Origin of the sequence: Stenotrophomonas sp. ZAC14D2_NAIMI4_7, assembly GCF_003086675.1 — a bacterium.
In the GTDB taxonomy this organism is placed as follows: Bacteria; Pseudomonadota; Gammaproteobacteria; order Xanthomonadales; family Xanthomonadaceae; genus Stenotrophomonas.
Map to the genome: position 1 here is coordinate 300,158 of NZ_CP025995.1, position 54,700 is coordinate 354,857.

The following is a 54,700-nucleotide window of genomic DNA, read 5'->3' on the forward strand; positions in this document are numbered from 1 at the left end:
TGGGCGGTGGCCTGGAATGCGCGCTGGCCTGCGATCTGCGCATCATCGAAGACCATGCCCAGGTCGCACTGCCGGAGGCCACCGTCGGCCTGCTGCCGTGCGCCGGCGGCACCCAGAACCTGCCGCGCCTGGTCGGCGAGGGCTGGGCCAAGCGCATGATCCTGCTGGGCGAGCGCATCAATGCCGAAACCGCCGTGCGCATTGGCCTAGCCGAAGAAAAGGTCGGCAAGGGCGAAGCCAAGGCGCTGGCGCTGGAATGGGCGAAGAAGGCCGGCAAGCAGAGCCCGACCAGCATCGCCGCCTGCAAGACCCTGGTGCAGTCCACCCGCACCGGAACCCACGCCTCGGCGCTGGTGGCCGAGCGCGAAGCCTTCGTCGATCTGTTCGACACCGCCGACCAGGTCGAGGGCGTGACCGCCTTCCTGGAAAAGCGCGCCGCGCAGTGGAAGAACGCATGAGCACCGACACCGTTGCCGACGAAGCACCAGTGCTGTTCGAAGCGCGCGTTGCGGGCAACGGCACGCGCATCGGCTTCGCTACGCTCAACGCGCCGCGCACGCTCAATGGCTTCTCGCTGCCGATGGCGCACCTGCTGCTGAAGCAGTTGAACGCTTGGGCCGATGATGACGGCATCGCGATGGTGGTGCTGCAGGGCGCTGGCGAAAAGGCGTTCTGTGCCGGTGGCGACCTGCACAGCCTGTACAAGGCCATGGTCGCCTTCCGCGAAGGCGGCCACGCCGACATCCGCGAAAACGCGTACGCCGCCGAGTTCTTCGACGTCGAATACCGCGTCGATTACCTCATCCACACCTACGCCAAGCCGATCCTGTGCTGGGGCCACGGCATTGTGATGGGCGGGGGCATCGGCCTGATGTCCGGCGCCAGCCACCGCGTGGTCAGCGAGCGTTCCAAGCTGGCCTTCCCGGAAATCACCGTGGGCCTGTTCCCCGATGTGGGTGGCAGCTGGCTGCTGCCGCGCGTGCCGGGCAGGGCAGGCCTGTTCCTGGCCCTGACCGGTGCGCTGCTGAACCCGGGCGACGCCATCTATGCCGGCCTGGCCGATCTGCACGTGGCCGAGGAACGTCGCAGCGCCGTGTTCGACGCGCTGCTGCAGGTGGCATGGTCGAGCGATGCCGCGCACAACCACGAACGCCTGAGCCAGCTGCTGCAGTCGCATGCCAGCGATGCCGCCACCGGCCCGCTGCTGGCCAATGCCGCGACGGTCGATGCGCTGTGCGAGGGCGAGGACCTGCCCGCGATCATCGCGCGCATCCGCGACCTGCAGACCGACGATGCCTGGTTGCAGGCGGCGCAGAAGACGCTGGCCGCCGGTGCACCCGGTTCGGCGCGGCTGGCCTTCGAACTGCAGCGGCGCAGCGCCGGCCAGGACTTGGCCAGCGTCTACCGCCTGGAATACATCACCGCACTGCACTGCGCCGCCCATGGCGATTTCGCCGAAGGCATCCGCGCGCTGCTGATCGACAAGGACCGCAACCCGCAGTGGAACCCGGCCACCCTGGCCGAGGCCACCACCGCCTGGGCCGAAACCTTCTTCGTTTCCCCCTGGGCCGACGCCGCGCATCCGCTGGCCGACCTGGGTACCCCCATGGCTGAAAGGAGCCTTGCATGAGCCGCATTGCATTCATCGGGTTGGGCAACATGGGTGGCCCGATGGCCGCCAACCTGGTCAAGAACGGCCACAGCGTACGCGTGTTCGATCTTGTGCCGGCCGCCGTGCAGGCGGCAGTCGATGCCGGCGCCAGTGCCGCCGCGTCGGCGCGCGAGACCCTGGCCGATGCCGAGATCGTGATCTCGATGCTGCCGGCCAGCCGCCATGTCGAAGGCGTGTACCTGGGTGACGATGGCATCCTGGCCGCCATTCCGGCCGGAGCACTGGTCATCGACTGCAGCACCATTGCCCCGGCCAGTGCCCGCAAGGTGTCCGAAGCGGCTGCCGCACGCGGCCTGCAGATGATCGATGCGCCGGTTTCCGGCGGTACCGCCGGTGCCCAGGCCGGCACCCTCACCTTCATCGTCGGTGGCGAAGAGGACGCGCTGGAGCGCGCCCGTCCGGTACTGCAGGCGATGGGCAAGAACATCTTCCACGTGGGTGCCAGCGGTGCCGGCCAGGTCGCCAAGCTGTGCAACAACATGGCGCTGGGCGTGATCATGGCGGTGACCGGCGAAGCCATCGCCCTGGGCGTGGCGCACGGTCTGGACCCGAAGGTGCTGTCGCAGATGATGGCGGTCAGCACCGGCCGCAGCTGGGCCACCGAAGTGTGCAATCCGTGGCCCGGCGTGCTGGAAAATGCGCCGGCCTCGCGCGGCTACAGCGGCGGCTTCGGCAGCGATCTGATGCTGAAGGACATGGGCCTGGCCGTGGAAGCAGCGATGAGCGTCGGCGCCTCGATCCCGCTGGGCGAAGTGGCCCGCAACCTGTACTCGATGAACCACCAGGCCGGCCGCGGCAAGCTGGATTTCTCCAGCGTGGTGCAGCTCATCACCAGCGAGAAATAAGCGAATGCGTCCCCGGCCTGTGCCGGGGCCCACCCGAGGTGGGATGGGCGGATGCCCGGTTTCGACCGGCATCCGCCCATTTTATTTGACAAACGCAAATCCTCCCTGCGAGGATGTCCCTTGTCCTAGGACGAGGGACAGATAGGGGGCGCCGAAATGAAAAGTCAAGATTTGGTTCTGCTATTCAAAATCCACAGCCTATGGTCCAGCGAACGACCGCTACCGGCATTGCTCCGCAGTGATGCATGGAAAGGATGGGAGACTCTGGCGCCATCTGAGGTTCTCCAGCCAGATCCAAAGGAGTTGAGTGAAGTTGGGTACGACGAGCATAGAAGAAGCCTGTTCACGGTACGGCAGCTCGCCGCGACGACTGGAATCAGCAAGAGCCAGGTCAGCTTGTCTTTGAACCGTAGTCTCGAAAGTGGAATTGCGGTTGTAGACAGGCGGACCGGCTTGCCGAAGGCCAATGGCAAGGCACTTCTGGGGGTAATCGTGCATGCCGTGCGATACGTGTTTCCCGCCCGCAGAGGGCAGGTCACACGTGGCATTCCCACGGCGATGGCGGCGCCAGTGTTACGTGATCAAATCGTAACCGCAGGCGAGTTCGTGCCGGTTTGGCCTGATCCTCGAGGCAGCATCAAGGGTCAGGCAGTTGAGCCCCTGTCCGAGGGCGTGGCGCAGGCGGTGGCGGATGATCCCCTGCTGTATGCGATGCTCTCCCTGGCCGATGCCATGCGTATAGGACAGGCGCGCGAGCAGTCCATAGCCGCCGACCTTCTTCGGGAAATCATGGAGTCATGATGTGACAACGTTCAATCTTCATAAGGAGATGCTCACTGCCGTTGCCTCAGCTCTTGGGCCAGAACTCATGCAGCAGGTGGCGTTTGTTGGTGGCTGCACAACCGGGCTTCAGTTGACCGATGAGCTGGCGAAGGACTCCGTCCGGCACACCATGGATGTCGACCTCATCGTGCCAGTTATTGGCAATGTCGGGTGGCAGGATCTTCAGAGGGAGTTGCTCGCACGCGGCTTCACCCATGATCTTCATGCTGAGATGCCCGCATGCGCCATGAAACTGGGTGAACTTCGTGTCGACTTCATGCCAGACGACGCGGCTATTCTCGGCTTTGGGAACAAGTGGTATGCGCCTGCCCTCCAAAGCGCCGTCACCATGGAGTTGGGTTCAACGCAGGTGAGGCTCGTAAGCCCCGTCTACTTTCTAGCCACCAAGCTAGAAGCTTTCAAGGGGCGTGGGCGCAATGATGTTCTGAGCAGCCAGGACGTTGAGGATATTCTCTCCATGTTCAATGGTCGCGCGGAGATCGTCGCAGAGGTTCTGGCGGCAGACGATGACATCAGCCAATACATCAGTGCTGGAATCGCTCGTCTACTGGAGCATCCGGATATTGACTACGCGGTGCAAAGCGCTTCGGCAGGTGACGCCGGAGTAGCAGAACTCATCTTTGAACGCCTTGAGGACGTTGCTGGAGTCGCGTCGAGATGAGAGTGCAGTGGCAGTCATTCAAGGGGGAAGGGCGTCACATCAATCAGGACGCGGGAGGCGCGTGCATCGTCAATGGCTGGCTATTGGCGATAATCGTGGATCAAGCAACGACCAGCCGTGCAGGTAGCGGACTGGCCATGGATCTGGTCACACGGTCCATGGATGAATGGAAAGCGCACCCGATCGCAACCTCCGAGCACGTTACTGCAGTTCTGCGGTCGGTTCATGAAAGCATCCGAAGAGTCCACATCTGCGAGAAGGCAGCATATGCACTCATCATGCTTGATCTCGAAAGCGGCGGAGCAACCGCCCTCTTTTGCGGAGACTGCAGAGTGGGGCGATTGTCAGCTGGAGAAGTTCATTGGCTGACCAATCCCCACACGCTTGACACCACGCTTGCCAGTATTGGCCACACTTCAAGCCAACCGGTCAGAAAAGTGCTCACCCGCAGCTTCAACGCGAAGAGATTCAGTGCTCCGGATGTGGTCGCGTTGGGGGCTCTGGGTGATGAGGAAGCGTGGGTAATGACTACCGATGGCTGCACTGAGCAGGATGGCAAGCTGATCTGTGGTGTTGCTGACGACGATGCAAGTTGCTTGTCTGTTTTTCCTTCCGGCACCCACGCCGATTTTCCTCAGGATGTGAATTGGTACATGCCCGCCTCTGCAGCTGCCGCCGACGCGGTGAGGGAATTGGAGCTGTCAACGCAGTAGAGATATAGGCTCCAACGGCGAGCCGACTTACGTCAAAGCGCAACGTGCCGACCATTAGCCGGCACGCTGCCGAACCTTCAGGCAACGATCAGGGTCACGTCGATGTTGCCGCGGGTGGCGTTGGAGTACGGGCAGACGATGTGGGCCTTCTGCACCAGTTCTTCCACCTGCTCGCGCGGCACGCCCGGCACGTTGATGGTCAGCTCTGCTTCAATGCCGAAACCGGTCGGGATCTGGCCGATGCCGACCTTGCCGGTCACGGTGGTATCGGCGGGCAGGGCGACCTTGGCCTGGCCGGCCACGAACTTCAGCGCGCCCAGGAAGCAGGCCGAATAACCGGCTGCGAACAGCTGTTCCGGGTTGGTGCCCGGGCCGCCGGCGCCGCCCAGTTCGCGCGGGGTGGACAGCTGGATGTCCAGCACGTTGTCGGACGAGACCGAACGGCCTTCACGGCCGCCGGTGGAGGTGGCCTGGGCGGTGTACAGAACCTTTTCGATGGACATGGGATGCTCCTGGTCAGTGGGTGGGTGTTTCGATGGAGCTACTTTGCCCGCTTTTCATGGACGATGGGTGACAGATCGTCCGCAAATATTGATGAATCGTCCGGCGGTGCTAGATCGTCCATTCGCGGTCGGTGGTGAACATGATGGTCAGCCAGCGGTCCGGCGAGGCATCGCCCAGCGCATCGCCGATCTCGTCGCGCAGCCGGTCCCATTCCAGCAGCGCCCGCGGCGGGTCGTCCTCGCGCACCACGAAGAACAGCTCGATCTGCTCGCCACGCCCCACCTGGGCCACGTAGCTGCGGTGTTCGACGAAGCCATGCCGGGCCACCACATCGCGAGCCACTGCATCCACGTGCGCCTGCAGTTCCGGCGGGGTGACCAGCAGGATGCCGGCCAGCGCCCGGCGCACCGTGCCCAGCGGGGCGATCATCACCAGCACGCAGACGAAGGCCAGGATGGCCGGGTCGATATACGGCCCCACCCACGCCAGCGAGGTGCCGCGCACCAGCACCCCGCCCAGGAACGCGACCAGGTAGCAGGCCGACATGCTGGCGGCGATCACCCAGTTCTTTGCGTCCAGCGCAATGAATTCCGAGCCGATGCGGCGGTTGGCGCGCACGATGAACCCCGCCAGCGTGCCCTCGGCCACGATGGACAGGCCGGCGAAGATGATGGCCGGGCCGAGCGCGATATGCCGCCCACCGGACATCAGGGCATCCACCGCATTGACCAGTGCGTACAGCGCCGCGCCGATCATCAGCGTGCCGCTCACCCCCAGCACGATCGGTTCCAGGTGCCAGAAGCCCATGGTGAAGCGCTGGTTCAACCGCGACTGCAGCGCATCGGTATTGGTGGACAGGGCGATCAGCCGGGTCACCAGCAGTGACAGCCAGGTCATCACCACGTCGATCAGGCCGTAGATGCCGTCGAAGATGATCAGCGAGGAATTGGCCAGCAGCCCGAATACCACGGCGGCGGCGGCCAGCAGCAGCGAGGCGGCGATGGACAGGCGCAGCACGCCCTGTTCGCTGCTGGGATCGAAGAACGGTGGGCGGTCGGCGGCCATGCTTCCATTGTAGAGCCGGGCCATGCCCGGCCGCGTGGCCGCCACGCCCGCGCTATCCCCGCCGCGCCGCTTCCCGTAGACTGCGCCCCTTCCACGCACCGACCCTCGACCGCAGTGATCACGCCACCCTGACCCTTGCCGCCCATCGGCAGCCGGCCCTCCGGCTCAGGAATCCGTGTCTTTCCACTGCAGCGCCACGTGGCCCCATGCCCGTGCGCGCGGAGTTTTCCCATGCAAACGTCCTATCCCCTGCGCCAGCAATGGCTCGGCAACATCCGTGGTGACCTGCTGTCCGGCATGGTCGTCGCCCTGGCCCTGATTCCCGAGGCCATCGCGTTCTCGCTCATTGCCGGGGTCGACCCCAAGGTGGGCCTGTACGCGGCGTTCTCCATCGCCGTGGTCACCGCCATTGCCGGTGGCCGCCCGGGCATGATTTCCGCCGCCACCGGCGCCATGGCCCTGGTCATGGTCGATCTGGTGAAGGACCACGGCCTGCAGTACCTGTTCGCCGCCAGCATCCTGGCCGGCCTGCTGCAGGTGCTGGCCGGCGTGTTCAAGCTGGGTTCGCTGATGCGCTTCGTATCGCGTTCGGTCATCACCGGCTTCGTCAACGCGCTGGCGATCCTGATCTTCCTGGCGCAGATGCCGGAACTGATCGGCCGTGGCCCCACCGTGTACGTGCTGTGCGCCGCGGCGCTGGCCATCATCTACCTGCTGCCGCGCATCACCCGCGCGGTGCCCTCGCCGCTGGTGGCGATCGTGGTGCTTACCGCCGCGGTCATCGGCTTCGGCATCGACGTGCGCAGCGTGGGCGACATGGGCCAGCTGCCCGACAGCCTGCCGCACTTCCTCATGCCCGATGTGCCCTTCAGCTGGGAAACCCTACGCATCCTGCTGCCGGTGTCGGCCACCCTGGCCGTGGTCGGGCTGCTGGAATCGATGATGACCCTGCAGATCGTCGAGGACATCACCGAAACGCCCAGCGAGCGCAACCGCGAGTGCGTCGGCCAGGGCGTGGCCAATACGATCACCGGTTTCTTGGGTGGCATGGCCGGCTGCGCGATGATCGGCCAGTCGGTCATCAACGTGACCTCCGGTGGGCGCGGCCGCCTGTCGTGCCTGGTGGCCGGCGTGCTGCTGCTGGTACTGGTGGTGTACGGCAGCGACCTGGTGCGGCAGATTCCCATGGCCGCGCTGGTGGCGGTGATGATCATGGTCAGCATCGGCACCTTCAGCTGGCGTTCGCTGCGTGACCTGCGCACCCATCCGCGCAGTTCGTCGGCGGTGATGCTGCTGACCGTGGTGGTCACCGTGGCCACGCACGATCTGGCCAAGGGCGTGCTCAGCGGCGTGCTGCTGTCGGCGCTGTTCTTCGCACGGAAGGTCGGCCGCATGCTGATCGTGCAGCACGAAACCCTGGGCGACGAACAGGTCTACCGCGTGCGCGGCCAAGTGTTCTTCGCCTCGGCCGGCCAGCTGGGCGCGGCCTTCGATTACCAGCACGTGGCGCCGAAGGTGCAGATCGACCTGCGCGAGGCCCACCTGTGGGACCTGACCGCGGTGGCGGCGCTGGAACGCGCGCAGGAAAAGCTGGCCGCGCATGGCGCGCAGGTAACGGTGGTGGGCCTCAATGCCGCCAGCCAGACCCTGATCGAACAGGTGGGCGGTCGCGGCGGTGCGCACTGACCGCGGCGTCGGCGGCGGGCATCTGCAACCCTCCTGATTGAAACCCGCCGTCGCCGCGGCCATGATCGGTCTGTGCCATCACGCACAGACTCAAGGACGACCCATGACTGCACGCAAGGCCTACGCTGGTTCGTTGCCGCTGCTGCTGGCCCTTGGCCTGGCCACACTGCCGGCCACGGTTGCCGCCGCGCCCGACGCCGCCACCACGACCACCATCGTCGAACACGTTTCCCACCATCGTGCGGGAACGCCCGAGGCGAAGGCGATCCTTGACTGGCTGGACCGTGTGCCCGACGCCAATCAGCGCATGATGGACCCGGAAACGCTGACCCTGCGCCAGCGCCAGGATGGGGCGACCTACACCGCACGGTGGGTGGAAGGCGCGCCGTTTCCGCTGCCCGCGTCGGGTGCGCCCGGCGAGCAGGTCACGCTGACCCATGAACGGCCGGGGGGCCAGGTCGAAACCTGGACCCTGCAGTGGGTGGCGACCGAGGGCGGCCGCTGGAAGCAGACCCACTACGAGTGGCACGGGCGGGGCGTCGGGCCCGCGCCCCAGCGGAAGCGCTGACCCCCGCATCCGCCCCCGAAGCAGTCGGGGAGATGCGTTTGCAAATTTTCTGATGGAGGAACGTGCGGGCCCAGCACACGCTTGGCCGGTGCAATCATGCACGCCATCAAGGAACGAGCAATGACCGCCTATAAAAAAGCAAAATACTTCTCTTCTGCGCTACTGGCACTTGGCTTGGCTGCAATGTCAGCAGTTGCAGGCGCGGCGCCTGCCTCCTTCGTGATCGAACAGGTTTCGCATTATCGTGCGGGCTCCAGCGAAGCGATGGCGATCGCACATTGGTTGGACAACATGCCTGATGCAGAACGCCGCGTAATGGATCTGGGTGTGCTGACCGTGAGCCATCGGAAAGTCGGTAATGGCGCCTTGGCAGTGTCGGCCGCAGCCCCGCCGGTCGCACTGCCGCCGGCGGGTGCACCCGGGGAGCGCTACACCATCACCAACGAACTCCCTGGCGGCTTCATTGAGACCTGGACCTTCCAGTGGGTGGCAGGTGATGGCGGCGGCTGGAAGCAGACGGACTATGAGCAGCACGCGCCAATTGTGGAGCCGGAACGCCCCCAGGAACTCTAACTGATAGAAGCCGGGTCGTTCTTCTGACCACCCGCATCCGCCCCGGGCAACCCCGGGGCGGGTGTTGCTCAGGCCATCATGGCCCGCGGGCCGTGCTGCTGGGTCTGCTGGTCGATCTTCTGCTGCTCGCGCTGCTGATCGCCTGCCTGCAGGGCACGCTCGCTGTTTTCCTGCACGCTCTGGCGCATGGCATCGGCGGTGGACACCGGTGCGGTGTTGCGGTTCAACGCGCTTTCGTCGTGCAGTGCATTGGCCTGCACGGCGCGGGCCATGGAACCATCCTGGTTCAGTTCCACCCGGTCCACCCGCCACAGGCCCGAACGTGCGGCCTCCACGGTCAGCGCGGCCGCCAGCTTTTCGCTGTGCTCGCCCGACGGCAGGCCACGCGCTTCCTCGGCGAACTTCACCTGCACCAGCGTCTCGGTGTACAGCCAGTTCTGCGGCTGCGCGGGTCGGACAACGGGTACACCGTCTCGCGAGTGGGCTCGGCGGCGCTGGCCTGGTCCGGGTTCGGGATTTGCCCTTGGCCCTGGCTCTGGCCCTGCGCACGCTACTGCACGTCGCTGGCCAGTGCCTGGCGGGTATCCGCGTCGGCAATGCCGGTGGCGGGCAGGCCCTGCTGCTGGAAGGTGGTGATCGCGTGGTGGCTGCCGGCCCCCCTTAGTTCCGTGTGCATCGGGGAGGGCGGGCCCTCCAACGGGTCAGTCCAGCAGTTGCAGATACTTCTGCAGCTGGTCGGCGCGTGCGCTCAGGCGCATCACATCGTCCAGTCCACTCTGCAGGTTGCCCACCTGCGAGTTGTCATACAGGGCAGTATCCAATTCGCTGTCGCGGCTGCGCGACTGCAGCCAGGCGCGCTGTGCGTTCACCAGTTTGATGCGGTTGTCGCCGATCAGGCGGGCCTGCAGCTGCGTGTAGGCCTGGTTCAAGCGCTGGTCCTGGCGGGTGCTTTCCGCCGACAGGCACGCCGCCTGTTCAATCGCACCCTGCGCGCTGTCGCGGCAGGCGGTAAAGGTGGGACTGAGGCCGCTGGGGGCTGGCGCCGCACTGGCTGTGCCGATGGCCAGGGCGGCCACCATCAGGGCGGCCAGGGGCGTGCGCATCCGCGTGTGCTGCTTCATCTGTTCTACGCATCCATTCCATGGGGAGCGCCGAACTATACCGGCTGGCCGGGGGCGGGTCGTCAACGCGGGACGATCGCCGCGATAGCTGCCCCTGGAACGGGGATGTGCGACCGCCTTCACGCAACATGAATCCAGTCAGGCACCGGCTGCTGGGGCTGCCTTAGCATGGCCGGGTGATGGGGCCGATGGACGGCCCCGCCTGGGGCGGCAGCTGCCGACCACTCGCAATGGAGGCGCACGTGATGCAGGCGATGGGCCACCTCATACCCCCTGCCGGCCGCCGCTGGGCGGCGTTGCTGCTGTGCACGGGCCTGGCCGCCTGCCAACCTGCTGCGCCTACGGCGTCGGCTGCAGCGACCGCGACGCCACCTGCTGTCCGTTATCCCGATGCGTCCTACAGCAAGGGGCGCCTGCGGCCGGCCTACTTCCGCTGCGTGGAAGGCGTGCAGGATGCAGGCACCCTGCAGACCTGTGGCAGGGAAGAACTGGCCTACCAGCAGAAACATCTGCAGGCGGCGACCGCCACCATCGTGGCGGGGTTGGATGACGGCGCCAGCGCGGCCTTCGCGGCCACCGAAGCGGCGTGGCGCCGCGATACCGACCGCTATTGCACCGCGTCCGCCAACGCCGCAGTGGATGCGCTGCTGGCCGCGCAGGAGTGCCGCCTGTCCCGCGTGGCTTACCGCGCCGATGCCCTGCTGGCGCACATCCGCTCACGCGATACCTCCTTCACCCAGGCCTCGCTGCGCCCGCAGTACACCCGCTGTGTGCAGGATGCGCGTGGCATGGATGACAAGCTCCAGGCGTGCGATGCCACCGAGTTCGCCTACCAGCAGGAACAGCTGGTCGCACAGGTGTCGCGGTTGATGGCCGGCCCGGACGGCCCGGCCAAGGACCGCTGGATGGATGAGCAGGCCTATTGGGCCAAAGACACCGACAATCGCTGCGCACCCATCAGTGACCATGTGGGTGCGCTGCTGGACGCGCAGTCGTGCCGCATCAATCGCTACGCCAACCGTGCTGTCGAGCTGCAGGCGCACACGCTGGCACCGGGTCTTCAGTGATCCGTTTTCAAGGAGATATGAGCAATGAAGGCAATGACGCTTTTCCCGTGCATCGGTCGCGCGCTGTCCGCCAATGCCGGTGCACTCGTGTTCGCCCTGGCCATCGGCACGGTCGTGGCTGCGTGCAAGGACACATCGGCGGATGCGGCCGTGCCGGCTGCCCCCGTGGCCGCGGCTGCGACAGGCAGCGCGCCCGGGCCGACCGCGCAGACGGCGCAGACGGCGCCCGCCGCGGCCACGGCGGCCGACGCCGATGATGATGACTTCCCGGCCGCGCGCCCGGATGACTCGTACAACAAGGCCACGCTGCGTCCGCAGTACACCGCCTGCGTGGATGCCTCCAACGGCGTGACGCCCGCGCTGCAGGCCTGCGGCGATGAGGAACTGCGCTACCAGGAAGACCGGTTGGCAGAGATCGTTGCAACGAAGGTGGCCAGCCCGGACAGCAAGGAAAAAGATGACTGGATGGACGCGCAGGCTGCGTGGTGGGCCGACACCAACCGCTACTGCACCTGGGATCCGCGCACCGAAGGCCAGGGCCAGATGCTGGACGCGCAGTCCTGCCGCATCAACCGCGTGGCCAACCGCGTGGACCAGTTGAACGCGGCTACCGATCACCCCTGAACCGAACCCATCGAACCGCCTAACGTAAGGAGAACTGCAGCATGGACGTAGTGACCGACGCAAAGAAGGCGATGGACGGCTGGCATCGCGGCCAGACCTCTGCAAGCTACGAAACCAGCAACCGTGGTCCCGGCTGGATTTCCTCCGGCAGGGGTGACCATGGCGGCGTGTCCTATGGCACCTACCAGTTCGCCAGCGCCGTGGGCGGGGTGGACGAATACCTGGCGGGTTCGCGCTACGGTGCCGAGTTCCGTGGCCTGGCGCCGGCCACCCAGGCCTTCAACGATCGCTGGAAAGAGGTCGCCGAGCGCGACAAGGGGGCCTTCGCCAGTGACCAGCACGACTTCATCCAGCACCAGTACTACGACAAGCAGCTGAGTCGCCTGAAGGACGCAGGCATGGATCTGCAGGGTCGTGGCCCGGCGGTGCAGGACGCGCTGTGGAGCACCTCGGTGCAGTACCGCAACATGACCCGCGGTGTGTTCGTCAACGGCCTGAAGGCGGCCTACGGCGACGATTACAAGCTGTCCGAGCTGAGCGACGAACAGATCGTACGCGCGGTGCAGGACTACAAGCACGACAACGTGCAAAGGCACTTCGAAAGCTCACCCACGCAATGGCCTGCGCTGCGCGAACGCACGCTCAATGAAAAGGCGGATCTGGTCGGGTTGGCGCGGTACGAGCAGGTCAACCGCCACCCGCAGGACTACCAGGGCAAGACCTACGAACAGGCGTTCGGTGAGCCGCTGCATCGCCCACGTGGCGGCCATGCCGCGCGCGCCGCAATGGCCGACGGCGTGCTGGTGCAGGGCGAGCGTGGGGCCGAAGTGCAGGCCCTGCAGCAGAAGCTGGCGCAGGCTGGCTACACCGGCAAGGACGGCAAGGCGCTGAACCCCGATGGCGATTTCGGCGGCAACACCGAACACGCGGTACGCCAGTTCCAGAAGGCGCACGGGCTTGAGGAAGATGGCAAGGCCGGTCGCGATACGCTGGCCGCGCTGGGCGCGGGTACGCAGACGCGTGCGCCGGCGGCCGAGCGCAGCCACGCGCAGGCACCGGCCCCAGCTGCCGCCGCCGTGGCTGCGGCCCCAGGTGGTGGCCGCATCACGGTGGTCGAGCCGTACGGCAATGTCACCAGCAATCGCACGCTGGACCACGGCATGAGCGGGGAGGCGGCCTATCGCCTGCTGAAGATCCACCATCCCAACACCAATGCCGAAGCCGTGCGTACCGGCGATGCCAGCAAGGCCGACCGGCAGTCGGGCATGGTGGAAGGCGAAATGGAGAACATCCGCACCAGCGGCGACAGGAACGGCATTCCGCTGGTGCGCAAGGACCTGATCCTGACCGACCGCCTGGCCAACCGCGACGTGATGATCCCCGCGCCGGTGGCCGGCTACGTGCAGTTCCTGAAGGATCCGACCAACGGCATCGCGATCTACAGCCACCCGGCCGGCGATCCGCGGCGCGAACTGGTTGGCCAGGTGCTGCACGGCGCGGTGGGGTCCTCGCCGTACAAGAACGGCGACTTCGTCGAGTACGGCGCGCCGCTGGTGAAGCAGTCGAACGCAGGCACCAAGGCCGTGCACGCGCACATCGAAGTGGAACCCGAGCAGTTCCGCCGCTATCTGGGCGACATGCTTAACGACCGCATCACGTTGGGCGGCAAGGTCCACGCGCAGGGGCCCGACGCCGCGCAGGCCGCACGCAGCGCAGCGCCGGCGCCGATGGCCGACGGCATGCTGGTGAAGGGCGAGCGCGGCGATGAGGTGAAGGCGCTGCAGGGCAAGCTGGCGGCGCTGGGCTACACCGCGGCCGACGGCAGGGCGCTGGGCGTGGATGGCATCTTCGGCAAGGACACCCTGGCGGCGGTGAAGCAGTTCCAGGCCAGCAACGGCCTGGACGACGACGGCAAGGCGGGCCGCCTGACCCTGGCCCGCTTGGCCGACCCGGCGGCGGTGAAGGCGGGGGCGCACGCCGCCACCGATCCGGCGCGCAGCGAACCGGCACGTACCGATCCTGCCGCTGCCCCGGCCGCGCCCAGCATGCGCGATGCTGGCCATGCCGAGAACCCGCGTTTCAGCCAGGCCCTGGAAAAGCTGCAGGCGCTGCAGCAGCAACGCGCGCAGGCCGGGCTGTGCCCGCTGTTTGGCAGCGCACAGGAGACCGAACGCGCCGCCGGCCAGTTGGCCTACGAGAGCAAGGTGGCCGGCATGCGCCAGATCGACCATGTGGTCGCGCGCCCCGATGGCAGCGGCCTGTTCGCGGTGCAGGGTGCATTGGGCGATCCGGCTGCACAGCGCGCCTTCGTGGACCGGCAGCAGGCCGTTTCCCAGTCGGTGGAAGCCAGCACCAGGCAAAGCGCGGAACTGGACAGCCAGTTCAACCAGCGCGTGCAGGACCAGCAGCAGGAGCAGGTGAAGGGGCGCGCGCAATAGGGCAGAGGGGCCCGCAACGAATGCTGGGCACGGCCGGCTGGCGCCGGCCGTTCGCCGCCACCGGCCTCTGCCGCGAACCAGGCTGCTGCCGTAATCGCAGAAAGCGGAAAAAGGGCGGCCATCTGCATGAGTGGTGGACTGCTCCTACCCCGTGCGCATCGCGGCTCGCGTCTGCTCTTGGGCGTGGTCTTGCTGGGCAATCTGGTGCTGTACCTGCGAAATCTGCTCTGCCTTGGCGAGCGACTGCTCCACGGGTGTGTTGATCGCTTCGCTGATCGCAACCGATGCGCGCTGATGTGCCGGGTTGTCGAGCTCGCCTTGCACGACGAACATGCGCTGCCCAGAGCCGTTGGTAGGCGGATTGCCCAGCACGACATGATCCACGCGTTCCAGGCCGTTGCTCTTGGCCGTTGCCAACAGACTGGCGGAGAGGCGTTCGCTGGTTGGATCAAACTCACGGCCGTGCTGCTGGTCGATGCCCGCAACGCCCTTGCGGATGGACTGCAGCATCTCTCGATCCCCTTCCATGGAAAGTGAGCTGGATGACGAATCAGGGGCGCACCGGGCTTCGTGTTCGTATGGATGCCCAGTACCACGCGCTCTTGGGGCTGCTTCTCTTGATCAGACATCCGTATCCTCCTGCGTGTGCGCGGTGATCAGGGATAGACCTGTTTCTCGCCGTCGGAATGCACAACGACCACACGTGATCCATCGTAGGGGAGGTGCACTTCCGCCTGCCACGTGTCATCCAGTGGGATCACCGATCTGGCCATGGGTTCGCAGGGGGCACCCACTGCGCAGCGTCCAATGACCACGCGCAAGGTGTCGCCGACGCGTTCATAATCCACGCCGCCGGAGTAGTGGCTGCTTTCAGGCCGGACCTTGTAACGCAGTGCGATCTCGGTTGCTGAGCGCGTTTGAACACTGATGGGCTCGACCATCGATTGCGGATAAACCGGATTCATCCTTGCTGCTGAGCATGCGGGAAGGATGATGACGACAAGAGCTGCCATTGCCATTGCCATTGCCTTGAATGCAGGTTGGCGTGGCTTGCTGGGTGACATGTCCACAACGAGTCTCTTGTGTCCATCCATGAGACACGATCTAACCATGTTGTGCATTTTTCGCGCAAGCAAAGACAAAATTCATTACGTCAAGGTGGATATGTCCGATTGCATCGGCCGCCGTTGCCCCATGACGGTGACCAGCGGTGATGGTGGTCATGACGAAGACGGAAAGTACAAAAAGAGATCTGCGCCGGCATCGGCGTACAGGGCAATTCCGTCAAGCAGCGCTGGCCCCGGCAGATACTGGATCTCGACCACCCTCAAGCAAAAAGCCACGACCGCCATGGCCGCCAGGCCGCGCAGGATCTGCAGCGAGTAGTACCGGTCCCGTTCTAAGCGATGCCCTCTTTCGGGGCGCGCATGCTACTGAGCTGGGCGGTGCGCTGAAGAGTCAGACGCGACACTGGGCACTCAAGCAATTGGCTCTACAGAGTCCTCGGGCGATTTCTCAGGTTGCAGTACCGCGTGGTGCAACGACTCGGGCCGCGCCTTGGCGACGGGGGCGGTGAGCAGCTTCACGCCCCTCATGCGGGCGGCCGGTTCCAGCAGCTCGGACAGGTAGCACAGCACTACGTTCATGGTTGCGGGCGAACAAGCAGGGATAATGACCCTTTGCCGGACATGTGGTCGCGGCCGATGCGCTGCCTGGCCGGGATGTGGCAAAGGCTCTCCTGCAGGCGCGTTCCCGCTCTACGCGGTCCGCCCAGGCCTTGGCGGCCGTCTTGGTAGGGAAGGTCCAGGTTTGGCCTTTGTGGCTCTTGCGGCGCACCATTGCGCGTCAGCGGCCTTTGCGGTTCTGCGGTGTCGCCATCGGTGTGCCAGCCCGTGTTGTGCCAGGGCGTACCTGACACACCAATGGTGCAGATGTACGGGAAAATACAGGAAATATCGGGAAATCTGAGGCGCTTCCGGGTGCTAGTATTGATGGTAAGCCTATGAAATCGTTGAATTTGAGTGATATTCGCCTGTCCGTTGCGCCCATGATGGATTGGACCGATCGCCATTGCCGCGTGTTCCACCGCGTGCTGGCGCCCGGCGCGCGGCTGTACACGGAAATGGTGCACGCCAACGCCGTCATCCACGGCGATCGCGAGCGCCTGCTCGGCTTCGACGGCAGCGAACAGCCGCTGGCCCTGCAGTTGGGCGGCAGCGATCCGGCCCTGCTGGCGCAGGCCGCGCGCATCGCCGCCGACTGGGGCTACGACGAAGTGAACCTCAACTGCGGCTGCCCGTCCGACCGCGTGCAGGCCGGCCGTTTCGGTGCCTGCCTGATGCGCGAACCGGAGCTGGTGGCCGAGTGCGTGGCGGCCATGGTCGCGGCGGTGGACATTCCGGTAACGGTGAAGTGCCGGCTGGGCGTGGACGAGGACAACGATTACGCGGTGTTCGCCGCGTTCGTCGATCGCCAGGTGCAGGCCGGCGCGGCGATGGTGGTGGTACACGCGCGCAACGCCTGGTTGAAGGGCCTTTCGCCGAAGGAAAACCGCGAAGTGCCGCCGCTGAAGTACGACTGGGCCTACCGCCTGAAGCAGGAGCGCCCGGCGCTGCCGGTGGTCATCAACGGCGGGCTGGCAACCGTGGACGCGGTGCAGGCCCAGGCCGTACACGTCGATGGCGTGATGCTGGGCCGCGCGGCCTACCACGACCCCTACCTGCTGCATCAGCTGGAGGCGCTGCACACCGGCGCGCCGCTGCGCCCGCGCGGCGAACTGTTGCGCGCGCTGCGCCCCTACGTGCAGGCACGCCTGGACGAAGGCCTGGCGTTGAAGCACATCACCCGCCACCTGCTGGGCCTGTTCCACGGCCAGCCCGGTGGCCGCGCGTTCCGCCAGGTGCTGAGCGAGGGCGCACACCGCCCCGGCGCCGACTGGGCGCTGATCGAGCAGGCGCTGGCGGTGACCGAGCGCGAGGCCGACCGCGCCGCAGCGTGATTGCAGTCACATTCCTGACTTGACAAGCGCAGTTGGTTCGTCCCGAATGTTCACTTAGATGAACGAAACGGAGGCGGTCCCGGAAAAGTTCAGACCGGATTCACTGCGCAAAACCAAGAATTTGCAAAAGATTTGTAAAGGTCGGGCCTGGCGCCCGATCCCCGGATTTACGACTTTTGAACAAATTGCCGTGCTCGGCTAGGATCGCTTCGATGTCTTCCGCTCCCTTCCACCGCCGTTTTGCCCTGGCCACCTTCGTGGTGCTGGCTGCTGCGCCGCTGTCTTCGGCGCTGGCACAACAGCCGCCGCGCGGCGACCAGGGCCGGGCGGAGATGATGGACCGCAGCGACCGCGGTGGCCGCGGCGACGAACGCTCGTTGTCCGACGCCGTGCGCCGGGTGCAGCGCACCACCGGCGGTCACATCCTGGGCGCCGAGCGGGTGCCGTTCGATGGTCGTGACATCAACCGGGTGAAATACATGGACGACCGGGGTCGGGTCCGCTACATGGACGACCCCGCCCCGGCACGTTCACAGCCGCGCACGCCGCGGTCGGATATGTCATCACTACGCGGCGATAACCCCTGAACAGGGATAGTTGCCGCATCACCCCGTACCCACAGGCCTGCGGGCCACACCCAGCACACTAGGGAGAGTTCATGCGTATCCTTCTGGTCGAAGACGAAGCCCCGCTGCGTGAGACCCTGGCAGCCCGGCTCAAGCGCGAAGGTTTTGCCGTCGATGCAGCACAGGACGGCGAAGAAGGCCTCTACATGGGCCGCGAAGTGCCGTTCGACGTCGGCATCATCGACCTGGGCCTGCCCAAGATGTCGGGCATGGAGCTGATCAAGGCCCTGCGCGATGAAGGCAAGAAGTTCCCGGTCCTGATCCTGACCGCCCGTTCCAGCTGGCAGGACAAGGTTGAAGGCCTGAAGCAGGGCGCCGACGATTACCTGGTAAAGCCGTTCCACGTGGAAGAGCTGCTGGCCCGCGTCAACGCGCTGCTGCGCCGCGCCGCTGGCTGGAGCAAGCCCACCCTGGAATGCGGCCCGGTGGCCCTGGACCTGGCGGCACAGACGGTCAGCGTGAGCGGCAGCAACGTGGACCTGACCAGCTACGAGTACAAGGTGCTGGAATACCTGATGATGCATGCCGGTGAACTGGTCTCCAAGGCCGACCTCACCGAACACATCTACCAGCAGGATTTCGACCGCGACTCCAACGTGCTGGAAGTGTTCATCGGCCGCCTGCGCAAGAAGCTGGACCCGGACGGCGAACTGAAGCCGATCGAGACCGTGCGCGGCCGCGGCTACCGTTTCGCGATTCCGCGCAACGAGGGCTGAGCCGGCTCACCCTGGCGATAGCATGATGTCCGGCCGTCTGTGGTTCTTCCGACGCTGGCGGCCGCGCTCACTGCAGGCGCGCCAGACGTTTGCCGCGTCCGTGGGCCTGGTCGCCTTCCTGGCCCTGGCCGGTTACGCGCTCGACGCCGCCTTCGCCGACACGGCGAAGGCGAACCTGCGTGAGCGCCTGAAGAACTACGCCACCGCGTATGCGGCCGGCATCGACTTCACCCGCGACCGCTCGCTGTACATCCGCGAACAGCCGCCGGATCCGCGCTTCGACGTGCCCGGCAGTGGTCTGTACCTGCAGGTGGTGATGCCCGACGGCAAGGGCAATTCCATGTCCGCCGAAGGCCCGATGCTGCCCACCGTGGGCGGTGGCCTGCTGGCACCGCGCCAGGAAGTGTTCGAAGGCCCGCTGCCGATGATCCAGATCGATGGCAGCCAGGGCTCGGTGTACCGCTATGGCCTGGGCCTGGTGTGGGACGCCGACGCCGACCCGGCCACCGAATTCCCGTACACCATCTACGTGATGGAAGACTCGCGCGCCCTGGGTGCGCAGCTGCGCGTGTTCCGCAGCCGGGTCTGGTTCTACCTGGGCGGCATCGGCCTGATCCTGCTGCTGCTGCAGACGGTCATCCTGCAGTGGAGCCTGCGCCCGTTGCGGCGGGTGATCACCGAGCTGACCAAGGTGCAGCGCGGCGAAACCGAGCGCATGAGCGAGCGCCACCCGCGCGAACTGGAACCGCTGACCGACAGCATCAACGCCTTCATTGAAAGCGAGCGCGAGAACCTGGAGCGCCAGCGCAATACCCTGGCCGACCTGGCGCACAGCCTGAAGACGCCCATTGCGGTGCTGCGCACGCAGATGGACAGCGGTGCCGGCGATGGCGCCCTGCGCGAGGAACTGGACGTGCAGCTGCAGCGCATGAACAACCTGGTGTCGTACCAGCTTGCGCGTGCGGCTTCGTCGGGCCACAAGCTGTTCTCTGCGCCGCTGCCGATCGAACCCAACGCCGAAGAAATCGTGCGTGGCCTGGAAAAGGTCTACGCCGCCAAGGGCGTGCTGTGCGAATTCGACATCGACCCGGCAGCGCGCTTCCATGGCGAACCGGGCGACCTGCAGGAACTGCTGGGCAATCTGCTGGAAAACGCCTTCAAGTGGGCCAAGCGCCGCGTGCTGCTGACCGCCCAGCCGTTGCCGGCGCCGAACGCGCGCCGCGCCGGCCTGCTGCTGGCGGTGGACGACGATGGCCCCGGCATCGCCCCGGATGACATCGGCAAGGTGCTGCAGCGTGGCGTGCGCGGCGATGAGCGCGTGCAGGGCCACGGTATCGGCCTGTCGATCGTGCAGGACCTGATCAAGGATTACCGCGGCGAACTGCTGGTGGCCCGTTCCAGCGAACTGGGCGGCGCCCGCTTCGAAGTGCGCCTGCCGCCGGGCCCGTGATCCCCGCCGCCGGGCCATGCCCGGCGAACACATGATTCACCCGACCATCGCCGGCGGCGCGCCATACAACCGCCGCAGATGCGCGGCGACCTCGGGCAGCGCCTCGGCCAGCAGATCCGGCGCGGAAAAATGGTACTCACTGGCCACCGCGAAGAACTCTTCCGGGGCCTCGGCCGCGTACGGGTCGATCAGTGTTTCCACCCCCGCATCCACCTGCATGCAGAAGGCATCGTAGGCCTGCTGGAACGTGGCCGCCCATTCGCGCTGCCAGTCGCGCGGCAGGGGCGGCGTGCCATCCATCGCCCCGTCCAGCGCGTCCAGCTTGTGCACCATCTCGTGCACGGCCACGCAGAAGCCGTCGTGCGGCGCGGCCAGGTCGGCCTGCACATCGGCCCACGACAGGATCAGCGGACCGCTGTCCCAGGCTTCGCCAATCAGCTCGTCATCCCATTCGTGCAGCACGCCAGCCGCATCCATGTGGCTGCGGTGCACGCGGAACGCATCGGGGTAGATGATCAGCTGCGACCAGCCCTGCAGCCCCACGTCGCCAAATTCCAGCAGCGGCAGGCAGCACAGCGCCGCCAGCAACACGCCGTCGGCCACCTGCAGTTGCAGCCCGCCCACCGGGGTCAGGGTCTTTTCATGCAGGAAGCGCGTGGCCAGTACACGCAGGCGCAGGCGCCGCGCATCATCCAGACCGCGCAGCCATGCCGCGCGCTGGCAGGCATCATCCCAATGGGCATCTTCGATCGGCCGCGGCGTCGGCCGCAGCCACTGCAACAACGACCTGATCAGCGGAACATGCCCGGCAGGTAACTGTGCCACTTCGGTGCACGGATGCGCGGCAGCACATCGTCATCGCCGCCACCGCCGGTGGTGGTGCTGGCCGCAGGGCGTACCGGCGCCGGCTTGGCCGCTGCGCTGGTGGGGGCGGCGCTGGGCGCGCGCTGCGAAGCGGCATCCCCGGCCGAATACACACAGGCACCCCGGCTGTCATCGAGCGCTGCCGTTGCAGACGCCGCGAAGGGCATCGTCAGCAGGATCAGGCAATGGGCATAACGGCGCATTGACGACATCCACGTTAAGGGGAGGTGAGTTCCCGATCATAGCCCGAACCCGGCCCCGCCGTGGAAGCCCCCCGGCGGGCGCCTGCCCGGCCTTTCCCGCATAATTCCTGCCTGACCTGACGGAAACTGCCGTGGACGATCGCCAACTGCTGGCCAAACTCGCTGCCGGTCGCCTGTCCGGCGATGCCCTGGCCCGTGAGCTGGGCCAGACCCGGGCCGCCATTTGGAAGCGGATTCAAGGACTTAGGGCCGCTGGTGTGGATATCCAGGGGCGCGCGGGCGAGGGCTACGGCCTGACCCGGGCGCTCGAGCTGCTCGACCCCCAAGCCATCCGCAGCCGCCTGCCCGCCGACGCCCAGGCCCTGCTGCACGATCTGCAGGTGGCCTGGACGGTGGACTCCACCAACGCCGAATTGCTGCGCTGCAGCGCGCCACTGCGCGGGGTCAGCGTGCTGCTGGCCGAGCGCCAGACCGGTGGCCGCGGCCGTCGTGGCCGCAGCTGGGCCTCGCCGCTGGCCGCCCACGTCTACCTGTCGGTGCTGCGCCTGTTCGAAGGCGGCCTGGGCCGTCTGGCCGGGTTGAGCCTGGTGGCCGGCGTGGCCGTGGCCGAAGCGCTGCACGATCTGGGCTTCGCCCAGGCCCAGCTGAAGTGGCCCAACGACGTGCTGGTGCACGGCCGCAAGCTGGTCGGCCTGCTGGCCGAAGGCGGTGGCGAGTACGCCGGCCCGGCACGCGCGGTCATCGGCATCGGCATCAACGTGCATATGCCGCCTGCCTTCGGTGACGAGATCACCCAGCCGTGGGTGGACCTGGATACGCTGGCCGGAACCGTGGTGGACCGCAACCAAGTGGTGGCCGCTGTACTGGCGCGCCTGCTGCCGGCGCTGGAAACCTTCGACCGCGACGGCCTGGCGCCGTTCCTGCCGCGCTATGCCGCGCTGGACATGCTGGCCGGCCAGGAAGTGCGTGTGGAACTGGATGGCCAATGGCAGTACGGCACCGCCATGGGCCTGGCCGACGATGGCGCCCTGCGCGTGCGCATCGATGGCCGCGAGCGCCTGCTGCACGCCGGCGAAGTCAGCGTGAGGGCGGCATGAGCGATTGGTTGTTCGATCTGGGCAATTCGCGTTTCAAGTTCGCGCCGCTGCAGGGCAACCGTGCCGGCGATGTGCAGGCCTGGGCGCACGGTGCCGAAGGCATGGCCGCGCAACCCGAGCACAGCCTGCCCAGCGGCCGCGTCGCCTTCGTTGCCAGCGTGGCCGCACCGTCGCTCACCGCCGCGATGCTGGACCAGCTGCAGCGCCGCTTCGATGAGGTGCGCGTGGTGCGTACCAGCGCCGAATGCGCGGGCGTGCGCATTGCCTATGCAAAGCCGGAAAAGTTTGGCGTGGATCGCTTCCTGGCCCTGCTGGCGGCGGCCACCGCGCAACGGCCGGTGCTGGTGGTCGGCGTAGGCACCGCACTCACCCTGGACCTGTTGGATGGCAACGGCCAGCACCACGGTGGCCGTATTTCCGCATCGCCCACCACCATGCGCGAAGCCCTGCATGCGCGGGCCGTGCAGTTGCCAGCCACGGGCGGCGACTACAGCGAATTCGCCAACGACACCGCCGATGCGCTGGCGTCGGGCTGCGATGGCGCAGCGGTTGCGCTTATCGAACGCAGTGCGCAGCAGGCACAGGCGCTGCTGGGCACGCCGCCCGCGCTGCTGGTGCATGGCGGCGGCGCACCGGCACTGATGCCGTTGCTGCCGGGCGCCGACTACCACCCGTCGCTGGTGCTCGATGGTCTGGCCCGCTGGGCGGTGCACCCGGCCGCAGGCTAGTATCGGCGCATGCTGACCCGTGCCCTGATTGTCGTACTGGCCATCCTCAACCTGGGGGTCGCCAGCTGGTGGCTGCTGCGAACCGAGCCCACGCGCGCACCTGCGGCAACGCCGCCCAGCGGCGTGGCCGAACTGCGCTGGCTGCCCGGCGGCACCGACGCGGTGGCCGTGGCACAGAACGCTGCCGCGCCGACCGAAGCACTGGTAGCGCGCGAAGCCGCGCCGGGCGCCGCGCTGGCGCCTGCCGACGCACCGGCTGCTGCGCCCACGCTCACGCCCACCGCCACGCCGCAGCCCACCGCCGCCGCGCCGGTGGCCGCCGTGGCCAAGCCCGCCACACCGACCCCGCCGGTCGCCGAAACCCCCGCGCTGGAAAAGCCTGCGCCTGAAACGCCGGCCGCGCCGCCGCGCTGCATCGCGCTGGGGCCGTTTGCCGACCGCGCCGCCGCCGTAGCCGCGCAGGGCCGCGCCGGCTCCCTGCTGGCGCCGGTCCGCCTGCGCGAGCAGCCGGCCGCCAGCGGCAGTGCCCGTTACCGCGTACTGCTGCCAGCCGCGGCCAGCCGCGATGATGCACAGGCCACGGTCAAGCGCATCGTCGCCGCCGGGTTGAGCGACTACTACATCATTGGCCAGGGCGAGGAGGCCAACGCCATTGCCCTGGGCCAGTACCGCAACCGCGAAGGCGCCGAACGGCGTATGGCTGCCGTGCAGGCCGCCGGCTTCCAGCCGCGCCTGGTCGCCAGCGGCGAAGCCGGGCAGTGGTGGCTGGAAGGGCAGTTGGCCAGTGGCAGCGAGCCGGGCCAGGTGCAGCAGCGCAGCGGCGCCGCGCAGCAACGGTCGCTGGAATGTGCGCGGTTGCGCTAGAATCGGGTCCCGGCCGCGCCAGGCGCGGTCGGCGCAGCACGCAGCACCCCATGCCGCTTTAGCTCAGTTGGTAGAGCAACTGTCTTGTAAACAGTAGGTCATCCGTTCGATTCGGATAAGCGGCACCATCTGGGGTTGTCCATGCGCCCCGGAAGCGGGGACAGCAAGCAGAGCCAGCGCAGTGCGCTGGCTTTTCCGTATCCAGGCCTACTGCAGCCGAATCAGCTCGCTTCCAATCTGCTGACACCGTTGCAGCATCGACTCGCCGGATGGCGTGCCAAGCCGGATGGTACCGTTCACCAGCAACGGATAGGTCTCAAGCCGCACACGATAGGCCTGCTGCGACGAGATGCGTACTGCCCGATCACCTGAAGCAAGCGGGGCTCCGGGCAAGCTCTCTTCCTTGATGAGCCCGTTGATCTTGAGTTGGGCACATAGCCCTGCGTAATAGGCGCTTCTTTCGTCGCGCGCTCGGGGATGCTTCGTCGCGACTCCCAATGCATGAAGGCTCTCATGCGCAACCAGGTCAACCAGGTTCGCGAAGGCTTGTTGTTGATCGCCGTAGACGTGTGATGCAAGTGCAAGTGTCCTACCTGTCGCAAAGCGGCCAAGCGATCTTGTCCGTATCGCCCCTGCAGTGCCTTCTGGCACGAGCAGGATCCGATAGCTGTTGGAGGCTGCCGGTATCCATGCCTCGGCCAAGGCCGCCGCCGCATCGATCCGTGAACAGACATCTTCAGCAGCGATCCCAAGCCCATCCGCGATCTGCAGGCTGATACGCCGCTCAGTGTTTGCACAGAGGTGGACATGAGTGGTGCCTACGTTGGTTCGACCAGGCAGTAAGGAAGCTGTGTGGAAGTAGCGAAGAGGGCCGATAGGTACCGAAAAAACTTCGGTGTAACCCGATGATGCAACGCCCTTGGGCAGTGTGGTGGTCGCGCAGCCTGCAATACCCATGGCGCAGACACCAATCAAGAAGATTGCGATTCTGTGCATTCCATCTCCACATGAAAGCGGGGACTGACGTCTCCGCTCCAGTCAATCAACCGGTACTGCCCATCCATGTACCTGTGCGGCGATCACTGATTGAGACCGTCGCGCCCAGTCAACCGGAAGATAACAGCGTGTCCGGCTGATGCCCACCGCTCTGGTGGGGTGTGCGGTCTGTTCGATTCGAACAAGCGGCACCACTAGCAGCCTCATCAACGCTGCTGATCCCTCAGGAACAACCACGTAATCAGCGTCGCATCCGGTCCCTGCGGATCGGTGAACGGCAGCCCCGAGGTGCTGCCGCTCCACGCATGCCCCATGCCCTGCACCAGGTAGTGCTGCACCAGCGTGCGGCCGCCGTACTGGTAGCTGTGGACCGTATAGGCATGGCCGCCCGGTACCTGCCCATTGAAGATGCTGGTTGGCGTGGTGCCCACCGAATCGTTGTCCAGACCGTCGTCGGCCAGATCGTTGGTCTGCAGGAACTGGCGGACCGCCTGCTGCCCGTTCACCGGGTTCACTGTGGTATCGGCGCTGCCATGGAACACCAGCACCGGCAGCGGTCGTGGCGAGGGCGATCCCGAACACTGCCAGGCCAGCCGCCCGTTGCTGTCAGGTGAATGGATGCTGCCGGCCAGCAGCGCATAGGCACTGCCCGATACCGTGGTCGCGCCCTTGTACATGCCGCCAGCATGCACCGCACCGGCGGCGAACACATCCGAATAGCAGGCCAGCATGATCGAGGTCATCGCTCCGCCGGCGGAAATGCCGGTCACATACACCCGTCGCGGGTCGACGCTGTAAGCGGATTTCACCGCGCCCACAATGCCGGCCAGGATCGACGCCTCGCCGCTGCCGCGCGCCTGGTTCACTGGCAACTGCCAGTTCCAGCAGCGCCCGCCATTGGCGGTCACGTTCTGCCGCGGGTACACCACGATGAAGCCCTCGCTGTCGGCCACCTCGTTGAAGCCTGACGCCTCGCCCATCAGGTTGGGCCCGGTCACGCAGCCGTGCAGCACCAGCAGCACGGGCAGCGGCTGGCTGGCCTGGTAGCCGGCCGGCACCCACACCTGGTATTCGCGGCCGCCGAACAGGTTGCCATACACACCGGCATCCCAATGACCCTCGGCGCCCGCCGCCGTAGCGCTTGCGCCCATGGCCAGGCACAGGCACAACGCCCGCCCTGCCGCTCTGATTGAATCGATGACAGCGTTCATGCCAGCTCCTGGTGCGTGCGCGATGGCCGCCGGTGACGGCGCGCCCAGTATCCCGATCCTGCCTGGGCTGCCGACTGGACCTAGGTCCACTCGCCGGGCCCCGGCCGCGCCGCTAGCCTTGGCACGATGGGCGGCGTGGGCCACCCGCGTGGCACTGGGGAGGAGCGGATGAAACGGAATTGTTTGAGCCTGATGATCGGCGCGCTGGTGGTGTCCGGGCCGGTACTGGCCCAGCAGGCGGCAGAGCCTGCGCCCAGCGCAGGCAAGGCGGCCACGGCCACCAACCTGGACAGCATCATGGTCACCGCGCGCAAGCGCGAAGAGACCCTGCAGGAAGTGCCGGTGGCCGTCACCGCGTTCACCTCCGAAGCGCTGGACAAGATGAACGTGCAGGACATCAGCGATCTGGACGCGCAGGTGCCCAACCTGACCATCTACGCGGCGCGAGGCGCCAGCAGCACGGTCACTGCCTACATCCGCGGCGTTGGCCAGTCCGATCCCACCTGGGGCGCCGATCCGGGCGTGGGCATCTACCTGGACGATGTCTACATCGCGCGCCCGCAGGGTGCGCTGCTGGACGTGTTCGACGTCTCGCGCATTGAGGTGCTGCGCGGCCCGCAGGGCACGCTGTACGGCAAGAACACCATCGGCGGTGCGATCAAGTACATCTCGCGCGGCCTGCCCACCCAGACCGAAGGCTTCGCACAGATCACCGTTGGCAACTACAGCCAGCTGGACGCCAAGGCGGCCATCGGCGGCCCGATCGGTGGCGCCGACAGCGGCCTGCGTGCGCGCGTGGCGGTGGCCAGCATGAACCAGGATGGTTTCGGCGAAAACACGTTCAACGGCCAGCCGGTCAGCGACAAGCAGATCAACGCGGCGCGCTTCAACCTGGGCGCTTATGCTGGCGATGATTTCGATGTGCAGTTCGCGCTGGACTGGATCGATGATAAATCCGGCATGCGCGGTTCGAAGATGCTGGCGCCCAACCCGTTCCTGCCGGCGTTCCAGCCGATGGACAGCCGCTACGACATCCGCTCGGGCATGCGCAACCTCAACAACGTGGAAAGCAAGGGTGCATCAGCCACGGTGAACTGGCGGCCCAACGAGGACATCGCGCTGAAATATGTAGTGGCCAAGCGCGAATCGGATAGCGATGGCAACGTCGATTTCGATACCACGCCGGTGAAGCTGGCCGACGTGAGCGGTACCTACCACGACGACCAGATCAGCAACGAACTGCAGTTGAACTACGATGCCGGCGGCCGCGTGCGCGGCGTGGTCGGCCTGTACCAGTTCAGTGGCGAAGCCGGTGGCCAGATCCAGAACAACTATTTCAGCGCGCAATTCGCCGATAACCAGGGCAAAGTGCTGACCGACAGCATCGCCCTGTACGCCGACTGGACCTTCGACCTGACCCACAAGCTGAAGCTTGACCTGGGCGCACGCTACACCGACGAGGACAAGCGGGCGATCGTGCTCAACCGCCTGTATGCCGACCCCGGCTTCAGCCGGCCGGTGGCGGTCACCGCCGACTTCAACAAGAAGACCAACTTCAGCAACGTCTCGCCCAAGGTCTCGCTGGATTACCAGATCACCCCGGACGTGATGGTGTATGGCCTGGCCACGCGCGGCTTCAAATCCGGCGGCTACAACATCCGCGCCAATGCGGTGGCGGTGCCACGCTCGGCCGAGCCGTTCGACGATGAAACCGTGGACAGTTTCGAGATCGGCAGCAAGATGGGCTTCTTCGACCAGCGCCTGTTCCTGAACCTGTCGGCGTTCCACAACAAGTACAAGGATATCCAGCTGTCGGTGTTCACCGGCATCGACACCAATGGCGACGGCGTGGCCGATGGCTTCTTCGGCGACTTCACCAACGCCGGCAAGGGCACGGTGAACGGCCTGGAAATCGAGTACCAGTACCTGCCCACCCAGCACTGGCTGATTTCCGGCAACCTGGCCTGGCTGGACACCAAGTACGACGAGTACATGGACCGCGGCGTCAACGTGGCCGACCAGATGAAGTTCACCAACGCTCCGGATTTCTCCGGCGCGGTGAACGTGGAATACCGCACCGATCTGGCCAACGGCGGCAATTTGTCCGCACGGGTGACCTACAGCTACCAGAGCGAGGTGTGGCCGACCACCGACCTGAGCCCGGTGATCCGCCAGGACGGCTACGGGCTGGTCAATGCCGGTGTCATCTGGCGGCTGGATGATGCCTGGACGTTCTCGCTGCAGGGCACCAACCTGACCGACAAGGAATACCGCACCACCGGCTACAACATTCCGGCGGTCGGTACGCTCATTGGCTTCTACGGCCCGCCGCGGCAGTACAGTCTGAGCGTCCGTTACGATTTCTAGGAGTGAACTGCATGACGCCGTCTTACCAGGATCTGTACTGGAACAGTGACGATGGCCTGCGCCTGCACGCGCGCGACCATGCACCGGCAAGCGGGGCCGCGCCACGCGGCACCGTGGTCTGCATTCCAGGCCTGACCCGCAACGCGGCCGACTTCGATGCGCTGGCCGCCTCGTTGTCGGCGGTCGGCTGGCGCGTGCTGGCGGTGGATCTGCGCGGGCGCGCCGGTTCGCAGCGCGCTGCCGACCCGGCCAGCTACAACGCGCGCACCTACGCCGATGACATGGTGGCGCTGCTGCGCACGCAGGGCATCGACAAAGCGGTGTTCATCGGCACCTCGCTGGGCGTGCTGGTCACCCTTACCCTGGCCTCGCGCGCACCGCAGCGCGTGGCAGCAGCCGTACTGAACGATGCTGGCCCGAAGGTGCCACGCGAAGCGCTGGCGCGGATCGGCAAGTACGCCGGCAAGCCAGTGCCTGCGATGGACCTGGCCCAGGCCACCGCGTACGTGGAATCGATCGGCAAGGCCGCGTTCCCGCGCTACGGCAGCGAAGATTGGCGGGCGATGGCGCAGCGCACCTTCCGCGCGCGTGAGGACGGCCTGCTGGAACTGGACTACGACCCGGCGGTGATCCGTACCACGCGGCCGTGGCTGCTGTGGCTGCTGCGCCCGGTGCTGTGGCGGGCGGTACGTGGGCTGACGTCGCGCGTGCCGGTGCTGGTGGTGCGCGGCGCGCTGTCGGACATCCTGCCAGCCGACGTGGCGCGGCAGATGGTGGCCACCTCCGACCAGGCCCGCCTGGTGGAAGTGCCGGCGGTCGGCCACGCACCGATGTTGAACGAGCCCGAGGCGCGCGATGCGATCCTGGCTCTGCTGGAGCGTGTGCGGTGACCACCGCCCATGCCGAGGCATTGCCGGTGGCCCTGCAGGACCTGTGGCGCTGGGCGGCCAGCGAGCGCCTGGGCCCGCGCAGGCGCATCGAGCAGGCCCGCATTGATGCCTTCGCCGATGCCACCGGCGACCACAACTGGATCCACGTCGATCCGCAGCGCGCCCGCAGCGACCTGCCGGGTGGGCAGACCATCGCCCATGGCTTCCTGTTGCTGGCGTTGACCGTGGAAGACGATGTGGCCGCGCTGGCCGGCTTTGCCGGCATCGCCCACGTGCTGAACTACGGCTTGAACAAGGTGCGCTTCCTGGCCCCGGTGCCCAGCGCCAGCGAGGTGCAGGTGCGATCGCGCCTGGTCAGCCTGGAACCGCGCCAGCCCGGCCAGTGGCTGCTGACCCAGCACAAGACCGTGGAAGTGGTAACGGGCGGGCAGGTGGCCGTGGTGGCCGAACAGCTGTCGCTGGTGGTGGTCGCCGCCTAGCGCGGGCCGCTGCACGGCGGCACGGGTTCTCTCTACACTGGAGCGATGTTGACGCCCTCGATCGTCCTGGTGGCCTGCATCGCGTGGACCGTGCTGCTGTTTGGCGTCGCTCTGTGGGGCGAACGCAAGGGGCACCGCCTGGCGCGAGCGTGGCCGGTCATCTACGCGTTGTCGCTGGCGGTGCACTGCACTGCGTGGACCTATTACGGTGCGGCATCGCAGGGCGTGCAGTGGGGCTTCCCGGTGCCGCCCACGCTGATCGGCATGGCGCTGATCTTTGCCTTCGGCCTGCCGTTCCTGCTGCGCTTGGGACGGCTGGCCAAGCAGCACAACAGTGCCACCCTGGCCGACCTGGTGGTGGCGCGCCTGCGCAGTGACCAGGGGCTGGCCATCACCATCACCGTGGTGGCGCTGTTCGGCATCATTCCCTACATCGCGCTGCAGCTCAAAGCGGTCAGCCAGGGCCTGGGCGCTTTGCTGGGCGATCACTTCGCCGCCAATGGCTGGCGGCTGGACATGTCGTTCTGGTTCGCCCTGACCATGGCCGCGTTTACCCTGCTGTTCGGCGCGCGCAAGGCTTCGGCCACCGAACACAACCGCGGCATCGTGGTGGCGCTGGGGCTGGAATCGGTGCTGAAGCTGGTGGCGCTGCTGGCCATCGGCCTGTATGCCGCGCTGTCGGTGCAGCAGTCCGGCACGCCGCTGCTGCAGAAGATGGTCACCCTGCCGCCGCCGGCGGTCATCCCCGATTTCCTGACCATGGTGCTGCTGGGCGCGCTGGCCGCGTTCACCCTGCCGCACCAGTTCCACGTGGGCGTGGTCGAGCTGCGCCAGTCGTCCGACCTGAAGACGGCACGCTGGCTGTTCCCGCTGTATCTGCTGCTGATCGGCCTGCCGTCGGTGCCGATGGCGCTGTATGGCGCGGTGCAGTTGCCGCCGTCGGTCTCGCCAGACCTGTACGTGCTGGGCCTGCCACTGGCCGGTGGCCACCCTCTGCTGGCCCTGGTGGCGTATCTGGGCAGCCTGAGCGCGGCCACCGGCATGATGATCCTGTCCGGCCTGACCCTGTCGATCATGCTGGGCAACCACGGTGTGGGGTCGCGCCTGCTGGGTGGCATGCAGGGCGGCGACGCCGGTGCCGACCTGCGCCCGCGCGTGCTGGCCCTGCGCCGCGCCGGCATCGTCGCGGTGTTCCTGATGTCCTGGCTGTACAGCCGGGCGATGAGCGATACCGAAGCGCTCAGCGATTTCGGCCTGATGTCCTTCACCGCACTCTCGCAACTGGCACCGGCGGTCCTGCTGGCGGTGTACCGCCCGCGTACCCCGGCACCGGCCATCATGGCCGGCATCGTGGTGGGCTCGCTGGTGTGGCTGTGGCTGGTGCTGCTGCCGATGGTGGTGCCGGCGCCGCAGCCGGGTGCCGACGGCGAGGGTCTGCACTGGCTGGCCCTGCTGTCGGTGCGCCTGCAGCCGGGGCACATCGCCATCAGCATGTGCGCCAGCCTGGCCGCGAACCTGGTGGCGATCGTGCTGGTGGCGCGCGCGGTGCGCCCCTCACTGCCGCAGCAGCGCAATGCGGTGGCGGCGGCCACCATGCGCCGCACCGCCGGGCGCTTCCTGGGCCAGGAACGTGCGCGGCAGCTGATGGAAGGGCATGCCGGGCAGATGCTGGAAGGCGAACGGGTGACCGCCATCGAGCGCGAACTGACTGCCGTGGTCGGCGCCGGCATGGCGCGGCTGCTTGTGGAAGCGGCCCGTGACGGCGGCGCGGCGCCCCTGGAAGCGGTCACCCGCGCCGTGGGCGAGGCGACCCAGGCGCTGCGTTTCAACCAGCGCCTGCTGGAAGCCGCGCTGGAAAACATGAGCCAGGGCATCAGCGTGGTCGATGCGCAGTTGCAGCTGGTGGCGTGGAACAGCCGCTACGCCGCGCTGTTCCGCTTCCCGCCGGAACTGCTGCAGGTGGGCCGGCCGGTGGTGGACCTGACCGCGTGGGCGCTGGACCAGCTGCAGATCGGCCAGCGTGCCGGCAACAGCCCCGACCACGCGCTGCAGCGCCGCGTGGCCCACATGCGGCGCGGCACCCCGCATCTGTCCGAGCGCATCTTCCCGGACAACACCATTGTCGAAATCCGTGGCAACCCGATGCCCGGCGGTGGTTACGTGGCCACCTTCACCGACGTCACCGCCTTCCGCCGCGCCGAGGATGCGCTCAAGCGCAGCAATGAAACCCTGGAGCGGCGGGTGCAGGACCGCACCGCGCGGCTGGAACAGGCGGTACACGAGGCCGAACGGGCCAACGTGGCCAAGACGCGTTTCCTGACCGCTGTGGGCCACGACCTGATCCAACCGTTGCACGCGGCCCAGCTGCTGGCCGATGCCATGTCCCAGCACATCGATTCGGAATTCCTCGGCAGCTTCCTGCGCCAGATCCGTGGGGCGCTCGATTCCACCGACGATCTGCTGTCGGGCCTGCTGGACATCTCGCGCTTGGAAGCCGGTGGGCTGGTGCCCGACCCGCGCCCGTTCGCGCTGGCCACCGTGCTGGACCCGCTGGCGCAGGAATTCGCCGTGCTGGCCGCCGCGCGTGGCCTGCAGTTCCGCTACGTGCGCACGGCGGCCTGGGTCCACAGCGATCCGCTGCTGCTGCGGCGGGTGCTGCAGAACTTCCTGGCCAATGCGATCCGCTACACCCGCCAGGGGGGGGTGTTGCTGGGCGTGCGCCGTCGCGGCCCGGCCCTGCTGATCGGGGTGCATGACAGCGGCCCCGGCATCGCCCCGGAACAGCAGTCCATCGTGTTCGAGGAATTCCACCGCGGCGACCGCAGCAACGGCCAGGGATTGGGCCTGGGTCTGACCATCGCCCACCGAATCGCCCACCTGCTGCATGCACCGTTGCAGTTGCACAGCGTGCTCGATCGCGGCGCTGCGTTCTCCATCAGCGTGGCGCGCGCCACACCGCCGGTGGTCCAGCGCCCGCAGGCCGCCAGCGGCGGCAGCAGTGCCATCAAGGGCACCCGTGTGCTGGTGGTCGACAACGATCCCGACGCGCTGCAGGCCATGCAACAGATGCTGCTGGCCTGGGGCTGCGATGTGGTGGCCGTTGCCGATGCGGGCGCCGTGGGCGGCGCCGCGGCCGATGCCGCGCTATGGCTGTTCGACTACCACCTGGACGCCGGCGATACCGGGGTGGCGCTGTGGCAGCGGCTGGTGGCCGCGCATGGTGCGCGGCCGACCGTGGTGCTCAGCGCCGATACCGGCAGCGAGGTGCGCGAGGCGGTGCGAGCGGTAGGGCTGTCACTGCTCAACAAACCTTTCAAGCCGCTGGCCCTGCGCTGGGCGATCAACCACCTGCTGGCCACGGCCACCACCGTGGGGGACTAGCGCCTCAGGCGTCCTGGGTGTCTTCAATCTGCCGTGCGGGATCGGTCAGGCCCATTTCGTGCAGCACGCGGATCGCCTGCGCGCGGTTGCGCACGCCCAGCCGCTCCATGATGCGGGTCATGTGCGCTTTCACCGTGCGCAGCTGCACCCCCAGACGGTCGGCAATCTGCTTGTTCAACAGGCCCTCGGCCACCAGGCTCAGGACCTTGTACTGGTGCGCCGACAGGCTGGACAGGCGCGCGGCCAGGTCGGCGTCCTTGTTGAACGGCGTGACCCGCGCCACCGCTTCGCGCAGCAACGCTGGGATCCAGCGCTCGCCTTCCAGCACGGTCTGCAGCGCGTGCTGCAGGTCGTTCAAGCCGGAACTCTTGGGCAGGTAGCCGGCGGCGCCCAGATCGATCGCGCGGCGGATCACGTGCGGTTCTTCGTTGGCCGACACGATGATGATCGCCAGCCCTGGCTGCAGCGCGCGGATGGTGGCCAGCCCGGCCAGGCCGTGGTTGCCCGGCATGTGCAGGTCCAGCAGCATCAGGTCGATCGGCTGGCTTTCCAGCGCTTCCAGCACGGTTTCCAGCGAATCGGCCTCGCTGATCTGCAGGTCGGCCACGGCGTCCTCGGCCGCGCGGTGCAGGGCGGCGCGGAACAAGGGGTGGTCGTCGGCGATCAGCAGGCTGGGCATGTTCCGGCGAGGTTAGCAAAACCGCTGCGGCCGGGCACAGGTACCTAGGTACGCTGGCGTGGCCTGCGTGGATCGCTAGTGTGGCCGATGAACCCGGCCGCCCTGACGCGGCCCACAAGGAGCGCACCATGCCAACGGAACACGCCGCCGCGCAGGCCTACCCGCTGCTGATCAAGCAGCTGCTGCATACGCCGCTGGCGACGCGGCCGCAGCAGGAAATCGTCTACGGCGACCGCGTGCGCTTCGATTACCGGACCCTGCAGGCGCGCATCGGCCAGCTGGCCGGCCTGTTGGCGTCGCTGGGGGTGGAGCAGGGCGATACCGTGGCGGTGATGGACTGGGACAGCAACCGCTACCTGGAAAGCTACTTCGCCGTGCCGATGCTGGGCGCGGTGCTGATGATGGTGAATATCCGCCTGGCACCGGAACAGATTGCCTACACGCTGAACCACAGCGGGGCACGGGTGATTCTGGCCAACCGCGATTTCCTGCCGGTGCTGGACGCGCTGCACGAGCAGCTGCCCGACCTGCAGACGCGCATCCTGCTGGATGATGAGGACGGCCCGCTGCCGCCCGGCTTCGCCTGCGAATACGAGGCCGGCCTTCGAGCGGCCACACCGGTCACCCGCTTCCCCGATTTCGATGAGAACACGCGCGCCACCGTGTTCTACACCACCGGCACCACCGGCCTGCCCAAGGGGGTGTGCTTCAGCCACCGGCAACTGGTGCTGCATTCGCTGGCGGCCATGGCCGCGCTGGGCAGTGCCGCCCGCCAGGGGCGCCTGCATCGCGACGATGTCTACATGCCGATCACGCCCATGTTCCATGTGCACGCCTGGGGCGTGCCCTATGTGGCTACGTTGATGGGCATCAAGCAGGTCTACCCGGGGCGCTACCTGCCGGCACGGCTGCTGCAGCTGATCGCCCGCGAACGGGTGACGTTCTCGCATTGCGTGCCCACCATCCTGCACATGCTGCTGGAGCACCCCGAGGCGGCACAGGCCGATCTGCGCGGCTGGAAGGTGATCATCGGCGGTGCGGCGCTGCCGCGTGCGCTGGCCCAACAGGCGCTGGCGCGCGGCATTGATGTCTTCGGCGGCTATGGCATGTCCGAAACCTGCCCGCTGCTGACCCTGGCACAGATCGACCCCGACGCAGTGGCCGATGCGGAACAGGAACTGTCACTGCGCACCAAGGCGGGCATTCCGGTGCCGCTGGTCGAACTGCGCATCGTCGATGCGCAGATGCAGGACGTGGCCCACGACGGCAGTGCCACCGGCGAAGTGGTGGTGCGCGCGCCTTGGTTGACCCCGGGCTACCTGCACAACCCCGAGGCATCGGCGGCGCTGTGGGAAGGCGGCTACCTGCATACCGGCGACATCGGCAACATCGACAGCGGCGGCTACCTACGGGTGACCGACCGCATCAAGGATGTGATCAAGACCGGCGGCGAATGGATCTCGTCGCTGGCACTGGAAGACATCATTGCGCTGCACCCGGCGGTGAGCGAGGTGGCCGTCATCGGCATTGCCGATGACAAGTGGGGCGAACGGCCGCTGCCGCTGGTGGTGCGGCAGGCCGGCAGCGAAGTGAGTGAAGCAGAGATCATCGAACTGGTGGCGGCACGCAGCCGCACCGGCGATATTTCCCGCTACGCCATTCCGCAGCGGGTGCGCTTCGTCGATGCGCTGGAACGCACCAGCGTGGGCAAGATCAACAAGAAGAAGCTGCGCAGCCTGCACGATCCGCAGGGGGTCGCACCGCCGGCGTGATCCGGCTCAGGCGGCCTGCAGCTGCTGCCCCACGTATTCGGCCAGCCCGCGGCAGGCCAGCAGCAGGCCTTCGCGCGTGGCGTCGCCGATATCGTCCTTGGCGGCCCCATCCACGCGCACGCGTTCGGCGGCGTGCAGCAGTTCCAGCACCGTGCCCAGGCCGGCGTTGGCGCGGTCGGCGCGGGCCAGCGCCTGGCCCTGCGCCGGCGAGCAGACCGGCCGCCGCCAGGGTTGGCCATCGGCCGCTTCACCGGCGCGCAGGCGCTGCAGACAGGCGGGCAGGGTGAGCGGATCGGGCACTTCGTTGGCGGCGGCGAAGGCCGCTTCCAGCGGGCGTGCCAGTTCCGGCGGCAGCTGCGCGGCAGCGTCGCCCAGGGTGGCGGTCAGGAACGGGTGTGGCGGTCGGGTCATGCGGGCATCCTCGAAGCGGGGCAGATCGCCACCGGCTGCGGGTGGCGGGCGATGCGTGGCTTCCAAGACCGAGTCGATGAACCGGCGGGCACAGGGCCCCCACGCAACGCCCGCCGTAGAGCCGCGGACGGATTGCCAGCCGGCGTCGTGCAGGAGGCGACGACGCCGACTGGCAAGCGTAAACATCATCGAACAACGGGCTTGGAAGTCCCGGCCACCGGATGAGGTGGCGATTCATGATTGGCACGCGGGAAGAGGCTGCGCCAATTGATTCTCGCGATGCATTCGCACTTTCTGATCAGAAAGTTGAATTGCCGTTTCTGGCTCAAAGCGCGGATTTCAAGGCAAAAACGACAGAATGCGCGCTGCTCAGAAATGCGTTGAATGGCGTGCCGTATCAAACGCCTGATGCGCATCGCATACGGGGGCGTGTAAAGATTACTTAACCCTGCCGGCGTGCCTTCATCCCATCACATGCAGGCCCGCGCGTCCAATGATGGACGCGAGGGCGCCCGTGATCGACGACCCGACTTCTTCTCCGGTCTCAGAAGCCAGGGTCACCTGGCTACGATGGCTGCCACGCCGCCCACCGCGCAGGCCATCCAGGACAGCGTGAGCAGCCGCGTCGCATAGGACTGGTTGGTGAAAGGCGGTGCTCTGCGAAGCCGTGACCTGTAGCAGAGAATGGCGGCGATGAACGCCAGCGACAGCAGCAGGTAGGAACCGGCCACCCAGCCCACCAATCGCGCGGAGCTGCGAAGCCCCGCCATCATCCAAACCCCGCTGGACCACGCGAAAATCAGTAGCGTGGCTAGAAGTACCCGGTTACCGTGCATGGTCTGTCGTCCGCAGTTCTCACGGATTCAACGAGATGATCTGGCACCGCACGCCTGTTGGCGTGTAGGTACAGCCGATCCGGTAGCCCCGATGAATCGGCGGCGAGTTTGGCCCATCCCAGCCCACGCCCAAACGATCAAGGTGTCTGACCATCTCTTCGCCCGACCCGTAACCTGCCGGGGAGTTCGGGAACTCGTAGTTCTGCGTGGCTTGGTCCTGGTTTGCAATGTCCTTTTGCGAGTCAGGAATGACGTTGCCCACCGCATCCCGTGCAGAGCCCGGGATGTAGCTGTAGTCCCGCACGTTCCAGTTGTAGTTCACCAGGATGTACGACCCGTCGGGAAACGGGACACGATTGATGATCGATATAGGCGTGGGCAGAAGAGTGGATTGAATGGCCTGCGAGAACGCAGAGATGGATGCTCGCGTAGACTCGAGGGTGTACCAGAATGGCCCCAGATTTGAGTAGCTGAATGTCCTTTGGATCGCTTCCTGACGGAGTTGTGGGGTAGTCACCGCATCCATGGCATTCATCGGAACTGTTGGGCCGTCATCGGCCGGGGCTGCTGCGGGCTCGGCCAGTGTCGAGTTGCCTGCCCGCCCGAGCTGAACCGGGATGTCAATTACAGGCAGGGTGTGGGTTACTACTGGCGAGCCACCATTGACGTCGTACAACTGCATGCCGGCGTTGAACATCGCGTGTTCCTCGGCCGTCAACATGACTTCCTTGACGACGGGCAGGCCCGCTGCAGAGAGTGGTCCGCCGCCCTGACCTTTGACGTTCATGTGGTACAGGCGGCGATTCCTGAAATCCCAGAAGTAGTAGTCACCCTCGCCGCGCTCCCTTGAAAGCGTCTGGCGCTTTCCAAGGTCGCAGTCGTCGCAGTGAAAAGCCTCAGTAGCCTGCGCGGAAAATCCACAGGCTGTCATCGCGCCTGCGAGCAGTAGATGCAATAGCGGATTCTTCATGATGCTTCGTCTTTCTCTGGAGAAATGACGGCATCTCAGACACCTTTCGCGTGGGTCGTAGCTGCCGTGAGCGGGACGATCACGCGACGGTGCAAGGCCGGTAAGAGGGAAAGTCGACATGTACGAGAATTGGGTCACACAACGCAGCTTCTCCTCTACAAGAATCAGCCTTCCCCTACACGGCAGCGATGGCGAACGCTGGACCCGCCAGCAGGCGAGACACGTCAGCGCCGGCGACCGACGCCGCAGGCCGCAACCCCAGCACTCACAGCCGCTCCGACACCTGCGCCGCATACTCCGCCCATCTGCCCGTTCCGGGCCGCTCGGGAACCGACCATGCGCTTGAAGACGCTGTCTGTTGTTGCCGCTGTGCTGGGTGTTGCGCTCACGACGCCGGCGCTGGCCGCCGTGCCCTTCCTCAATGCCCGCTGCCCCGGTGGCATCGACGTGCACGCCGACGCGGGCGGGCCGGTCTATGTGCAGGGGCGGCAGACCACCCTGAAGCATGTGAATGACCGCTACGCCGAAGCGCGCGATGCACAGAGCGGGCTGACGGTGTCCATCAGCACCGGCGACGATGGCACGCCGCAGGTCAGCTACACCGGCCGCAATGGGGCCAACGGCATCTGCCAGGCCAGCGACAGCGCGGCAGCACCGCCGCCGTCGCCCACGCACCGGCACGACAACGACGGCGATGCCGCGTTGCCCAACGAGGTCACCTGCGAATCCACCGACCAGCGCCAGGTGTCCTGCGACATGAACACCCGTGGCGCCGTGGAAGTGAGCCGTCAGCTCAGCCGCACCCGCTGCGAGCAGGGCGTGAACTGGGGCCTGTCGCGGCATTCGGTCTGGGTAAGTGGCGGCTGCCGGGCGGTGTTCCGCAACACATCCAGCGCACCCCGCGCCGCACCCGCCGGTGATACCGCGCTGGGATCGTGCAATGCGCGCAAGGGCGACCAGGGCACGCTGGTCACCCAGGTGCCGGTGGGCAGCGATTACCAGGAACTGATCATCGACTATGCCGATGGTCGCTTCCTGTGCATGCTGCGCAACAACGGCCAGGTGCAGAGCCTGACGCCGGTGCGCCGCCGGTGACCCCTGCTGCTGCACCGCCGCGTGTCGATCGGCCAGAATCTAAACTAGGCCTTCGCACTTCTGCCCGAGCTGTTTGACACGGAAACGTGAATCCCCACTTCACGTCGCGCCTATCGTGATCTTGCCGCAGTTGCCGAAGCAACCACCAATAATATCGACGCCGCCCCCGGTGGATGCCCCACCACCGCCACCACCCCCACCGCCGCCACCCCCACCGCCGCGTGACGGCTGGGGAAGGGAGGTGGAGATTTCCATCCCAGAATCAAACCGGTCGTTTCCCTGCCAGGTGTAGTCGGCGCAGACAATGCCGTTGCAAACAGTAAGGCGATCTCCCGGTGCAAGCGAGTTCGCAATGGACCAAACACTGCCACCTCGCGGGGCGAGTTGGGACTTCTCCCTCAGCAGCGTTCGATACGTTGCTTCGTCCGGATTTGGCACCGAGACGGAACATTCGCTGCATTGAATGACCGCGGCGCGCTTGCTCGCATGGGATTCTCCCACTGAAAATAGCGAGCTCAAGGCAATGAGTACGACCAACCTATTGGGTGACAGTATGTTCGTCATGTTCGATCTTTTCTGCTCCATGCAATCTATTCCTATTTTTCCGTGCAACACTTGAGGTAAATCTCATTTGCGAGTGATTGGGAGTGGGCTTTCTCCTTGGTGTTTAGTTGGATTTCGTACTTCCTAAGGTCGGCGTCGGTAACCCACCCGGGAGAAACCCTCTGGACGACTTGGGCATAAGCCAGCGCGCGGATGGGGTCTGGGGCGGAAAACTGACCGGACGCATACGCTCGTTCCAAATCTCCGATGGCGGAGATGTTTCCCTGGTCGGCGAGCTCGTTCAGATAGGTCGAAGAGTTATGCTTCCAGTTGCTCAACTTTTCGGGGTCTTGAATTACTTTATTCAGCGATCCAAGTGTTTCTTCTGGAGATAGCGCGTAAGCGCGCATTGCTTCCTGTGAACCCATCGCAGCGGATCGGGATAGCCAGTCGCCTTCGTAGATATCCTTAGCAAGAATGAGCGATTCGCATTCTTTGAGAATTCTCTCCGTTTTCTCCAGAAACCATTTCTCAGCGCCTACGGCGGCCGAGGATTCCGAAAGATCGTCAGCGCGTGATGAGTTGAACGTCCGGCACTCTGAGATAGCTAGGTGGATCTCATATGCCGCATTTGCATCGCCGCGCTCCATTCTTTGCATCAACTGTTGGACATGAAGCAACGCATCGCCATGTGGGCGGAGCTCGCGCGGTCTGATGATCTCGTACGCTCTCGGCCCTAAGGGCCGGAAGGAACCCAAAGGAATTTTCTTGTCGATTTCCAAGCGGTGTGCTGTCGACCCCGCTGAAGCAGGCATCTCCCCGCCCGTCGACTGTTCTGCGGTCTGCACACCAGCGCTGGTGACATCCAGGGAGACGGCGTCACGAGGAGTGTGGAACTCAAAGCTATAGAAGGCGGCTCCCGCGATTCCGATGGCCATCGCCGCGGCGATGGAAATCCCGATTATCTGCTTTTGCATCCTTTCCTCCGTCTCAATTGGGTCGATAATGATTGCAGAGTCCTAGGGCCTTATCCCAACGGACGCCACTGACGCGGTTATCATTTGGAATTCCACGGAGGGAGAATGCTCGACGGGCATTGCGCGGCGCGTCGCAACGCAGGTCAGGGGGTCGAATTTCAACTAATTGATCTTTTGTCCGAAAGTGGCAAATCCGACAGTGCCGTGAACGTCGTCGCGGAAAGCACAATTTCCTACTGGAATGCGCGGAGGAAGCGCGTCCGCGATGTAGTTTTTTCCTACCCGGTCGTAGCCACTGCTTCCGCCCAAGAGCACTTGGAAGCTGTGATTACGTGGGTGCGGAATGGAATTGCTGGGAAGATCACTGTGCCGCCCTGCGCAGCAGGCAGCGCCTAGCTCAAATACGCCTACGCCGCCGCTGACCCCCGCTGCTGCACCGCCGCGAGTGGTGTCACACGCCTCTGGCTAGACTGTGCTTCTTTTTCGTTCGCAGGAGGCACCCATGGCCCATCCCATTTCCGTCACCCTCATTGGTGTGCCGACCGACGTGGGCGCGGGCCATCGCGGGGCGCGGCTGGGGCCGGAAGCCCTGCGCGTGGCCGGCCTGCCCGAGGCGCTGGCCGCGCGTGGCGTGGACGTGCGCGACCTGGGCAACCTGGACGGCCCGCGCAACCCGTGGACGGCGCCGGTGGCCGGCTACCGCCACCTGGATGAAGTGGTGGCCTGGAACCGTGCACTGATGGAGGCCAGCTACGCCGAGCTGCAGGCCGGGCGCATGCCCATCATGCTGGGCGGCGACCATTGCCTGGGCATCGGTTCCATCACCGCCGTGGCACGCTGGTGCCGGGAGCAGGGCAAGACCCTGCGCGTGCTGTGGCTGGATGCGCATTCGGATTTCAACACCAGCGATGTCACCCCGTCGGGCAACATCCACGGCATGCCGGTGGCCTGCCTGTGCGGCCTGGGCCCGGACGAACTGACCCGGCTGGGCGGCAGCGCCCCGGCCATCGCCCCCACCCAGGTGCACCAGATCGGCATCCGCTCGGTGGACCCGGACGAGAAGCGCCTGATCAAGACCCACCGGGTTGATGTGTACGACATGCGCTACATCGATGAGAACGGCATGAAGCGCACGGTGGAAGCCGCGCTGGCTGGTGTGGATGAGAACACCCACCTGCATGTCAGCTTCGACGTGGATTTCCTGGACCCCAGCATCGCCCCCGGCGTGGGTACCACCGTACCGGGCGGGGTGAACTACCGCGAGGCGCAGCTGGTGATGGAAATGATTGCCGACAGCGGTCGCATGGGCTCGCTGGACATCGTGGAACTGAACCCGCTGCTGGACAACCACAACACCACTGCCGAGCTGGCCGTGGACCTGGTGGAGAGCCTGTTCGGCAAATCCACCCTGATGCGCGACTGAGCCGGCCTGCCGCAGTCTGAATGGCCCGCTGCGTCGTTCACACTCGCTCCACGCCGTTGCCGCCAGATTGCACGTCAAGCGACGACGATGCCTTCGGGTACCGCCGCCAACCGACAGAATCCGACCCGCGATGTGCGCGGTGTAGCGGCCAACCCAAGGAGAAGCTCATGAAGCGTGTAGTTGCCCTGATGCTGTTGTCGATGTTCTCGGTGGCCATGCTGTCCGGCTGCAATACCGTTGCCGGTGCCGGCAAGGATGTGCAGAAGGCTGGCGAAAAGGTCGAGGATGCCGCCAAGGGCAACTGAGCCTGCGGTGGTGCGACACACGGAAAGGCCGGGCATGTCCCGGCCTTTTTCGTGCGCGCGTGCAGCGGCCGTGCCACGCGCCGGGTAGTGAACCATTCAAGCACGTGAGCGTGCCTTTCATTTTGGATTGACCGCTGTTCAACGGGCTGTGCGCGAAGCTGGAGCCACGGTAAGAACGCCGTTGCAACCAAGGATTCCAGCAATGAACAAAGACATCATTTCCGGCAAGTGGTCGCAGCTGAAGGGTAAGGCCCAGGCCAAGTGGGGCGATCTGACCAACGATGATTTCGATGTGGCAGAAGGCAACGCCGAATATCTGGCCGGCCGTCTGCAGGAGCGCTATGGCTGGGCGAAGGACCGTGCCGAGAAGGAAGTCAGCGAGTTTTCGGACAGCGTGCGCAAGGATTACCCGGACTTCAGGTAAGTCCTGCGCTCAGACCCCCTGAGCTTCCCCCGCAGCCCGACGCCCGCGCCGAAATGGTGCGGGCGTCGTGCTGTGTGCGCTCAGCGGCGCGCCGGCGGATCGGGCACGTAGCGGTTGGGGAAGGCCTGCGGCTCCTGCGCCAGACGTGACGGTTCATCCAGGCGGATGCCACGTGCGCGCAGGTTGCGGGCACTGTCGTAGCGCAGCTGCACTACCTGGGTGGGCGTGCGGCTGGCGCGCTCGAACTGGGTGTCGCGCACCTGCGAGTACTCGCGCTCGCCATGGCCGGTGCCCAGCGCCGGGGCCTGGCTTCGTGCCTTGCTGGCGCTGCTGCTTTCCATGCGGCTGGCACTGGCGTCGGCCGCGGCGGATTCGGCGGCGGGGGCCGGCGCGGCCGGTGCCGGCGGCGGCAGATGGCGCAGCGGCGGGCGCGGGGTGGGTCGCCAGCGGTAGGCCTCGTTGAACACCGCCATGCCGACCACGCCGATGTTGTCCGGCCGCCCGGTGCGGCTGGCGTAACTGCCGCCGGGGCTGCTGAAGACGAACTGGGCCACCTCGTCCTGGCTCTTGCGCCAGCCGGTGATGTCCGCGCTCTGGCCCGGGTCGAGCACGTAGCCGGTCTGCGACGGATCAGCATCTTCGCCGGAAATGGCATTGATGCCGTCCACCGACAGCACCACCAGCACCCGCCTGGGGCTGTCGTTGTACAGGCGCACCGCGTATCGGTGGCCGCGTTCCCCGGCCACCCACTGCTGGCCGTCGGCGGCATAGCTGCGCAGTTCGGTATCGCGGTCGCGGTCCACCAGCACCATCCGCACCGGTTGTTGCGGGTAGGGGGCCGACGGCGGCGGGGCAGGCCGGAAGCCGGCCAGGGGCAGGATCAGCAGCAGGGGCAGCAGGCGCTTCATGGCAGGTCTCCGGTGGGCTCGAGTGAACGAACGCACGGCCGGCGCCGACGGGGTTGGCCCGGCACGCGGTAAACTGGCCCCGTTCATCGAAGGTTTCCGCACGCAGTCATGACGACCCGAGTCCTTACCGGCATCACCCCCTCCGGCACGCCCCACCTGGGCAATTACGTTGGCGCCATCCGCCCGGCGATCGCCGCCAGCCGCGCGCCGGATATCGAGAGCTTCTTCTTTCTGGCCGACCTGCACAGCCTGATCAAGGCCCAGGACCCGCAGCGCACCCAGCGCGCGACCCTGGAGATCGCCGCCAGCTGGCTGGCCTGCGGCCTGGACCCGGAACACGTGTGGTTCTACCGGCAGAGCGATATCCGCGAAACCACCGAACTGATGTGGTTCCTGACCGCCATCGCCAGCAAGGGCATCCTCAACCGTGCCCATGCCTACAAGGCCGCGGTGGACAAGAACCGCGAGGAAGGCGTGGATGAAGATGCCGGCGTGAGCGCCGGCCTGTTCATGTACCCGGTGCTGATGGCCGCCGACATCCTGATCTTCAAGGCCAACCAGGTGCCGGTGGGTCGTGACCAGATCCAGCACATCGAAATGGCGCGCGATTTCGCCCAGCGCTTCAACCACGTGTACGGCAAGGAATATTTCCCGCTGCCCGAGGTGGTGATCGACGAGCAGGTGGCCACCCTGGCCGGCCTGGACGGCCGCAAGATGAGCAAGAGCTACCACAACACCATTCCGCTGTTCGCCCCGCGCGAAGAGCTGAAAAAGCTGGTGTTCTCGATCCTGACCGATTCGCGCGCACCGGGCGAACCGAAGGACACCGAAGGTTCGGCGCTGTTCCAGATGTACCAGGCCTTCGCCAGCGCCGAGCAGACCGCTGTGTTTGCCCAGGCTTTCGCCGAGGGCATCAGCTGGGGCGATGCCAAGCAGCAGCTGTTCGAGCGCATCGACAGCGAACTGTCGCCGCTGCGCGAGCGCTACAACGCACTGATGGCCGAACCGGAAAAGATCGAAGCGCTGCTGAAGCGCCGTGGCCAGCAGCTGCGCGAACAGCTGGCCATGCCGCTGCTGGACGAACTGCGCCACGCCGTGGGTCTGCGCGATCTGTCCAGCGCAGGCGATATCGCCAGCGACGACGCCGGCGTGGCCCGCGTGGCCCCGCCGCTGTTCAAGCAGTACCGCGAAAAGGACGGCCACTTCTACTTCAAGCTGACGGCCGGGGACGGCACGCTGCTGATCCAGAGCGAAGGCTTCGATTCGCCGCGTGATGCCGGCCAGCTGATTGCCGTGCTGAAGCAGGCCGAGCAGGGCGACGCGCTGCAGAGCGAGCTGTTCAAGCTGGAAGCCGACGTAGAGGCCGTGCTGGCCGCACTGGCGGCGCTGCGCGGCGAGTAACGTGCCGGAACATCACGGCAATGGGTAATCGGTAGGTGCCGATCTTGGTCGGCACGTGGAACTGCGCAACGTCCCTGACGCGGAGTCTGCAATGGCCTGGTTGTCACTGCTGCTGTTCCTGCCCTGGTTCCTGCTGCTGGGCAGCCTGTACTGGCTCTTCCCGCGCCAGCCGCGCACCCTGCGGCGGCGCGTGTTCGACAGCGCCAGCCTGGTGCTGGCCTTCCTGTTGAGCATCGTGGCCATGTTGTGGGGCCACCATATCGGCCTGGTGCAGGCCGGTGCCGGCCCGATCTGGCCGCAGGTACTGGCCGTGCTGTACGCCTACGGCGCGTTCCTGGCGGTGCTGGTGCTGGCACTGCTGCTGCGGCCGAGGTACCTGGCCCGGTAAACCCGCTTTTGTAGAGTCGAGCCATGCTCGACTGCTTTTCCGCCCAGTCGAGCATGGCTCGACTCTACAGGAGCCGCCTCCGACCAAAGCCGCATCGAACCGCGCCCCTGCGGCGGCCTACCATGGGGGTCTGTTCCGCCACCTGCCAGGTGCGTGCCGATGACCGCCGACCCCAGCATCCACACCATCGATACCGGTTTCCAGCGGGCGCAGTTCGATGCCGCCTACCTGATCGTGGAAAACGATCGCGCCGCCTTCGTCGACTGCGGTACCGGTCTGTCGGTACCGGCGATGTTGCAGGCGTTGGCCGATGCCGGCCTGGGCCCGGAAGCGGTGGACTGGCTGCTGCTGACCCACGTGCACCTGGACCACGCCGGCGGCGCCGGCCTGCTGATGCAGCAGTTGCCCAATGCCCGTGCCGTGCTGCACCCGCGCGGCGCACCGCACATGATCGACCCGACCCGGCTGATTGCCGGCGCCACCGCGGTGTACGGTGCCGAGGAAATCGCGCGCAGCTATGGCCGCATCGAGCCCATTGCCGAACAGCGCGTGGTGGTGGCCGACGATGGCCACCGCATCGATCTGGCCGGCCGCGAACTGCTGCTGCTGCACACTCCCGGCCATGCGCTGCACCACTACTGTGTGTGGGATGCGCGCAGCCGCAGTTGGTTCACCGGCGATACCTTCGGCATTTCCTACCGCGAGCTGGACAGCGCCAAGGGCGCCTTCATCTTCCCCACGTCCTCGCCGGTGCAGTTCGATCCCGAGGCCATGAAGGCGTCGATCGAGCGCATGCTGGCGTACGACCCGCAGGCGATGTACCTGACCCACTACGGGCGGGTGCAGCAGGTGCGGGCGCTGGCAGCCGACCTGATCGAGCAGATTGATGCCATGGCCACCATCGGCCGCCAATGCGATGGGCGGCCTGATCGCCATCGCTGCCTGCTGGCGGCGTTGCAGGCGTTGTACCTGGAGCGCGCGCAGGCGCATGGCTGCGCGCTGGACCAGGCCGCAGTGGCCGAGGTGCTGGCCATGGATATCGAATTGAACGCGCAGGGCCTGGCCTGCTGGCTGGACCGCGTGCGTCGCTGAACGCAACGCACGCCGTCATCGCACTGTCACGCTACACTTCAGGGCATCCCTTCCTGCCGTGGTATTGCCGTGAATCCGATGCGCGTGTTGCTGCTGTCGTCCTGCCTGTTCGTCGGGGGCCTGGCCCATGCGGCCAATGATCTTCCCGGTGGTGGCATCGATCCGCAGGCGCTGTCGCGCCACGTGCGCGTGCTGGCCTCGGACGAGTTCGAGGGCCGCGCCCCGGCCACGGCAGGCGAAGAGCGCACGGTGCAGTACCTGATCGAACAGTTCCGCAGCTATGGCCTGCAGCCCGGTGGCGCTGATGGCAGCTGGGTGCAGCCGGTACCGCTGGTGCGTGCGCAGCTGGATGGCGCGGCCAAGGCCAGCCTGGCCCTGAAGGGCGGCACCCGCGCGCTGGTGAACGGCGAGGACGTGACCCTGCAGAGCCTGCAGCCGCGCAAGCGCGTGCAGATCAAGAACGCACCGCTGGTGTTCGTCGGCTACGGCATCGATGCGCCGGAACGCCACTGGAACGACTACAAGGATGTGGATCTGCACGGCAAGATTGCCGTGGTGCTGATCAACGATGCCGACTTCGAAGCCGATGCGCCGGGCGCGTTCGACGGCAAGGCGGTGACCTACTACGGCCGCTGGACCTACAAGTTCGAAGAAGCCGCGCGCCGTGGCGCCGAGGGCGTGCTGATCGTGCACGAGACCGCGCCGGCCGCCTATGGCTGGGCCACGGTGAAGAGTTCGGGCACCTCGCCGCTGTTCGACATTGAACGCAGCAACGCCGAGGCGATGGCCCAGCACACGCCGCTGCGCGGCTGGATGCAGCGCTCGCTGGCCGAGGCGATCTTCGCCGACGCCGGCCTGGATTTCGACGCCGAGAAGCGCAAGGCCATGCAGGCCGACTTCCGCCCGGTGCAGCTGGACAATGCCCGTCTCAGCGCGGAATTCGCGCTGAAGCGCGAGCAGGTGGTGACCCGCAACGTGGTGGCCAAGCTGCCCGGTGGCGAGCACGGCGATGAAGCCGTGATCTTCTCAGCGCACTGGGATGCCTTCGGCATCGGCCAGGCCGATGCCAAGAGCGACCGCATCCGCCGTGGTGCGATCGACAACGCCACCGGCGTGGCCACCGTGCTGGAACTGGGCCGGGTGTTCGCCGCCGGCCCGCAGCCGCAGCGCACGCTGTTCTTCGTGGCCCTGACCGCCGAAGAGAAGGGCCTGCTGGGCGCCAGCTACTACGCGGCGCACCCGCTGGCGCCGCTGGAAAAAACCGCCGCCGTGCTGAACATCGAAATGTTCAGCCCCGATGGCGCCACCCGCGATATTGCCTCGTGGGGCAAGGGGCGCGTGTCGCTGGAAGGGGATCTGGAGCGCGTGGCCAAGGCCCGCGGCCGCAGCTACAGCCCGGACCCCAATCTGGAAGCCGGCTTCTTCTACCGCGCTGACCACTTCGCCTTCGCCCGCCTGGGCGTGCCGGCCATCACCATCGGCCCGGGCCTGGACAAGCTGGACGGTGGCGTGGAAGCCGGGCGCGCGCTGCGCGAGAAGTACTTCGCCAACTGCTACCACCAGGCCTGCGATGCCTGGACCCCCCGCTGGGATCCGGCCGGCCATGCCGCCGATACCCTGCTGGTGTACGACCTGGGCGCCGAACTGGCCAACAGCCGCCGCTGGCCGACCTGGGAAGAAGCGTCCGAATTCCGTGGCGCCCGCGAGAAGAGTGAAGCCGCCCGCCGCTGATGGCGGGGGGGGCTGGATCGGCCGTGGTGGCGTGGGGATGACCGCGCCGCCATGACGGCGGAGGTATGGCATCGGCGCCATGACGCCTGCGGTAGGGTCGACTGTTAGTCGACTTCGCGCGAACCACGGGTTTCATGCGTCGGACGGGAAGGCAGTCGACTGACAGTCGACGTCACCCAGCCGCCATCAATCGCGTCGCCGCTACCGGCGGCCACGAAGCAGCCGCCATGCGCCCCAGGCGCTGGCGACCAAAGCGACTAAATACAGGCCGGCCCGCGGACCGGAAGCCAGCGGGCGGCCGGGATTCTCACCGCGATGCAGTTGCAGGTTCATGGGCGTGGTGTCGCCGCCCAGCACCGTGGCCAGCGCCACCAGCAGGGCAATGCAGAACAGCAGCAGGGCGATGCCGAAACCGATACGCGGCCATTGCGCCTGCGCGGGTGGGCGTCGCAGCAGCCAGGCCAGCATCGTAGCCAGGGCCGTGCCCAGTGCCACCCACATCAGCGGGGTGGCCGGGTAAACCGCAGCCACCGGCATTGCACCGGTGGCTGCCATCAGAACCGCAGCGTTACTTGCGGGTGCCGTCGAGCCAGTTCGGGCCCTTGTTGGTGAGGAAGAACACATAGACCACCAACGATACCGCGATCGTGGCGGTTACGTAGATGGCGAACCAGTCCACGTGGCCGGTCTTCAGCGCGCCCTGGTACAGCAGCGGCGCGGTGCCACCGAACAGCGAATTGGCCAGCGCGTAGCCCAGGCCCACGCCCAGGGCACGGATGTGGGCGGGGAACAGTTCGGCCTTCACCACGGCGTTGATGGAGGTGTAGCCGGTGAGGATGACGAAGCCCAGCGCCAGGGTCAGGAAGGCGAGGGTGGCATCGTGCTGGTGCGGCAGCTGGGTGATCAGGTACCAGCTGTACAGCACGCCGCCCACGCCGAAGAACACCAGCAGGCTCTTGCGGCCGATGATGTCCGACAGCCAGCCGCCCACCGGCTGCAGCACCATCAGGAACGTCAGCACGCCCAGGTTGACCAGGGTGGCGGTCATCGGATCGTCGGCGGCGAACGCGCTCTGGATCATCTTCGGGCCGTTCACCGAGTAGGTGTAGAAGGCAATGGTGCCGCCGGCGGTGATCAGGAAGCACAGCAGCAGCGGGCGCCACTGGTGCACGAACAGTTCGTACATCGAACCGGACTTCTTCGCCTTGCCTTCGCGCGCGGCTTCGATCGACGATTCTTCCATCGTCTCGTCCATGCCACGGCGCAGCCAGAACACCACCACCGCAGCGATACCACCGATGCCGAAGGCGATGCGCCAGCCGAACTCGGAGATTTCCGGCTTGCCCCAGACGCTCAGCATCAGGAACAGGGTGAGCTGGGCCAGCACATGGCCACCGACCAGGGTGACGTAGTGGAACGAGGACAGGAAGCCACGGCGGCCGGGAATGGCAGCCTCGGACATGTAGGTGGCGCTGGCGCCGTACTCACCACCGGTGGCGAAGCCCTGCAGCAGGCGCGCGAACAGCAGGATGATCGCCGCCCAGATGCCGATGCTGGCCGCGGTGGGCGTGATGGCGATGAGGAAGGAGCAGACGGCCATCAGGGTGACCGACACGGTCAGCGCCAGGCGGCGGCCATGGCGGTCGGCGAAGCGGCCGAAGAACCAGGCACCGATCGGGCGCATCAGGAACGTGGCGGCGAAGATCGCCCACACGTACATGGTGGAGTTCTTGTCTTCGGGCGAGAAGAACTGCGATTCGAAGTACACGGCGAACACCGAGTACACGTAGACGTCATACCACTCCACCAGATTGCCGGCGGAGCCTTTGAGGGTATTGGAGATCGACCGGCGCAGCGCGGCGCCGTCGGTGCTGGGGACAGCGGAATGGGACGTGGTGCTCATCCGGTTGGGGATCCTCGATGCGGCGCTTCCGTGCGGGAAAGATCGGTGCCAGCCGCGCGCGGGGCGCTGGCGGTCAGCCTCCTGGGTACTGCATCCCATGTCAACGCCAGGTGCCGGAACAGGCGGGGCAGGTCATGGGACCGCACAGGATGACAGCGGCGGGGGGGGAGGAACCATAGCTAGATCGTCGTACGCGATGCAGCCGAACCCTCTAGAATCCGGCTTCCCCCGGCTTTCTGGTGCGCCATGTCGGCTCCCCCTGTTTCTTCTGCGGCTGCCCCCCGGGGCGGCCTTGTTGCGTTGGCGTTGCTGCTGGTCTACGTGGTCTGGGGGTCCACCTACCTGGGCATCGCCAAGGCCCTGCACGGCGGCGCGCTGCCGCTCACCATGGTCTCTGGCAGCCGTTTCATCATTGCCGGCGGGCTGATGTACCTGGCCCTGCGGGTGTTGTGGAAGCTGCCACAGCCGACCCTGCGGCAGTGGCGCAACCTGGTCATCATGGGCGTGACCATGCTGGTGCTGGGCAACGGCATGGTGGTGCTGGCCGAACGCGAGGTGTCGTCGGGTCTGGCCGCCACGGCGGTGGCCTCGGTGCCGCTGTGGATGGCGCTGTTTTCCGCGCTGCGTGGCCAGCACGCCAGCCGCGGCGAGTGGCTGGGCATCGCGGTGGGCTTCGTCGGCGTGGTGTGGCTGAACGCGGGCAGCAGCCTGACCGCTTCGCCCACCGGGCTGGTACTGCTGCTGATCGCGCCGATCGGCTGGGCGTTCGGTTCGGTCTGGGCGCGCGGGCTGGATCTGCCCGGCCCGTTCATGACCGCTGCCGGCCAGATGCTGTGCGGTGGCGTGCTGCTGGTACTGATCGGCCTGGCCGTGGGCGAACGACCGACCACCCTGCCCGATACCGGTGGCCTGCTGGCGATGGCCTACCTGTGCGTGTTCGGCTCCATCGTGGCCTTCACCGCCTACGTCTGGCTGTTGCACAACGTGCGCCCGGCACTGGCTGGCAGCTACGCCTACGTGAACCCGGTAATTGCGGTGCTGCTGGGCGCGGCATTGAATGGCGAGCGCTTCGGCTGGCGCGATTTCCTGGCCATGGCGGTCATCCTGCTGGGCGTGGTGGTGCTCACCATGGCCCGGACCCGAAACAAGTGAAATGACGTAGTGAGCATGACAAAGTGAGCATGGACGAGAAAGAACAACGCCGCGGCCTGCTGGTCACCGCCTCCACCTTCGTGCTGTGGGGGCTGGTGCCGGTGTACTGGCACCTGCTCAACGAGGTGCCTTCGTTCCAGATCATCGCCCACCGCATCATCTGGTCCACCGTGCTGGTGGTGGCCTGGCTGCTGCTGAGCGCACGCCTGGGCTGGTGGCAGAAGATCGCCGCGCAGCCGCGGGCGCTGCCGATCCTGGCCGTATCCAGCCTGACCATCGCCTTCAACTGGGGCCTGTACATCTGGGCGGTGAACGCTGGCCATGTGATCGAAACCAGCCTGGGCTACTTCATCAATCCGCTGGTGAACGTGCTGCTGGGCGTGCTGGTGCTGAAGGAACGGCTGCGCCGCCTGCAGTGGGTGGCGGTGGGCATGGCTGCGGTGGGTGTGGCCTGGCTGACCATTGATGCGGGCACGCCGCCATGGATCGCGCTGGGCCTGGCCTGCTCGTTCGGACTGTACGGACTGCTGCGCAAGCTGGTGTCGGTCGATCCGGTGGCCGGCCTGGGCGTGGAGAGCCTGTACCTGTTCCTGCCGGCGCTGGGCTTTGCGATCTGGGCCGAGAACGGCCACGGCGGCGCGTTCTTCCACGGTTGGGGCTGGCGCAACGATCTGTTGCTGGTGTTCGGCGGCGTGGTCACTGCGGTGCCGCTGATCGGCTTTGCCTACGGGGTGAAGCGCATTCCGCTGTCGTTGGTCGGCATCCTGCAGTACATCGCGCCCAGCCTGCAGCTGCTGCTGGGCGTGTTCTTCTTCCACGAGGCATTCGACACCGGCAAGGCAATTGGTTTTGCGGTGATCTGGGCCGGGCTGGTGCTGTTCGTTGGCGAGAACGTGCGCGCGATGCGGGCAGCGCGGGGTCGGATCCCTTCGCAACGCGAAGGGCTCTGACCCCGAACCCTGGGAAAGCGATGGGGTCAGAGCCCTTCGCCATGCGAAGGGATCCGACCCCAGAACTTCGGAAAAAAGAACGGCGCCCCGAGGGGCGCCGTTCTGCTTCCATCTCCGGCCAGGAGAGAGTTGGCCGGAACGGGAACGCGGGTGCAGGCTTAGAAGCGCTGCTGGTACTTCATGTACATGAAACGACCGATGTCGAAGCCGCCGTAGTAGACGAAGCTGCTGTTCGGCTGGCTGTACATGATCGGACCCTGGTGGTCGAACACGTTGTTCAGGCCCAGCGAAACGGTGCCGTCCCACGGCAGGGCGTAACGCACCTGCAGGTCGTGGAAGGTGTTCGAACCCACCTTGTTGGTCGGCGAGGCATCGGTGTAGGCCGAGCTGAAGCCCGGCATGTTGCACTCGTCCATGTAGGAGCACTTCTCCTTCATGCTGGAGTAGTAGCGCGCGGTCCAACCGATGCCCAGGTTGCCGTACTGCCAGTCCAGGTTGAAGGTCGAACGCACGCGGAAGTTGCCGCCCCAGCTGGTCAGCTGTTCCACCGGAGTGGTAGCGGCGTTGTCGTTACGCTGCTCCAGATAGTCGGTGTAGGTGGTGTTCCAAGTGACGGCGAACTTGCCGAACGCAGTTTCCGGCAGGCGGTAACGCGCGCTGATGTCGTAGCCGGCGGTTTCGCGGTAACCGGCATTGACCAGCGAACGGTCCAGCGCATTGACCTGGCCGTTGCTGCCGCGGGTGAAGCGGCCGCACGCAGCGTCCGAACCCTGCACGTAGCACTGTTCCAGGATGTTGGTGGCCGACTCGCCGACGATGGCGTTGTCGATGCGGATCTTCCACCAGTCCAGGCTCAGGTCCAGGCCCTGCACGAAGTCGGGGCTGTAGACCAGGCCGACGGTCCAGGTCTTGGCGGTTTCCGGCTTCAGGTTCGGGTTGGAACCCGAATTGAAATCGGTGGTGGCCTGCTGGCCCGGCTTGCTCGCCACGCTGCCATCGCTGTTGAGCTGGCGGAAGTTGGCCGGCACGTTCAGGGCCTTGCAGCGGGCCGCCACGGTGGCGCTGGTGGCGGCGGTGGCGGCGGTGCCGAAGGAGGTATCGCACGGATCGGTGAACGAATCGCGGCTGCTGACGGTGCCGCCGTACAGGTCGTCCACGGTCGGCGCACGGAAGCCGGTGCCGTAGGTGGCGCGCACCAGCAGGCTGTCGATCGGCTTCCACTTCAGGCCGAACTTGCTGTTGGTGGTGGAACCGAAGTTGTTGTAGTCCGAATAGCGACCGGCCACGTCCAGCGACAGTTCACGGGCGAAGGCCATGTCGGCCAGCAGCGGCACCTGCAGTTCCAGGTAGACCTCGTTGAGCGAATAGTCGCCCTGGGTCGGCTGGCCGCTGGTGCCGGCAATCTGGCCGTTCTGCACCATCAGGTCCGGGGTGTAGCGTGCTTCTTCGGTGCGGTGCTCAAAGCCCATGGCGGCCATGATGTCACCGGCCGGCAGCGAGAACAGCGAGCCGGAGATGTTGGCGCTGGCCACCTTGGTGGTGGTCTGGCTCTTGTCCACGAAGCGGGCGAACAGGTAGTCCTGCACGTCCTGGTTGCTCAGCGAGCCCGGGCCGGTGTAGCCCATCGGCGCGGCCGGGTTCCACGGCACGCAGCCGGCGATCACTGCATCGCGGGTGCCGCAGTAGGCAACGCCGTTTTCGATGAACGACGGGCCCACGGCCAGGTTCACGTTCGGCTGGTACATGCTGCCGGTGCCGACGCGCTCGCCTTCATTGCGGTTGTAGGTGTAGCTGACGTTCCAGTCCCAGTAACGCGAACCGGTTTCGAAGCTGCCTTCCAGGCCCAGGCTGCCGCGCTTGGTTTCCAGGGTGTTTTCGGTGCCGCGCAGCATCTCTTCGGTGCGGTGCGAGAACAGCACGTCCTGGCCCCACAGGTTGAACGCGCTGTCCTTGGACAAGGCCGCACGGGTGCCGTTGCGCGACTGCGCGGCGGTGACCGAGTACGGGTAGCCGGCCAGGTGCTTGGTCGATTCGCGCTTGCTGTACATCGCATCGGCAACCAGGCGCAGGTTGTCGGTGAACGAGAAGCCACCGTTGGCGAACACCGAAGTGCGCTCCAGGCCGGTCAGCAGGCTCATGTTGGTCTTGGTGTTGGCACCATCGGCCGGGTTCGGCGTGTGGAAGTTCGCCGCATCGGTCGGGTCACCGCCCGGGCCGACGGTCAGTGCCTTGCCACCGACGGTGACGCTGCCCCACGGCGTGGTGCCGTTCAGGCCGTCATTGGGGTGGCGCGGGCCGTTGACGTAGCGGCTGAACTCGCGCGCACCGCCCATCACTTCGTCTTCCTTGGTGCGCTCGGCACCCACGCTGAACCAGCCGCGGTCGAAGGTCTTGCCGAAGGTAGCGCTGTAGGAGCGCTTCTGGCCGTCGCCTTCACCGTACTGGCCGACGTAGACGCTGGCTTCGCCACCGTCGAAGTTCTTGCGGGTG

The 54,700-nt window shown here is 66.3% G+C and carries 57 protein-coding genes and 1 tRNA gene (2 of these 58 cut by a window edge); 36 read left to right on the top strand and 22 right to left on the bottom strand.

All coding sequences use genetic code 11. From position 1 onward, the window contains the following. The 6 genes from C1922_RS01305 to C1922_RS20300 form a co-directional block, all read left to right on the top strand. Positions 1 to 458, top strand: partial view of an enoyl-CoA hydratase gene (locus tag C1922_RS01305; protein WP_108748133.1) — the 3' portion only. 340 nt of this gene lie to the left of the window's left edge; 458 of the gene's 798 nt are visible here — the last part of the coding sequence; its start codon lies off the left edge, out of view; the stop codon is at positions 456 to 458. Next, positions 455 to 1,630 carry an enoyl-CoA hydratase/isomerase family protein gene (locus C1922_RS01310; protein ID WP_108748134.1) on the top strand — a complete coding sequence of 392 codons (1,176 nt, stop codon included), beginning with the start codon at positions 455 to 457 and terminating at the stop codon, positions 1,628 to 1,630. Before C1922_RS01305 ends, C1922_RS01310 begins: the two co-directional genes overlap by 4 nt. Further along, the gene (gene mmsB / locus C1922_RS01315; protein ID WP_108748135.1) at positions 1,627 to 2,517 is read left to right on the top strand and encodes a 3-hydroxyisobutyrate dehydrogenase; all 891 of its coding nucleotides are present in this window, start codon (positions 1,627 to 1,629) and stop codon (positions 2,515 to 2,517) included. Before C1922_RS01310 ends, mmsB begins: the two co-directional genes overlap by 4 nt. A gap of 156 nt (positions 2,518 to 2,673) precedes the next feature. Continuing rightward, positions 2,674 to 3,318 (top strand): hypothetical protein, encoded by a 645-nt coding sequence (locus tag C1922_RS01320; RefSeq protein WP_108748136.1) that lies wholly within the window; start codon positions 2,674 to 2,676, stop codon positions 3,316 to 3,318. A gap of 1 nt (position 3,319) precedes the next feature. Then, positions 3,320 to 4,021 carry a nucleotidyl transferase AbiEii/AbiGii toxin family protein gene (locus C1922_RS01325; protein WP_108748137.1) on the top strand — a complete coding sequence of 234 codons (702 nt, stop codon included), beginning with the start codon at positions 3,320 to 3,322 and terminating at the stop codon, positions 4,019 to 4,021. After that, positions 4,018 to 4,734, top strand: coding sequence for a hypothetical protein (locus tag C1922_RS20300; RefSeq protein ID WP_159091821.1), 717 nt, complete (start codon positions 4,018 to 4,020; stop codon positions 4,732 to 4,734). The genes C1922_RS01325 and C1922_RS20300 overlap by 4 nt, the downstream gene beginning before the upstream one ends. 77 nt (positions 4,735 to 4,811) lie before the next feature. Here C1922_RS20300 and C1922_RS01330 read toward each other — a convergent pair whose 3' ends face one another. After that, positions 4,812 to 5,237, bottom strand: a complete 426-nt coding sequence (locus C1922_RS01330; RefSeq protein WP_004153735.1) for an organic hydroperoxide resistance protein — start codon at positions 5,235 to 5,237, stop codon at positions 4,812 to 4,814. Between the two features lie 109 nt (positions 5,238 to 5,346). Then, complete coding sequence (locus C1922_RS01335) at positions 5,347 to 6,327, bottom strand: cation transporter (RefSeq protein WP_108748138.1); 981 nt, start codon at positions 6,325 to 6,327, stop codon at positions 5,347 to 5,349. Between the two features lie 207 nt (positions 6,328 to 6,534). Here C1922_RS01335 and C1922_RS01340 point away from each other — a divergent pair, with 207 nt between their 5' ends. The 3 genes from C1922_RS01340 to C1922_RS01350 all read left to right on the top strand — a co-directional run bounded on the left by C1922_RS01340 (position 6,535) and on the right by C1922_RS01350 (position 9,130). Continuing rightward, on the top strand, positions 6,535 to 7,989 hold the full coding sequence (locus tag C1922_RS01340) for a SulP family inorganic anion transporter (protein WP_108748139.1): 1,455 nt from the start codon (positions 6,535 to 6,537) through the stop codon (positions 7,987 to 7,989). Positions 7,990 to 8,092: 103 nt separating this feature from the next. Continuing rightward, on the top strand, positions 8,093 to 8,557 hold the full coding sequence (locus tag C1922_RS01345; RefSeq protein WP_108748140.1) for a hypothetical protein: 465 nt from the start codon (positions 8,093 to 8,095) through the stop codon (positions 8,555 to 8,557). A 96-nt stretch (positions 8,558 to 8,653) separates the two neighbouring features. Beyond that, positions 8,654 to 9,130: a hypothetical protein gene (locus tag C1922_RS01350; protein ID WP_234413430.1), complete on the top strand. Its 477-nt coding sequence runs from the start codon at positions 8,654 to 8,656 to the stop codon at positions 9,128 to 9,130. Positions 9,131 to 9,198: 68 nt separating this feature from the next. On the opposite strand, the gene C1922_RS20600 is transcribed toward C1922_RS01350, so the two are convergent. The 3 genes from C1922_RS20600 to C1922_RS01360 form a co-directional block, all read right to left on the bottom strand. Then, positions 9,199 to 9,543 carry an XVIPCD domain-containing protein gene (locus C1922_RS20600; protein ID WP_234413431.1) on the bottom strand — a complete coding sequence of 115 codons (345 nt, stop codon included), beginning with the start codon at positions 9,541 to 9,543 and terminating at the stop codon, positions 9,199 to 9,201. Between the two features lie 137 nt (positions 9,544 to 9,680). Continuing rightward, positions 9,681 to 9,806, bottom strand: coding sequence for a peptidoglycan-binding domain-containing protein (locus C1922_RS20605; RefSeq protein WP_234413433.1), 126 nt, complete (start codon positions 9,804 to 9,806; stop codon positions 9,681 to 9,683). 25 nt (positions 9,807 to 9,831) lie between these two features. Then, positions 9,832 to 10,251 carry a lysozyme inhibitor LprI family protein gene (locus tag C1922_RS01360; protein ID WP_108748142.1) on the bottom strand — a complete coding sequence of 140 codons (420 nt, stop codon included), beginning with the start codon at positions 10,249 to 10,251 and terminating at the stop codon, positions 9,832 to 9,834. A gap of 245 nt (positions 10,252 to 10,496) precedes the next feature. Here C1922_RS01360 and C1922_RS01365 point away from each other — a divergent pair, with 245 nt between their 5' ends. The 3 genes from C1922_RS01365 to C1922_RS01375 are packed head-to-tail and all read left to right on the top strand — an operon-like array spanning position 10,497 to position 14,380. Then, positions 10,497 to 11,318, top strand: coding sequence for a lysozyme inhibitor LprI family protein (locus tag C1922_RS01365; protein WP_325051582.1), 822 nt, complete (start codon positions 10,497 to 10,499; stop codon positions 11,316 to 11,318). A 24-nt stretch (positions 11,319 to 11,342) separates the two neighbouring features. After that, entirely contained in the window at positions 11,343 to 11,942 is a 600-nt protein-coding gene (locus tag C1922_RS01370) for a lysozyme inhibitor LprI family protein (RefSeq protein WP_108748144.1), read from the top strand. Positions 11,943 to 11,983: 41 nt separating this feature from the next. Continuing rightward, on the top strand, positions 11,984 to 14,380 hold the full coding sequence (locus tag C1922_RS01375; protein WP_108748145.1) for a peptidoglycan-binding domain-containing protein: 2,397 nt from the start codon (positions 11,984 to 11,986) through the stop codon (positions 14,378 to 14,380). 144 nt (positions 14,381 to 14,524) lie between these two features. On the opposite strand, the gene C1922_RS01380 is transcribed toward C1922_RS01375, so the two are convergent. From C1922_RS01380 to C1922_RS20305, 3 genes are all read right to left on the bottom strand, one after another. Further along, positions 14,525 to 14,890: an XVIPCD domain-containing protein gene (locus tag C1922_RS01380; protein ID WP_234413435.1), complete on the bottom strand. Its 366-nt coding sequence runs from the start codon at positions 14,888 to 14,890 to the stop codon at positions 14,525 to 14,527. A gap of 146 nt (positions 14,891 to 15,036) precedes the next feature. Then, positions 15,037 to 15,444: a hypothetical protein gene (locus C1922_RS01385; protein ID WP_159091824.1), complete on the bottom strand. Its 408-nt coding sequence runs from the start codon at positions 15,442 to 15,444 to the stop codon at positions 15,037 to 15,039. A 414-nt stretch (positions 15,445 to 15,858) separates the two neighbouring features. Then, entirely contained in the window at positions 15,859 to 16,026 is a 168-nt protein-coding gene (locus C1922_RS20305) for a hypothetical protein (protein WP_159091826.1), read from the bottom strand. A gap of 356 nt (positions 16,027 to 16,382) precedes the next feature. On the opposite strand from C1922_RS20305, the gene dusA reads away from it, so the two are divergent. From dusA to C1922_RS01405, 4 genes are all read left to right on the top strand, one after another. Further along, on the top strand, positions 16,383 to 17,378 hold the full coding sequence (dusA, locus tag C1922_RS01390) for a tRNA dihydrouridine(20/20a) synthase DusA (RefSeq protein ID WP_108748147.1): 996 nt from the start codon (positions 16,383 to 16,385) through the stop codon (positions 17,376 to 17,378). Positions 17,379 to 17,590: 212 nt separating this feature from the next. Further along, on the top strand, positions 17,591 to 17,965 hold the full coding sequence (locus C1922_RS01395; protein ID WP_108748148.1) for a hypothetical protein: 375 nt from the start codon (positions 17,591 to 17,593) through the stop codon (positions 17,963 to 17,965). Between the two features lie 71 nt (positions 17,966 to 18,036). Next, positions 18,037 to 18,720 (top strand): response regulator transcription factor, encoded by a 684-nt coding sequence (locus C1922_RS01400; RefSeq protein ID WP_053520384.1) that lies wholly within the window; start codon positions 18,037 to 18,039, stop codon positions 18,718 to 18,720. 25 nt (positions 18,721 to 18,745) lie between these two features. Then, positions 18,746 to 20,170: a sensor histidine kinase gene (locus C1922_RS01405; RefSeq protein ID WP_108751444.1), complete on the top strand. Its 1,425-nt coding sequence runs from the start codon at positions 18,746 to 18,748 to the stop codon at positions 20,168 to 20,170. A gap of 36 nt (positions 20,171 to 20,206) precedes the next feature. Here C1922_RS01405 and C1922_RS01410 read toward each other — a convergent pair whose 3' ends face one another. Both C1922_RS01410 and C1922_RS01415 read right to left on the bottom strand, forming a co-directional pair. After that, entirely contained in the window at positions 20,207 to 20,953 is a 747-nt protein-coding gene (locus C1922_RS01410) for a M90 family metallopeptidase (RefSeq protein WP_108748149.1), read from the bottom strand. Positions 20,954 to 20,961: 8 nt separating this feature from the next. Then, positions 20,962 to 21,237: a hypothetical protein gene (locus C1922_RS01415; RefSeq protein ID WP_108748150.1), complete on the bottom strand. Its 276-nt coding sequence runs from the start codon at positions 21,235 to 21,237 to the stop codon at positions 20,962 to 20,964. Positions 21,238 to 21,368: 131 nt separating this feature from the next. On the opposite strand from C1922_RS01415, the gene birA reads away from it, so the two are divergent. The 4 genes from birA to C1922_RS01435 all read left to right on the top strand — a co-directional run bounded on the left by birA (position 21,369) and on the right by C1922_RS01435 (position 24,054). Next, entirely contained in the window at positions 21,369 to 22,334 is a 966-nt protein-coding gene (gene birA, locus C1922_RS01420; protein WP_108748151.1) for a bifunctional biotin--[acetyl-CoA-carboxylase] ligase/biotin operon repressor BirA, read from the top strand. Beyond that, positions 22,331 to 23,062, top strand: coding sequence for a type III pantothenate kinase (locus C1922_RS01425; protein WP_108748152.1), 732 nt, complete (start codon positions 22,331 to 22,333; stop codon positions 23,060 to 23,062). The genes birA and C1922_RS01425 overlap by 4 nt, the downstream gene beginning before the upstream one ends. Before the next feature lie 9 nt (positions 23,063 to 23,071). Then, positions 23,072 to 23,926 carry an SPOR domain-containing protein gene (locus tag C1922_RS01430; RefSeq protein WP_108748153.1) on the top strand — a complete coding sequence of 285 codons (855 nt, stop codon included), beginning with the start codon at positions 23,072 to 23,074 and terminating at the stop codon, positions 23,924 to 23,926. Positions 23,927 to 23,978: 52 nt separating this feature from the next. After that, a tRNA-Thr gene (locus C1922_RS01435) sits at positions 23,979 to 24,054 on the top strand. Between the two features lie 79 nt (positions 24,055 to 24,133). Here C1922_RS01435 and C1922_RS20310 read toward each other — a convergent pair. Further along, positions 24,134 to 24,922, bottom strand: a complete 789-nt coding sequence (locus C1922_RS20310) for a hypothetical protein (protein WP_159091828.1) — start codon at positions 24,920 to 24,922, stop codon at positions 24,134 to 24,136. A 206-nt stretch (positions 24,923 to 25,128) separates the two neighbouring features. After that, on the bottom strand, positions 25,129 to 26,133 hold the full coding sequence (locus tag C1922_RS01440; RefSeq protein WP_108748154.1) for a PHB depolymerase family esterase: 1,005 nt from the start codon (positions 26,131 to 26,133) through the stop codon (positions 25,129 to 25,131). 192 nt (positions 26,134 to 26,325) lie between these two features. On the opposite strand from C1922_RS01440, the gene C1922_RS01445 reads away from it, so the two are divergent. Genes C1922_RS01445 through C1922_RS01460 form a run of 4 tightly spaced genes read left to right on the top strand, consistent with a single transcriptional unit; the run spans position 26,326 to position 33,250 of the window. Next, a complete protein-coding gene (locus C1922_RS01445) occupies positions 26,326 to 28,500 on the top strand; it encodes a TonB-dependent receptor (protein WP_108748155.1) in 2,175 nt (724 codons plus the stop codon). An 11-nt stretch (positions 28,501 to 28,511) separates the two neighbouring features. Beyond that, positions 28,512 to 29,390, top strand: a complete 879-nt coding sequence (locus C1922_RS01450; RefSeq protein ID WP_108748156.1) for an alpha/beta hydrolase — start codon at positions 28,512 to 28,514, stop codon at positions 29,388 to 29,390. After that, positions 29,387 to 29,869 carry a MaoC/PaaZ C-terminal domain-containing protein gene (locus tag C1922_RS01455; protein ID WP_108748157.1) on the top strand — a complete coding sequence of 161 codons (483 nt, stop codon included), beginning with the start codon at positions 29,387 to 29,389 and terminating at the stop codon, positions 29,867 to 29,869. The genes C1922_RS01450 and C1922_RS01455 overlap by 4 nt, the downstream gene beginning before the upstream one ends. Positions 29,870 to 29,914: 45 nt before the next feature. Beyond that, complete coding sequence (locus C1922_RS01460) at positions 29,915 to 33,250, top strand: PAS-domain containing protein (RefSeq protein ID WP_108748158.1); 3,336 nt, start codon at positions 29,915 to 29,917, stop codon at positions 33,248 to 33,250. A 4-nt stretch (positions 33,251 to 33,254) separates the two neighbouring features. Here C1922_RS01460 and C1922_RS01465 read toward each other — a convergent pair whose 3' ends face one another. Next, a complete protein-coding gene (locus C1922_RS01465; RefSeq protein ID WP_108748159.1) occupies positions 33,255 to 33,929 on the bottom strand; it encodes a response regulator transcription factor in 675 nt (224 codons plus the stop codon). A 128-nt stretch (positions 33,930 to 34,057) separates the two neighbouring features. Between C1922_RS01465 and C1922_RS01470 the strand changes: the two genes are divergently transcribed. After that, complete coding sequence (locus tag C1922_RS01470) at positions 34,058 to 35,701, top strand: fatty acid--CoA ligase (RefSeq protein WP_108751445.1); 1,644 nt, start codon at positions 34,058 to 34,060, stop codon at positions 35,699 to 35,701. Between the two features lie 6 nt (positions 35,702 to 35,707). Here C1922_RS01470 and C1922_RS01475 read toward each other — a convergent pair whose 3' ends face one another. Continuing rightward, a complete protein-coding gene (locus C1922_RS01475) occupies positions 35,708 to 36,112 on the bottom strand; it encodes a hypothetical protein (protein WP_108751446.1) in 405 nt (134 codons plus the stop codon). 236 nt (positions 36,113 to 36,348) lie between these two features. On the opposite strand from C1922_RS01475, the gene C1922_RS20315 reads away from it, so the two are divergent. Further along, positions 36,349 to 36,558, top strand: a complete 210-nt coding sequence (locus C1922_RS20315; RefSeq protein ID WP_159091829.1) for a hypothetical protein — start codon at positions 36,349 to 36,351, stop codon at positions 36,556 to 36,558. A 111-nt stretch (positions 36,559 to 36,669) separates the two neighbouring features. Here C1922_RS20315 and C1922_RS20320 read toward each other — a convergent pair whose 3' ends face one another. Further along, on the bottom strand, positions 36,670 to 36,843 hold the full coding sequence (locus tag C1922_RS20320; protein ID WP_159091831.1) for a hypothetical protein: 174 nt from the start codon (positions 36,841 to 36,843) through the stop codon (positions 36,670 to 36,672). 124 nt (positions 36,844 to 36,967) lie between these two features. Further along, positions 36,968 to 37,918: a hypothetical protein gene (locus tag C1922_RS01485; RefSeq protein WP_159091833.1), complete on the bottom strand. Its 951-nt coding sequence runs from the start codon at positions 37,916 to 37,918 to the stop codon at positions 36,968 to 36,970. Positions 37,919 to 38,254: 336 nt separating this feature from the next. Between C1922_RS01485 and C1922_RS01490 the strand changes: the two genes are divergently transcribed. Next, positions 38,255 to 39,013 carry a DUF3011 domain-containing protein gene (locus tag C1922_RS01490; RefSeq protein WP_108748162.1) on the top strand — a complete coding sequence of 253 codons (759 nt, stop codon included), beginning with the start codon at positions 38,255 to 38,257 and terminating at the stop codon, positions 39,011 to 39,013. 99 nt (positions 39,014 to 39,112) lie between these two features. Here the strand turns inward: C1922_RS01490 and C1922_RS20485 are convergent, their stop codons facing one another. Together C1922_RS20485 and C1922_RS01500 are read right to left on the bottom strand one after the other, a co-directional pair. Next, on the bottom strand, positions 39,113 to 39,577 hold the full coding sequence (locus C1922_RS20485; RefSeq protein WP_199912212.1) for a hypothetical protein: 465 nt from the start codon (positions 39,575 to 39,577) through the stop codon (positions 39,113 to 39,115). A gap of 32 nt (positions 39,578 to 39,609) precedes the next feature. Further along, positions 39,610 to 40,533, bottom strand: a complete 924-nt coding sequence (locus C1922_RS01500; protein WP_108748163.1) for a hypothetical protein — start codon at positions 40,531 to 40,533, stop codon at positions 39,610 to 39,612. A 502-nt stretch (positions 40,534 to 41,035) separates the two neighbouring features. Here C1922_RS01500 and rocF point away from each other — a divergent pair. The 3 genes from rocF (at position 41,036) to C1922_RS01515 (ending at position 42,685) form a co-directional block, all read left to right on the top strand. After that, positions 41,036 to 41,956 carry an arginase gene (gene rocF / locus C1922_RS01505; protein ID WP_108748164.1) on the top strand — a complete coding sequence of 307 codons (921 nt, stop codon included), beginning with the start codon at positions 41,036 to 41,038 and terminating at the stop codon, positions 41,954 to 41,956. 167 nt (positions 41,957 to 42,123) lie between these two features. After that, positions 42,124 to 42,261 (top strand): entericidin A/B family lipoprotein, encoded by a 138-nt coding sequence (locus C1922_RS01510; RefSeq protein ID WP_108748165.1) that lies wholly within the window; start codon positions 42,124 to 42,126, stop codon positions 42,259 to 42,261. 202 nt (positions 42,262 to 42,463) lie between these two features. Next, positions 42,464 to 42,685, top strand: a complete 222-nt coding sequence (locus tag C1922_RS01515; protein ID WP_108748166.1) for a CsbD family protein — start codon at positions 42,464 to 42,466, stop codon at positions 42,683 to 42,685. A gap of 80 nt (positions 42,686 to 42,765) precedes the next feature. On the opposite strand, the gene C1922_RS01520 is transcribed toward C1922_RS01515, so the two are convergent. Then, positions 42,766 to 43,593: a hypothetical protein gene (locus tag C1922_RS01520; RefSeq protein WP_108748167.1), complete on the bottom strand. Its 828-nt coding sequence runs from the start codon at positions 43,591 to 43,593 to the stop codon at positions 42,766 to 42,768. Positions 43,594 to 43,701: 108 nt separating this feature from the next. On the opposite strand from C1922_RS01520, the gene C1922_RS01525 reads away from it, so the two are divergent. The 4 genes from C1922_RS01525 (at position 43,702) to C1922_RS01540 (ending at position 48,205) form a co-directional block, all read left to right on the top strand. Next, complete coding sequence (locus tag C1922_RS01525; protein ID WP_108748168.1) at positions 43,702 to 44,994, top strand: tryptophan--tRNA ligase; 1,293 nt, start codon at positions 43,702 to 43,704, stop codon at positions 44,992 to 44,994. Positions 44,995 to 45,085: 91 nt separating this feature from the next. Continuing rightward, positions 45,086 to 45,382 (top strand): hypothetical protein, encoded by a 297-nt coding sequence (locus C1922_RS01530; RefSeq protein ID WP_108748169.1) that lies wholly within the window; start codon positions 45,086 to 45,088, stop codon positions 45,380 to 45,382. A gap of 159 nt (positions 45,383 to 45,541) precedes the next feature. Next, the gene (locus C1922_RS01535) at positions 45,542 to 46,474 is read left to right on the top strand and encodes an MBL fold metallo-hydrolase (protein ID WP_108748170.1); all 933 of its coding nucleotides are present in this window, start codon (positions 45,542 to 45,544) and stop codon (positions 46,472 to 46,474) included. 78 nt (positions 46,475 to 46,552) lie between these two features. After that, a complete protein-coding gene (locus C1922_RS01540) occupies positions 46,553 to 48,205 on the top strand; it encodes a M28 family metallopeptidase (RefSeq protein WP_108748171.1) in 1,653 nt (550 codons plus the stop codon). Positions 48,206 to 48,406: 201 nt separating this feature from the next. On the opposite strand, the gene C1922_RS01545 is transcribed toward C1922_RS01540, so the two are convergent. Continuing rightward, entirely contained in the window at positions 48,407 to 48,742 is a 336-nt protein-coding gene (locus C1922_RS01545; RefSeq protein ID WP_234413502.1) for a hypothetical protein, read from the bottom strand. Positions 48,743 to 48,773: 31 nt separating this feature from the next. Further along, the gene (locus C1922_RS01550) at positions 48,774 to 50,108 is read right to left on the bottom strand and encodes an MFS transporter (protein ID WP_108748172.1); all 1,335 of its coding nucleotides are present in this window, start codon (positions 50,106 to 50,108) and stop codon (positions 48,774 to 48,776) included. Positions 50,109 to 50,354: 246 nt separating this feature from the next. Between C1922_RS01550 and yedA the strand changes: the two genes are divergently transcribed. Together yedA and rarD are read left to right on the top strand one after the other, a co-directional pair. After that, positions 50,355 to 51,260, top strand: coding sequence for a drug/metabolite exporter YedA (gene yedA, locus C1922_RS01555; protein WP_108748173.1), 906 nt, complete (start codon positions 50,355 to 50,357; stop codon positions 51,258 to 51,260). Positions 51,261 to 51,283: 23 nt separating this feature from the next. Next, positions 51,284 to 52,210 carry an EamA family transporter RarD gene (gene rarD / locus C1922_RS01560; RefSeq protein ID WP_108748174.1) on the top strand — a complete coding sequence of 309 codons (927 nt, stop codon included), beginning with the start codon at positions 51,284 to 51,286 and terminating at the stop codon, positions 52,208 to 52,210. A 158-nt stretch (positions 52,211 to 52,368) separates the two neighbouring features. Here the strand turns inward: rarD and C1922_RS01565 are convergent, their stop codons facing one another. After that, positions 52,369 to 54,700, bottom strand: the 3' portion of a protein-coding gene (locus C1922_RS01565; RefSeq protein ID WP_108748175.1) for a TonB-dependent receptor. Its footprint extends 503 nt past the window's final position; 2,332 of the gene's 2,835 nt are visible here — the last part of the coding sequence; the start codon falls outside the window, past its right edge; its stop codon occupies positions 52,369 to 52,371.

What these genes read in the sequence shown, in the direction of transcription:
- C1922_RS01400 (WP_053520384.1), top strand. Translation starts at nt 18,037, where the DNA reads ATGCGTATCCTTCTGGTCGAAGACGAAGCCCCGCTGCGTGAGACCCTG.
- mmsB (WP_108748135.1), top strand. Translation starts at nt 1,627, where the DNA reads ATGAGCCGCATTGCATTCATCGGGTTGGGCAACATGGGTGGCCCGATG.
- C1922_RS01320 (WP_108748136.1), top strand. Translation starts at nt 2,674, where the DNA reads ATGAAAAGTCAAGATTTGGTTCTGCTATTCAAAATCCACAGCCTATGG.
- rocF (WP_108748164.1), top strand. Translation starts at nt 41,036, where the DNA reads ATGGCCCATCCCATTTCCGTCACCCTCATTGGTGTGCCGACCGACGTG.
- C1922_RS20485 (WP_199912212.1), bottom strand. Translation starts at nt 39,577, where the DNA reads ATGACGAACATACTGTCACCCAATAGGTTGGTCGTACTCATTGCCTTG.
- C1922_RS01465 (WP_108748159.1), bottom strand. Translation starts at nt 33,929, where the DNA reads ATGCCCAGCCTGCTGATCGCCGACGACCACCCCTTGTTCCGCGCCGCC.
- C1922_RS01470 (WP_108751445.1), top strand. Translation starts at nt 34,058, where the DNA reads ATGCCAACGGAACACGCCGCCGCGCAGGCCTACCCGCTGCTGATCAAG.
- C1922_RS01525 (WP_108748168.1), top strand. Translation starts at nt 43,702, where the DNA reads ATGACGACCCGAGTCCTTACCGGCATCACCCCCTCCGGCACGCCCCAC.
- C1922_RS01430 (WP_108748153.1), top strand. Translation starts at nt 23,072, where the DNA reads ATGCTGACCCGTGCCCTGATTGTCGTACTGGCCATCCTCAACCTGGGG.
- C1922_RS01485 (WP_159091833.1), bottom strand. Translation starts at nt 37,918, where the DNA reads ATGAAGAATCCGCTATTGCATCTACTGCTCGCAGGCGCGATGACAGCC.
- C1922_RS20305 (WP_159091826.1), bottom strand. Translation starts at nt 16,026, where the DNA reads ATGAACGTAGTGCTGTGCTACCTGTCCGAGCTGCTGGAACCGGCCGCC.
- C1922_RS01475 (WP_108751446.1), bottom strand. Translation starts at nt 36,112, where the DNA reads ATGACCCGACCGCCACACCCGTTCCTGACCGCCACCCTGGGCGACGCT.
- C1922_RS01515 (WP_108748166.1), top strand. Translation starts at nt 42,464, where the DNA reads ATGAACAAAGACATCATTTCCGGCAAGTGGTCGCAGCTGAAGGGTAAG.
- C1922_RS01340 (WP_108748139.1), top strand. Translation starts at nt 6,535, where the DNA reads ATGCAAACGTCCTATCCCCTGCGCCAGCAATGGCTCGGCAACATCCGT.
- C1922_RS01530 (WP_108748169.1), top strand. Translation starts at nt 45,086, where the DNA reads ATGGCCTGGTTGTCACTGCTGCTGTTCCTGCCCTGGTTCCTGCTGCTG.
- C1922_RS20605 (WP_234413433.1), bottom strand. Translation starts at nt 9,806, where the DNA reads ATGCACACGGAACTAAGGGGGGCCGGCAGCCACCACGCGATCACCACC.
- C1922_RS01440 (WP_108748154.1), bottom strand. Translation starts at nt 26,133, where the DNA reads ATGAACGCTGTCATCGATTCAATCAGAGCGGCAGGGCGGGCGTTGTGC.
- C1922_RS01365 (WP_325051582.1), top strand. Translation starts at nt 10,497, where the DNA reads ATGCAGGCGATGGGCCACCTCATACCCCCTGCCGGCCGCCGCTGGGCG.
- C1922_RS01345 (WP_108748140.1), top strand. Translation starts at nt 8,093, where the DNA reads ATGACTGCACGCAAGGCCTACGCTGGTTCGTTGCCGCTGCTGCTGGCC.
- dusA (WP_108748147.1), top strand. Translation starts at nt 16,383, where the DNA reads ATGAAATCGTTGAATTTGAGTGATATTCGCCTGTCCGTTGCGCCCATG.
- C1922_RS01425 (WP_108748152.1), top strand. Translation starts at nt 22,331, where the DNA reads ATGAGCGATTGGTTGTTCGATCTGGGCAATTCGCGTTTCAAGTTCGCG.
- C1922_RS01535 (WP_108748170.1), top strand. Translation starts at nt 45,542, where the DNA reads ATGACCGCCGACCCCAGCATCCACACCATCGATACCGGTTTCCAGCGG.
- C1922_RS20310 (WP_159091828.1), bottom strand. Translation starts at nt 24,922, where the DNA reads ATGCACAGAATCGCAATCTTCTTGATTGGTGTCTGCGCCATGGGTATT.
- yedA (WP_108748173.1), top strand. Translation starts at nt 50,355, where the DNA reads ATGTCGGCTCCCCCTGTTTCTTCTGCGGCTGCCCCCCGGGGCGGCCTT.
- C1922_RS01380 (WP_234413435.1), bottom strand. Translation starts at nt 14,890, where the DNA reads ATGCTGCAGTCCATCCGCAAGGGCGTTGCGGGCATCGACCAGCAGCAC.
- C1922_RS01540 (WP_108748171.1), top strand. Translation starts at nt 46,553, where the DNA reads ATGCGCGTGTTGCTGCTGTCGTCCTGCCTGTTCGTCGGGGGCCTGGCC.
- C1922_RS01370 (WP_108748144.1), top strand. Translation starts at nt 11,343, where the DNA reads ATGAAGGCAATGACGCTTTTCCCGTGCATCGGTCGCGCGCTGTCCGCC.
- C1922_RS01405 (WP_108751444.1), top strand. Translation starts at nt 18,746, where the DNA reads ATGTCCGGCCGTCTGTGGTTCTTCCGACGCTGGCGGCCGCGCTCACTG.
- C1922_RS01520 (WP_108748167.1), bottom strand. Translation starts at nt 43,593, where the DNA reads ATGAAGCGCCTGCTGCCCCTGCTGCTGATCCTGCCCCTGGCCGGCTTC.
- C1922_RS20300 (WP_159091821.1), top strand. Translation starts at nt 4,018, where the DNA reads ATGAGAGTGCAGTGGCAGTCATTCAAGGGGGAAGGGCGTCACATCAAT.
- C1922_RS01330 (WP_004153735.1), bottom strand. Translation starts at nt 5,237, where the DNA reads ATGTCCATCGAAAAGGTTCTGTACACCGCCCAGGCCACCTCCACCGGC.
- C1922_RS01415 (WP_108748150.1), bottom strand. Translation starts at nt 21,237, where the DNA reads ATGCGCCGTTATGCCCATTGCCTGATCCTGCTGACGATGCCCTTCGCG.
- C1922_RS01385 (WP_159091824.1), bottom strand. Translation starts at nt 15,444, where the DNA reads ATGTCACCCAGCAAGCCACGCCAACCTGCATTCAAGGCAATGGCAATG.
- C1922_RS20315 (WP_159091829.1), top strand. Translation starts at nt 36,349, where the DNA reads ATGATTGGCACGCGGGAAGAGGCTGCGCCAATTGATTCTCGCGATGCA.
- C1922_RS01450 (WP_108748156.1), top strand. Translation starts at nt 28,512, where the DNA reads ATGACGCCGTCTTACCAGGATCTGTACTGGAACAGTGACGATGGCCTG.
- C1922_RS01395 (WP_108748148.1), top strand. Translation starts at nt 17,591, where the DNA reads ATGTCTTCCGCTCCCTTCCACCGCCGTTTTGCCCTGGCCACCTTCGTG.
- C1922_RS01510 (WP_108748165.1), top strand. Translation starts at nt 42,124, where the DNA reads ATGAAGCGTGTAGTTGCCCTGATGCTGTTGTCGATGTTCTCGGTGGCC.
- C1922_RS01550 (WP_108748172.1), bottom strand. Translation starts at nt 50,108, where the DNA reads ATGAGCACCACGTCCCATTCCGCTGTCCCCAGCACCGACGGCGCCGCG.
- C1922_RS01375 (WP_108748145.1), top strand. Translation starts at nt 11,984, where the DNA reads ATGGACGTAGTGACCGACGCAAAGAAGGCGATGGACGGCTGGCATCGC.
- C1922_RS01445 (WP_108748155.1), top strand. Translation starts at nt 26,326, where the DNA reads ATGATCGGCGCGCTGGTGGTGTCCGGGCCGGTACTGGCCCAGCAGGCG.
- C1922_RS01460 (WP_108748158.1), top strand. Translation starts at nt 29,915, where the DNA reads ATGTTGACGCCCTCGATCGTCCTGGTGGCCTGCATCGCGTGGACCGTG.
- C1922_RS01500 (WP_108748163.1), bottom strand. Translation starts at nt 40,533, where the DNA reads ATGCAAAAGCAGATAATCGGGATTTCCATCGCCGCGGCGATGGCCATC.
- C1922_RS01490 (WP_108748162.1), top strand. Translation starts at nt 38,255, where the DNA reads ATGCGCTTGAAGACGCTGTCTGTTGTTGCCGCTGTGCTGGGTGTTGCG.
- C1922_RS01335 (WP_108748138.1), bottom strand. Translation starts at nt 6,327, where the DNA reads ATGGCCCGGCTCTACAATGGAAGCATGGCCGCCGACCGCCCACCGTTC.
- C1922_RS01350 (WP_234413430.1), top strand. Translation starts at nt 8,654, where the DNA reads ATGCACGCCATCAAGGAACGAGCAATGACCGCCTATAAAAAAGCAAAA.
- C1922_RS01360 (WP_108748142.1), bottom strand. Translation starts at nt 10,251, where the DNA reads ATGAAGCAGCACACGCGGATGCGCACGCCCCTGGCCGCCCTGATGGTG.
- C1922_RS01545 (WP_234413502.1), bottom strand. Translation starts at nt 48,742, where the DNA reads ATGCCGGTGGCTGCGGTTTACCCGGCCACCCCGCTGATGTGGGTGGCA.
- C1922_RS01310 (WP_108748134.1), top strand. Translation starts at nt 455, where the DNA reads ATGAGCACCGACACCGTTGCCGACGAAGCACCAGTGCTGTTCGAAGCG.